35 protein-coding genes are annotated in these 44,383 nt (G+C 69.4%); 22 read left to right on the plus strand and 13 right to left on the minus strand.

Annotated features, from left to right (window positions below; genetic code table 11):
- Positions 1 to 156 precede the first annotated feature (156 nt).
- From paaX to ACE3N6_RS10700, 3 genes are all read right to left on the minus strand, one after another.
- Entirely contained in the window at positions 157 to 1,101 is a 945-nt protein-coding gene (gene paaX / locus ACE3N6_RS10690) for a phenylacetic acid degradation operon negative regulatory protein PaaX (protein WP_374245588.1), read from the minus strand.
- Between the two features lie 92 nt (positions 1,102 to 1,193).
- Entirely contained in the window at positions 1,194 to 2,243 is a 1,050-nt protein-coding gene (locus ACE3N6_RS10695; RefSeq protein ID WP_374245590.1) for a 2Fe-2S iron-sulfur cluster-binding protein, read from the minus strand.
- Between the two features lie 91 nt (positions 2,244 to 2,334).
- Positions 2,335 to 3,363 carry a hypothetical protein gene (locus ACE3N6_RS10700; RefSeq protein ID WP_374245592.1) on the minus strand — a complete coding sequence of 343 codons (1,029 nt, stop codon included), beginning with the start codon at positions 3,361 to 3,363 and terminating at the stop codon, positions 2,335 to 2,337.
- Positions 3,364 to 3,713: 350 nt separating this feature from the next.
- Between ACE3N6_RS10700 and paaN the strand changes: the two genes are divergently transcribed.
- From paaN to paaE, 13 genes are all read left to right on the plus strand, one after another.
- The gene (gene paaN, locus ACE3N6_RS10705; protein ID WP_374245594.1) at positions 3,714 to 5,381 is read left to right on the plus strand and encodes a phenylacetic acid degradation protein PaaN; all 1,668 of its coding nucleotides are present in this window, start codon (positions 3,714 to 3,716) and stop codon (positions 5,379 to 5,381) included.
- A gap of 130 nt (positions 5,382 to 5,511) precedes the next feature.
- Positions 5,512 to 6,306 (plus strand): 2-(1,2-epoxy-1,2-dihydrophenyl)acetyl-CoA isomerase PaaG, encoded by a 795-nt coding sequence (gene paaG / locus ACE3N6_RS10710; RefSeq protein ID WP_374245596.1) that lies wholly within the window; start codon positions 5,512 to 5,514, stop codon positions 6,304 to 6,306.
- A complete protein-coding gene (paaH, locus tag ACE3N6_RS10715) occupies positions 6,303 to 7,847 on the plus strand; it encodes a 3-hydroxyacyl-CoA dehydrogenase PaaH (protein ID WP_374245598.1) in 1,545 nt (514 codons plus the stop codon). Before paaG ends, paaH begins: the two co-directional genes overlap by 4 nt.
- Positions 7,840 to 8,310 carry a hydroxyphenylacetyl-CoA thioesterase PaaI gene (gene paaI, locus ACE3N6_RS10720; RefSeq protein ID WP_374245600.1) on the plus strand — a complete coding sequence of 157 codons (471 nt, stop codon included), beginning with the start codon at positions 7,840 to 7,842 and terminating at the stop codon, positions 8,308 to 8,310. The genes paaH and paaI overlap by 8 nt, the downstream gene beginning before the upstream one ends.
- A 44-nt stretch (positions 8,311 to 8,354) precedes the next feature.
- Positions 8,355 to 9,680 (plus strand): phenylacetate--CoA ligase PaaK, encoded by a 1,326-nt coding sequence (paaK, locus tag ACE3N6_RS10725; RefSeq protein WP_374245602.1) that lies wholly within the window; start codon positions 8,355 to 8,357, stop codon positions 9,678 to 9,680.
- Between the two features lie 13 nt (positions 9,681 to 9,693).
- On the plus strand, positions 9,694 to 10,899 hold the full coding sequence (gene pcaF / locus ACE3N6_RS10730) for a 3-oxoadipyl-CoA thiolase (protein WP_374245604.1): 1,206 nt from the start codon (positions 9,694 to 9,696) through the stop codon (positions 10,897 to 10,899).
- Between the two features lie 28 nt (positions 10,900 to 10,927).
- Entirely contained in the window at positions 10,928 to 12,079 is a 1,152-nt protein-coding gene (locus tag ACE3N6_RS10735; RefSeq protein WP_374245606.1) for an ABC transporter substrate-binding protein, read from the plus strand.
- 115 nt (positions 12,080 to 12,194) lie between these two features.
- A complete protein-coding gene (locus ACE3N6_RS10740) occupies positions 12,195 to 12,983 on the plus strand; it encodes an enoyl-CoA hydratase/isomerase family protein (protein ID WP_374245608.1) in 789 nt (262 codons plus the stop codon).
- A gap of 39 nt (positions 12,984 to 13,022) precedes the next feature.
- On the plus strand, positions 13,023 to 14,036 hold the full coding sequence (paaA, locus tag ACE3N6_RS10745; protein WP_374245610.1) for a 1,2-phenylacetyl-CoA epoxidase subunit PaaA: 1,014 nt from the start codon (positions 13,023 to 13,025) through the stop codon (positions 14,034 to 14,036).
- Positions 14,033 to 14,338: a 1,2-phenylacetyl-CoA epoxidase subunit PaaB gene (gene paaB / locus ACE3N6_RS10750; protein ID WP_374245612.1), complete on the plus strand. Its 306-nt coding sequence runs from the start codon at positions 14,033 to 14,035 to the stop codon at positions 14,336 to 14,338. Before paaA ends, paaB begins: the two co-directional genes overlap by 4 nt.
- Positions 14,338 to 15,120: a 1,2-phenylacetyl-CoA epoxidase subunit PaaC gene (gene paaC, locus ACE3N6_RS10755; protein ID WP_374245614.1), complete on the plus strand. Its 783-nt coding sequence runs from the start codon at positions 14,338 to 14,340 to the stop codon at positions 15,118 to 15,120. The genes paaB and paaC overlap by 1 nt, the downstream gene beginning before the upstream one ends.
- 19 nt (positions 15,121 to 15,139) lie before the next feature.
- Positions 15,140 to 15,655, plus strand: a complete 516-nt coding sequence (gene paaD, locus ACE3N6_RS10760; protein WP_374245652.1) for a 1,2-phenylacetyl-CoA epoxidase subunit PaaD — start codon at positions 15,140 to 15,142, stop codon at positions 15,653 to 15,655.
- A 140-nt stretch (positions 15,656 to 15,795) separates the two neighbouring features.
- Positions 15,796 to 16,890 (plus strand): 1,2-phenylacetyl-CoA epoxidase subunit PaaE, encoded by a 1,095-nt coding sequence (gene paaE, locus ACE3N6_RS10765; RefSeq protein ID WP_374245616.1) that lies wholly within the window; start codon positions 15,796 to 15,798, stop codon positions 16,888 to 16,890.
- 57 nt (positions 16,891 to 16,947) lie between these two features.
- Here the strand turns inward: paaE and ACE3N6_RS10770 are convergent, their stop codons facing one another.
- The 3 genes from ACE3N6_RS10770 to ACE3N6_RS10780 all read right to left on the minus strand — a co-directional run bounded on the left by ACE3N6_RS10770 (position 16,948) and on the right by ACE3N6_RS10780 (position 21,512).
- Positions 16,948 to 18,999, minus strand: a complete 2,052-nt coding sequence (locus tag ACE3N6_RS10770) for a methyl-accepting chemotaxis protein (RefSeq protein ID WP_374245618.1) — start codon at positions 18,997 to 18,999, stop codon at positions 16,948 to 16,950.
- A gap of 334 nt (positions 19,000 to 19,333) precedes the next feature.
- Positions 19,334 to 20,536 (minus strand): ammonium transporter, encoded by a 1,203-nt coding sequence (locus ACE3N6_RS10775; RefSeq protein ID WP_374245620.1) that lies wholly within the window; start codon positions 20,534 to 20,536, stop codon positions 19,334 to 19,336.
- A gap of 190 nt (positions 20,537 to 20,726) precedes the next feature.
- The gene (locus ACE3N6_RS10780) at positions 20,727 to 21,512 is read right to left on the minus strand and encodes a ferredoxin--NADP reductase (protein ID WP_374245622.1); all 786 of its coding nucleotides are present in this window, start codon (positions 21,510 to 21,512) and stop codon (positions 20,727 to 20,729) included.
- Between the two features lie 314 nt (positions 21,513 to 21,826).
- Between ACE3N6_RS10780 and ACE3N6_RS10785 the strand changes: the two genes are divergently transcribed.
- The 4 genes from ACE3N6_RS10785 (at position 21,827) to ACE3N6_RS10800 (ending at position 25,817) form a co-directional block, all read left to right on the plus strand.
- Complete coding sequence (locus tag ACE3N6_RS10785) at positions 21,827 to 22,267, plus strand: prepilin-type N-terminal cleavage/methylation domain-containing protein (protein WP_374245654.1); 441 nt, start codon at positions 21,827 to 21,829, stop codon at positions 22,265 to 22,267.
- A 117-nt stretch (positions 22,268 to 22,384) separates the two neighbouring features.
- Entirely contained in the window at positions 22,385 to 23,995 is a 1,611-nt protein-coding gene (locus ACE3N6_RS10790) for a phosphoethanolamine transferase (protein WP_374245624.1), read from the plus strand.
- Positions 23,992 to 24,609, plus strand: coding sequence for a 1,6-anhydro-N-acetylmuramyl-L-alanine amidase AmpD (ampD, locus tag ACE3N6_RS10795; protein WP_374245626.1), 618 nt, complete (start codon positions 23,992 to 23,994; stop codon positions 24,607 to 24,609). The genes ACE3N6_RS10790 and ampD overlap by 4 nt, the downstream gene beginning before the upstream one ends.
- 557 nt (positions 24,610 to 25,166) lie before the next feature.
- Positions 25,167 to 25,817 (plus strand): lytic transglycosylase domain-containing protein, encoded by a 651-nt coding sequence (locus tag ACE3N6_RS10800; protein ID WP_374245628.1) that lies wholly within the window; start codon positions 25,167 to 25,169, stop codon positions 25,815 to 25,817.
- Between the two features lie 109 nt (positions 25,818 to 25,926).
- On the opposite strand, the gene ACE3N6_RS10805 is transcribed toward ACE3N6_RS10800, so the two are convergent.
- The 3 genes from ACE3N6_RS10805 to ACE3N6_RS10815 form a co-directional block, all read right to left on the minus strand.
- Positions 25,927 to 27,081 (minus strand): pyridoxal phosphate-dependent aminotransferase, encoded by a 1,155-nt coding sequence (locus ACE3N6_RS10805; protein ID WP_374245630.1) that lies wholly within the window; start codon positions 27,079 to 27,081, stop codon positions 25,927 to 25,929.
- A gap of 91 nt (positions 27,082 to 27,172) precedes the next feature.
- Positions 27,173 to 27,871 carry a 2'-5' RNA ligase family protein gene (locus ACE3N6_RS10810; RefSeq protein WP_374245632.1) on the minus strand — a complete coding sequence of 233 codons (699 nt, stop codon included), beginning with the start codon at positions 27,869 to 27,871 and terminating at the stop codon, positions 27,173 to 27,175.
- Positions 27,872 to 27,885: 14 nt separating this feature from the next.
- Complete coding sequence (locus ACE3N6_RS10815) at positions 27,886 to 28,308, minus strand: hypothetical protein (protein ID WP_374245634.1); 423 nt, start codon at positions 28,306 to 28,308, stop codon at positions 27,886 to 27,888.
- A gap of 284 nt (positions 28,309 to 28,592) precedes the next feature.
- Between ACE3N6_RS10815 and ACE3N6_RS10820 the strand changes: the two genes are divergently transcribed.
- The 5 genes from ACE3N6_RS10820 (at position 28,593) to ACE3N6_RS10840 (ending at position 39,974) form a co-directional block, all read left to right on the plus strand.
- Complete coding sequence (locus ACE3N6_RS10820; protein WP_374245636.1) at positions 28,593 to 29,879, plus strand: MdtA/MuxA family multidrug efflux RND transporter periplasmic adaptor subunit; 1,287 nt, start codon at positions 28,593 to 28,595, stop codon at positions 29,877 to 29,879.
- Positions 29,880 to 29,894: 15 nt separating this feature from the next.
- Positions 29,895 to 33,026 carry an MdtB/MuxB family multidrug efflux RND transporter permease subunit gene (locus ACE3N6_RS10825; RefSeq protein ID WP_374245656.1) on the plus strand — a complete coding sequence of 1,044 codons (3,132 nt, stop codon included), beginning with the start codon at positions 29,895 to 29,897 and terminating at the stop codon, positions 33,024 to 33,026.
- Between the two features lie 1,252 nt (positions 33,027 to 34,278).
- A complete protein-coding gene (locus ACE3N6_RS10830; RefSeq protein WP_374245638.1) occupies positions 34,279 to 37,386 on the plus strand; it encodes a multidrug efflux RND transporter permease subunit in 3,108 nt (1,035 codons plus the stop codon).
- A 2-nt stretch (positions 37,387 to 37,388) separates the two neighbouring features.
- A complete protein-coding gene (locus tag ACE3N6_RS10835) occupies positions 37,389 to 38,810 on the plus strand; it encodes an efflux transporter outer membrane subunit (protein ID WP_374245640.1) in 1,422 nt (473 codons plus the stop codon).
- A gap of 114 nt (positions 38,811 to 38,924) precedes the next feature.
- Complete coding sequence (locus ACE3N6_RS10840; protein WP_374245642.1) at positions 38,925 to 39,974, plus strand: patatin-like phospholipase family protein; 1,050 nt, start codon at positions 38,925 to 38,927, stop codon at positions 39,972 to 39,974.
- A 114-nt stretch (positions 39,975 to 40,088) separates the two neighbouring features.
- On the opposite strand, the gene ACE3N6_RS10845 is transcribed toward ACE3N6_RS10840, so the two are convergent.
- The 4 genes from ACE3N6_RS10845 to ACE3N6_RS10860 form a co-directional block, all read right to left on the minus strand.
- The gene (locus ACE3N6_RS10845) at positions 40,089 to 40,499 is read right to left on the minus strand and encodes an energy transducer TonB (protein ID WP_374245644.1); all 411 of its coding nucleotides are present in this window, start codon (positions 40,497 to 40,499) and stop codon (positions 40,089 to 40,091) included.
- A gap of 13 nt (positions 40,500 to 40,512) precedes the next feature.
- Entirely contained in the window at positions 40,513 to 41,595 is a 1,083-nt protein-coding gene (locus tag ACE3N6_RS10850) for an alpha-hydroxy acid oxidase (RefSeq protein ID WP_374245646.1), read from the minus strand.
- A gap of 311 nt (positions 41,596 to 41,906) precedes the next feature.
- Positions 41,907 to 42,587 (minus strand): Fe2+-dependent dioxygenase, encoded by a 681-nt coding sequence (locus ACE3N6_RS10855; RefSeq protein WP_374245648.1) that lies wholly within the window; start codon positions 42,585 to 42,587, stop codon positions 41,907 to 41,909.
- Between the two features lie 62 nt (positions 42,588 to 42,649).
- Positions 42,650 to 44,383, minus strand: a 1,734-nt coding sequence (locus ACE3N6_RS10860; protein ID WP_374245650.1) for a TonB-dependent receptor, incomplete at its 5' end; no start/stop codon positions are given.

Consider the following 44,383-nt stretch of genomic DNA (forward strand, 5'->3'; position numbering starts at 1 on the left):
GACGGCACCCGCACCTATCAGGATCTGACCCGGCGCTGCCTGGCGACGATGGTGGAGACGGCCCCGCTCACCGAGCCGGAGCCCGGCCGCAAGCGCTTCGAGATGCCGGACGTGGTGCCGCTGGTGGCCCTGAAGAAAAAGGGCTGAGGCGGGGGCTCAGGCCAGCGGGTCGTCCTCGCGGAAGCGCTCGTAGATGAGCTGGGAGGCCGGCGGGGTCTGGCCGCTGGCGAGCTGGAAGTGGGCGTCCAGGTGGCGCTCGGAGGGCGACAGCAGGCGCCGGTAGAGTTCCTTGCACAGCAGGCGCGCCTTCTGGCCGGGCCAGTCGGCGGGCAGCAGCACGTCGGGGAGTTCCGGGTCGCGCAGCAGCAGGCGGCGGTAGTCGTGGATGAGCAGGGTGCGCAGGTGGAAGCAGGTCTTGTCGTCGATGTCGCCGGCGGCGTCGGCGCGCACTTCGTCCAGCACCGGCTGGTAGCGCTCGACGAAGTCGTCGTAGACGCCCGCCAGGCGCTCGAGATTCCAGGCGCCATTGACCATGTCCACGTCGTTGGCGGCGGTGCCGAACTGGGCGTCGGCGGCCAGCAGCGGCTTGAGCTTGCCGAGGATGCCCGACAGCCCTTCGGCGTGGAGGGCGTCGAAGGCGGTGGTGAGGTCGGCGCCGGGATGCACGAAGCAGTCGCCGCCGAGCACCCCGAAACCCTGCCAGAACAGCGCCCGGCGCAGGCCGTCGCGTTCCTTCGGGGAGAGTTCGCCGACGGTGACGATGAGCCGCCAGCGGCGATCCCACAGGGGGGCGCTGGAGGCGTAGATGTGGCGCGAGGCGTCCTCGAAGCGGCGCTGGCCCGACGGGGTGAGCATGTAGTCGGCGCGGCGGCCGGAGGGCTCGGTGCGCAGCCACTCCTCCTTCACCAGCCGGAACACCGCGGTGCGCACCAGGCGCTCGTTGAGCCCGAGGGGTTCGAGCAGTTCGATCAGGCTGCCCAGCCAGATGCGGCTGCCGCGCGGCAGCACGGCATCGCCGAAGATCGAGATGATGAGCGAGCCGGCCTGAACACGGTCTTGCTGGCGGAAGTCGTCGAGACGTTGCTGGGCTGGGGAGAGCACGATCGGGCCGTCGGTTGCCAAGTGGCAGGCATAAAGATTGCTATTTTAGCGGCTCCCCCCGGCGCTGAACAGGCGACTTGCTCACCCGCGGGCTACAGGTTGAGCAGGTGGGCCGCATCGGGGATCTCGGGCTGCTGCCGGGCGAAGAAGCCTTCGGTGTGGATGTGCCCGGGTTGTGCGCCGAGGGCCTTCGCCGCAGCCACGCAGCTGTCGACGAAACCCGGGCTGCCGGCGGCGAAGACGGTGTGCTTCGACAGGTCGGAGAACAGCCCCGGCAGCACCGCGTCGACCCGCCCGGTCAGATAGCCGTCGCGCGTCTCGCGGGTGAGGGCGATCTTGTAGTCGAAGGCCCGGTGCTTGGTGCGCCACCAGGCCAGCAGGCCCTGGCTGTACACGTCGGCCTCGCTGCGGGCCGAGAAGAGCAGGGTGACGGGCTTCCTGAAGCCGCGGCGCAGGGCCGCCTCGGTGAGGGCCAGGATGGGCGCGAGGCCGGTGCCGGCGGCCAGGCACAGCACCGGGGTATCGACGCCCGGGTCGCCGATGAAGGTGCCGTAGGCGCCGGAGAGCTTGACGCTCTCGCCGACGCGCAGCGCGTCGTGCACCCAGTTGCTGGTCACGCCGCCGTCGGCGCGGGCCACCTGCAGCACCAGCTCGCCGTCGGGGCGCGGGGCGTTGGAGATGGAGTAGGCGCGGGGCGGGATGTCGGCGCGGGGGTTGCCGAGGGTGACGTACTGGCCGGGCCAGTAGCGGATCGGCTGGCCCACCGGACGCAGGCGCAGCTCCACCACCCGGTCGGCCAGCGGGCGCTTGTCGGTGACCACGAAGAGGGCGTCCTCGCGGGGCGGGAAGAGCTTGGGTCTGGCGTCTTCGGTGCCCCATTCGATGGTCAGCTCGTCGGAGATCGGCTTGGCCATGCACATCAGGCCATAGCCCTGACGGCGCTCTTCCTGCGACAGCGCCATGTCGAGCACCATGCCCTGGTCGAACTGACCGGCGGTGACCTTCACCTTGCACTCGCCGCAGGCGCCGGCGCGACAGTTGTTGGGCAGCGCGTAGCCTGCCTTTTCGAGGGCCATCAGCACGGTGTCGCCATAGGCGCATTCCACCGACTTGCCCGAGGGTTGCATGACGATGCGGGACATGGTTTTTTCTCAGTGAGGGGTAAGGAGTGAGGAGCGAAGAGGGGCGGCGCTTTTTCTCCTCACGCCTTACTCCTCACTCCTCACGCTTCAATCAGAAGACGGGAATGATGTCTTCCATCTCGATGTCGCTGATCTCCTGGCCGGTGATGCCCACTTCGGGGATTGCCGGGAAGGGGATGTTGTAGCGGTCGAGCACGCCCTTCAGGTTGATCATCGCGTTCTTCCAGTTCTGCAGCTTCATCTCGTAGGTGGGGATGCCGAAGCCGGCGCCGCGGGCCACCTCTTCGGCCTCGCGCTGGTTGGCGATGAAGTCGGCGGGCAGATCCCAGAACTCCATCGGCGGCTCGAACAGCACGGCCGACAGGAACAGGTAGCCGGCGCGGATCTGCTTGGTGACGATGGACTTGGTCTCGTCCTTCAGGCCCGGGTAGTCGCGCTCCATCACCGCCATGCAGATGGCCATGTGGCGGCCTTCGTCACGGCCGATGTGCTTGAAGCCTTCCTTGAAGACCGGCTCGCGGGAGTTGTCGAACATCTGCTTGAAGATGGTGGCGGCGGCGATCTCGCCCATCAGGAAGGAGCTGAACAGCACCGCCAGGTCGTACTTGGGCACGGCCTGCTTGTAGCCGGTCCAGTAGCGCGAGCCATTGAAGTACAGCCACTGCACGTTCTTCTGCAGGCGACGGCCCAGCTCGGTCTTGGGCTGGTAGGTGATCGGGTCCGGGTGGCCGAGCAGCTTGGTGATGGCCAGGCCGCACATGATCTCGTGGTTCTGCTCGTCGCGGGTCACCGAGAAGAAGCACTTTCGCACCGGGTCTTCCTCGTGCACCTCGTAGGTCTTGATGAGCGCTTCGGCAAACACCGGGGGCGCCGAGGCGTCGAACACCGACAGCAGGCTCCACCAGTAGGCGATGGATTCGCGCTCCTCCCAGGTGTAGCTGTCCACGTCCAGGGTGTCCCAGGGCAGCTTCTCCGGGTCCCAGTTTTCGCGCAAGGCCGCCTGCCAGACTTCCTGCAGCTTCTTGGTCTTGCTGTTCCACGACAGGGGATAGACGTTGGGCTGCTGGATCTCCGGCGGGAATTCCATCTTGTCTGCAAAGCGTTCCTTGTTGCTGGCCATGGTGCCTCCTCGTAGGTGTGTGATGAACCGTTTTTCACCGCGCCCATGTCCCTTGGGCTGGTGGGGTTAATAATGATACAAAAACAAAATAAACGTCAACAAAATTGTATCAATAAGGGGCGGCGGTGAAATCCGGCCATGTTTCGAAAGCGGCGCAAAGGCGGCGTTTTTTGGCAGAAAATACAGCTTAAAGCACTGACGAAAAACAAATTTTTATTGGTAGAAGTGGTTTTGAACTCCGGAATCTCGTCTTTTGCTACCCCAAAAATACGATACGAAACATTGACATTCATCAGGCTGATTTGTACTGTTTGCTCAAGCACCCCAAAACCAAGACAGGAGACAGCCCCATGACTCACCCCCTCTTCGAAAAGCACCGGGCCACGCTGGAAGGCGCCGTTGCCGCCATCGCGTCCCGCGGCTACTGGTCGGCCTACCCCGAGATGCCGAGCCCCAAGGCCTACGGCGAGAACGCGGCGGAAGAGGGCAAGCGGGCCTTCGAGGCCCACCTGGGCAAGGCCTTCGAGCTGGGCCAGCCCGGTCAGGCCGGCTGGCTGGCGGGCGAAAAATCGCCCTACGGCGTCGCGCTGGATGTGCAATACCCGGTGTGCGACCCGGAGGCGCTGATCGCCGCCGGCCTCGCCGCCATGAAGGGCTGGCAGGCCCTGGGCGCCGACGGCCGCACCGGGCTGTGCCTGGAGATCCTCGACCGCCTCAACAAGCAGAGCTTCGAGCTTGCCCACGCGGTGATGATGACCACCGGCCAGGGCTGGATGATGGCCTTCCAGGCCGGCGCCCCCCACGCCCAGGACCGCGGCCTGGAGGCCGTGGCCTACGCCTGGCGCGAGCAGCGCTTCGTGCCCGCCGAGGCCGTGTGGGAGAAGCCCCAGGGCAAGAACCCGGCGCTGGTCATGAAGAAGCACTTCGAGGTGGTCGGCCGCGGCGTGGGGCTGGTGATCGGCTGCGGCACCTTCCCCACCTGGAACACCTATCCGGGCCTGTTCGCGGCGCTCGCCACCGGCAACCCGGTGATCGTCAAGCCTCACAGCAACGCCATCCTGCCGGCGGCGATCACCGTGCGCACCATCCGCGCCGTGCTGGCCGAAAACGGCATCGACCCCAATCTGGTGAGCCTGTGCGTCACCGACAAGCGCGCCACCACCAAGGGCCTGGCCACCCACCCGGCGGTCAAGTCCATCGACTTCACCGGCGGCAACGTGTTCGGCCAGTGGCTGATCGACAACTGCCGTCAGGCCCAGGTGTACGCCGAGCTGGCCGGCGTGAACAACATCGTCATCGACTCCACCGACGCCTACAAGGCGATGCTGGGCAACCTCGCCTTCACCCTGTCGCTGTACTCCGGCCAGATGTGCACCACCTCCCAGGCCCTCTTCGTGCCGGCCGCCGGCATCCAGACCGAAGACGGCCCCAAGACTTACGACGAGGTGTGCGCCGATCTGGCCAGAGCCGTCGAGCGTTTCCTTGGCAAGCCCGAAGTGGCCCACGCCGTGCTGGGCGCGATCCAGTCCGCCGACACCCTCGAGCGCATCAAGCTCGCCAGCAGCGGCGAGCTGGGCAAGGTGGTGCTGGCCTCCAGCAAGCTCGACAACCCGGATTTCCCCGGCGCCGAAGTGCGCACCCCGGTGCTCATCGCCTGCGACGCCGCCGACGAGCGGCTGTACATGGAAGAGCGCTTCGGCCCGATCGCCTTCATCGTCAAGGTGGCCGACACCGCCGCCGCCATCGCCCTCTCCGAGCGCGTGGTGAGCACCCACGGCGCCCTCACCGCCGGCATCTACTCCACCCGGCAGGACGTCATCGACGCGATGACCGAAGCCACCTGGCGCAGCAAGGTCGCCCTGTCGATCAACCTCACCGGCGGCGTGTTCGTCAATCAGTCGGCGGCGTACTCCGACTACCACGGCACCGGCGGCAACCCGGCGGCCAATGCGTCCTACGCGGATTCGGCCTTCGTCGCCAACCGGTTCAGGGTGGTCCAGCGCCGTTATCACGTTTGAACCCGCGCATAAATCTGCTGCGCCCGCCCATCCCGGCCCTGCGATGCTCGCCGTACCCCTGTACGGCTGCGCTTCTCGAACCGGCCTGAACGGGCTCGCTACGATTTCTGCACGAGTTCAGGAGACAGACATGGAATTCAACAACATCCGCTTCACGGTCGAGGCCGGCGTGGCGCGCCTCACCCTCAACCGCCCGGACAAGCTCAACAGCTTCACCGGCGAGATGCACGCCGAGCTGCGCGTGGCGCTCGACTCGATCCAGGCGGACAAATCCGTGCGCGTGCTGGTGCTCACCGGTGCCGGCCGGGCCTTTTGCGCCGGCCAGGATCTGGCCGACCCGGACATGCAGCAGGTGGACGGCCGGATGCCGGACATCGGCAACGTCGTCGAAGCCAACTACAAGCCGCTGGTGCTGCGTCTGCAGAACCTGCGCGTGCCCACCATCGCCGCGGTGAACGGCATTGCGGCCGGCGCCGGCGCCAGCGTGGCGCTGGCCTGCGATCTGGTGGTGGCCAGCAAGTCGGCGTCCTTCCTCCAGGCCTTCAGCAAGATCGGCCTGGTGCCGGATACCGGCGGCACCTGGTTACTGCCCCAGCGGGTGGGCATGGCGCGGGCGATGGGCCTCGCCCTGCTGGCCGACAAGCTGCCCGCCGAGAAGGCCGCCGAGTGGGGCCTGATCTGGGAAGCCGTGGCCGACGACGCCTTCGCCGCCCGCGTCGACGCGCTGGCCACCCAGCTGGCCGCCATGCCCACCAAGGCGCTGGTGCGCACCCGCCAGGCCATGCACGCCGCGCCGGGCCACACGCTGGAGCTGCAGCTCTCCTTTGAAGGCAGCTTCATGCGCGAGCTGGGCTGGAGCCCGGACTACGCCGAAGGCGTCGCCGCCTTCATGGAAAAGCGCGCGCCCAGGTTCACGGGGGAATGAGCGTGGCCGAACTTTCCAAGCACGCCCTCGACACCTCCGCCATCGTCGCGGTGGTGGGCACCGGCGCGATGGGCGCCGGCATCGCCCAGGTGGCGGCGGCGGCGGGCCACACGGTCAAGCTGCTCGACACCCGCCCCGAGGCCGCGGCCAAGGCGGCGGCCGGCATCCGCGCGCAGTTTGGCAAGCTGGTCGAGAAGGGCCGCATGGCCGCCGACGCCGCCGAGGCGGCCGGGGCGCGGCTGTGCCCGGTCGAGCGGCTGGCGGATCTGGCCGACGCCGCGCTGGTGGTGGAGGCCATCGTCGAGCGCCTCGACGCCAAGCAAACGCTCTACCGCGACCTCGAAGCCATCGTCGGCGCCGACTGCATCTTCGGCACCAACACCTCGTCGATCTCCGTCACCGCCATCGGCGCAGCCCTTGCCCGGCCCGAGCGGCTGGCCGGCCTGCACTTCTTCAACCCCGCGCCGCTGATGGCGCTGGTGGAGATCGTCTCCGGCCTCGCCACCCACAAGGCGGTGGCCGACACCCTGTTCGCCACCGCGGCGGCCTGGGGCAAAACGCCGGTGCACACCCGTTCGACCCCGGGTTTCATCGTCAACCGCGTGGCCCGGCCGTACTACGGCGAAGCCATGCGCATCGCCACCGAAGGCGGCGCCGACGTGGCCACCCTCGACGCGGTGATGCGCGAGGCCGGCGGCTTCAAGATGGGCCCCTTCGAGCTGACCGACATGATCGGCCACGACGTGAACTTCGCGGTGAGCTGCTCGGTGTGGAACGCCTATTACAACGACCCGCGCTTCCAGCCCTCGCTGATCCAGCAGGAACTGGTGGATGCCGGCTTCTTCGGCCGCAAGTCGGGCCGGGGCTTTTACGACTACCGGGAAGGCGCCGAGCGCCCCGCACCCAAGACCTGCGTCGCCCAGCCCGCGCCGGCCGGCATCGTGCTCCACGGCCGCTCCGCCGCCGCCGAGGCCATCGCCGATCGGCTCTACGAGCGGGGTGTGGCCTACACCTGGGGCGAGGCCGACGACGGCCGCATCGCCGAGGTGGGCGACGCGGTGCTCTTCGTCACCGACGGGCGCACCGCCACCCAGCGCGCGGCCGAGACCGGCATCGCCAACACGGTGCTCGTCGATCTGGCCCTGGACTACGCCAAGGCCACCCGGCTGGCGGTGAGCGTGGCCCACAGCTGCTGGGCGCCCGCTGCGGCCGCCGCCACCGGCCTGCTGCAGGCCGCCGGTTTTGCGGTGTCGCGCTTCGGCGACGTGCCGGGCCTGGCGGTGATGCGCACCGTGGCCATGCTCGCCAACGAGGCCGCCGACGCGGTGAACCAGGGCGTGTGCGACGCCAAGGGCGCCGATTCGGCCATGCGCCTGGGCGTCAATTACCCCAAGGGGCCGCTGGCCTGGGCCGACGCCGTGGGCCTCGCCACCATCTGCCAGGTGCTCCGCAACCTGGGCCAGTTTTACGGCGACCCGCGCTACCGCGTCTCGCCGCTCATCCAGCAGTCGGTCTTTGCCGGAAAGGGCATCCATGACTAAGCACACCACCCCCGCCGAAGCCCAGGCGCTGGCCGAAGCCGTCGCCGCGGCCATGTTCGCCCGCGACCGCGCCGCCAACGCGCTGGGGATCAAGATCGAGCGCGTCGGGCCCGGCGTGTCGCACCTGTCGATGCCGGTGCGCGGCGACATGGTCAATGGCCACCACATCTGCCACGGCGGGCTGATCTTCGCGCTGGCCGACACCGCCTTCGCCTACGCCTGCAACAGCGACAACCGCAACACCGTGGCGTCCGCCTGTCACATCGACTTTCTGGCGCCGGGCATGGAGAACGACACCCTCGACGCCGCGGCGGTCGAGCGCTCCCAGTCGGGCCGAACCGGGGTGTACGACGTGACCGTGACGAGCCGCCAGAGCGGCAAGACCGTCGCCCTGTTCCGGGGCAAGAGCTACCGGATCGCCGGCGAGGTGATCGCCGGGCTGGCGGGCGAGCCGGCGGCCTGAGCGCCGCGCCAACCCGTCAAAACATACAAAGAGAGGAGACAAGCATGCCCACCAAGCGCCCCCAGACCGCCGATCTGGACCCGATCGAGAAGGCCAGCCGCGACGAGATCTCGGCCCTGCAGCTCGAACGCCTCAAGTGGTCGGTCCGCCACTGCTACGACAACGTGACGCCCTACCGCAAGCGCTGCCAGGAGAGGGGCGTCCATCCGGACGACCTGAAGCAGCTGGCCGATCTGGCCAGGTTCCCGTTCATGACCAAGACCGATCTGCGCGACAACTACCCCTTCGGCCTCTTCGCCGTGCCGCGCAACAAGGTGGCCCGCCTGCACGCCTCCAGCGGCACCACCGGCAAGTCGGTGGTGGTGGGCTACACCAAAAACGACCTGGACAACTGGGCCAACGTGGTGGCGCGCTCCATCCGCGCCGCCGGCGGCCTGCCGGGCGACATGGTGCACGTGGCCTACGGCTACGGGATGTTCACCGGCGGCCTGGGCGCCCATGCCGGCGCCGAGCGCCTGGGCTGTACCGTGGTGCCCATGTCCGGCGGCCAGACCGAGAAGCAGGTCCAGCAGATCATGGACTTCCGGCCCGACGTCATCATGGTCACCCCGTCCTACTCGCTGGTGATCGCCGAAGAGTTCGAGCGCCTGGGCATCAAGCCCGACGAGATCTCGCTCAAGGTCGGCATCTTCGGCGCCGAGCCGTGGGGGCAGGGCATGCGCGCCGAGATCGAGCGCAAGCTGGGCATCGACGCCATCGACATCTACGGCCTGACCGAAGTGATGGGCCCGGGCGTGGCCTGCGAGTGCATCGAGAGCAAGGACGGCCCGGTGATCTGGGAGGACCACTTCTACCCCGAGATCATCAACCCCGACACCGGCGAAGTGGTGGCCGACGGCGAGGAGGGCGAGCTGGTGTTCACCTCCCTCACCAAGGAAGCCTTCCCGGTGATCCGCTACCGCACCCGCGACCTCACCCGCCTGCTGCCGCCCACCTCGCGCGCCTTCCGCCGGATGGACCGCATCACCGGCCGCTCCGACGACATGCTCATCATCCGCGGCGTGAATGTCTTCCCGACCCAGATCGAGGAGCAGATCCTGCGCGACCCGCGCCTGTCGGGCAACTACCAGATCGTGCTGACCCGCGAAGGCCACATGGACGACGTGGAGGTGCGCTGCGAAGTCCAGCGCGAGCTATCGGGCAAGCTCAGCCGCGCGGCGGTCGAGGAGATCAGCCGCGGCCTGCAGCACCACATCAAGACCATCATCGGCATCTCCACCAAGATCCGCGTGATGGACTTCGACTCCATCCCGCGCACCCAGACCGGCAAGGCCCGTCGCGTGATCGACGAACGCCCCAAACAACTGTAAGGAGAACCGGTCGATGAACAACGCTTTCATCTGCGACGCCATCCGCACGCCCATCGGGCGCTACGGCGGCACCCTCGCCAGCGTGCGCGCCGACGACCTGGGCGCCATCCCGCTCAAGGCCCTGATGGCCCGCAACCCTCAGGTGGACTGGGCGGCCGTCGAGGACATCATCTACGGCTGTGCCAACCAGGCCGGCGAGGACAACCGCAACGTCGCCCGCATGTCCGGCCTGCTGGCCGGGCTGCCGGTGGAGGTGCCGGGCACCACGGTCAACCGCCTGTGCGGCTCCGGCATGGACGCGGTGGGCATCGCCGCCCGGGCCATCAAGTCCGGCGAGACCGGGCTGATGATCGCCGGCGGCGTCGAGAGCATGTCCCGCGCGCCCTTCGTGATGGGCAAGGCGGAGTCGGCGTTCTCGCGTAACGCCGCGATTTTTGATACCACCATCGGCTGGCGCTTCATCAACCCGGCGATGAAGAAGCTCTACGAGACCCACTCGATGCCGCAGACCGCGGACAACGTGGCCGAAGCGTTCTCCATCAACCGCGCCGACCAGGACGCCTTCGCGCTGCGCTCCCAGCAACGCTGGGCCGCCGCCCACGCTGCCGGCCGCTTTGCCGACGAGCTGGTGCCGGTGGAGATCCCCCGCAAGAAGGGCGACCCGATCGTCTTCGACACCGACGAGCACCCGCGCCCCGAGACCACGCTGGAGATGCTCGCCAAGCTGAAGGGCGTCAATGGCCCGGACATGACGGTGACCGCCGGCAACGCCTCCGGCGTGAATGACGGCGCCTGCGCGCTGCTGCTCGCCTCCGAGGCGGCTGCCGGCAAGTACGGCCTCACCCCCAAAGCCCGCGTGGTGGGCATGGCCACCGCCGGCCTGCTGCCGCGGATCATGGGTTTCGGCCCGGCGCCGGCCGTACGCAAGGTGCTGGCCCAGACCGGCCTCACGCTCGACCAGATGGACGTGATCGAGCTGAACGAAGCCTTTGCCGCCCAAGCTTTGGCGGTGCTGCGCGACCTGGGCCTCGCCGACGACGAAGCGCGGGTCAATCCCAACGGCGGCGCCATCGCCATGGGCCACCCGCTGGGTGCCAGCGGCGCCCGGCTGGTCACCGCCGCCATGTACGAACTCCACCGCCGCGGCGGCCGCTACGCGCTGTGCACCATGTGCATCGGCGTGGGGCAGGGCATCGCCATGGTCATCGAACGCGTCTGAGCCGTAACACCAAAGAGGAGACAAAACCATGAATAAAAGAACCACCCTGAAGACCCTGTTCGTCGGCACCGTGCTTGCCCTGGGTAGCTTTGCCGCGGTCGCCAACGAGCCGATCAAGATCGGCTCGATCCTGTCCGTCACCGGCCCGGCCGCCTTCCTGGGCGACCCGGAGCTGAAGACCCTCCAGCTCTACGTGGAGGACATCAACAAGAAGGGCGGCGTGCTCGGCCGCCAGATCCAGCTGGTGCACTACGACGACGGCAGCGACGCCAACAAGGCCAACGGCTTTGCCAAGCGCCTGATCGACGACGACAAGGTGGACCTGATCGTGGGCGGCACCACCACCGGCTCCACCATGTCCAGCGTGCCGCTGGTCGAGCGGGCGGGCGTGCCCTTCATCTCCCTGGCAGGCGCCGTCGTCATCGTCGAGCCGGTGAAGAAGTGGGTCTTCAAGACGCCCCACACCGACCGCATGGCCGCCGAGAAGGTGTTCGAGGACATGAAGAAGCGCGGCATCAGCAAGGTGGCGCTGCTCTCCGAGACCAGCGGCTTCGGCCAGTCCGGCAAGAAGGAGACCGAGGCTGTTGCCGCCAAGTACGGCGTGACCCTGGTGGCCAACGAGACCTACGGGCCCAAGGATACCGACATGAGCCCGCAGCTCACCAAGATCAAGAACACCGCCGGCGTGCAGGCCGTGTTCGTGTTCGGCCTGGGCCAGGGCCCGGCCATCGTCACCAAGAATTACCGCCAGCTGGGCATCGCGCTGCCCCTGTACCAATCCCACGGCGTGGCGTCGGACGAGTTCCTGAAGCTCGCCGGCCCCGCCGCCGAAGGCGTGCGCCTGCCGTCCCCGGCCCAGCTGATCCCCGAGAAGCTGCCCGCGGGCGACCCCCAGAAGCCCGTCGTGACCGCCTACGACAAGGCCTACAAGGAGCGCTACAAGCAGGACGTGTCCACCTTCGGCGGCTACGCCTACGACGGCCTGATGATCGCCGTCGATGCCATCAAGCGCGCCGGCTCCACCGACAAGGCCAAGGTTCGCGACGCCATCGAAGCCACCAAGGGCTTCGTGGGCACCAGCGGCACCTTCAACATGTCGCCCACCGACCACATGGGCCTCGACCTGTCGGCCTTCCGCATGCTCGAAGTGAAGGGCGGCGACTGGACCATTTCCAAATAAGGTCAGGAGTGAGGAGTAAGGGGTGGGGAGTCAGGCGCCGGCATCGCCTTCTTCAAGCCGGATGCCGCTGGCGCCCTCATGCCTTCCTCCTGACTCATCACTCCTTTCGATGATCATGGCTACTTACCAAACCCTGGAAATCGAACGCGCCGGCCGCGTGGCGACGATCTGGATGAACCGTCCGGCGGTGTTCAACGCCTTCGACGAGGCGCTGATCGCCGACCTGCGCGAGGCCTGCCTCGAGCTGGACGCCGACGCCAGCGTGCGCGTGGTGGTGCTGGGCGGGCGCGGGCGGCATTTCTCCGCCGGGGCCGACCTCAACTGGATGCGCCGCGCCGCCGGCTACACCGAAGCCGAGAACCTCGACGACGCCCGCCGCTTCAGCGCCATGCTGCGCGGCCTGTCGGAGATGTCCAAGCCCACCGTGGCGCGGGTGCAGGGCGCGGCCCTGGGCGGCGGCACCGGCCTCGCGGCGGCCTGCGACATGGCGATTGCGGCGTCCGACGCCAGCTTCTCCACGTCGGAAGTGAAGTTCGGAATCATCCCCGCGGTCATCAGCCCCTACGTGCTGCGCGCGGTCGGGCCGCGCCACGCGCTGCGCCTGTTCCAGAGCGCCGAGAAGATCGACGCCCAGCGGGCGCTGGCCATCGGGCTGGTGGGCGAGGTGGTGGCGCCGGATGAACTCGACGCGGCAGTGGCGAAGCTGGCCGACACCCTGGTCGGTTGCGCCCCCCAGGCCCAGAAGGCCGCCAAGGACCTGATCGCCGCGATCAACGCCCGCCCCATCGACGACGCGGTGAGCGAGGAGACCGCCCAGCGCATCGCCCGCCGGCGCGCCACCGACGAGGCCCGGGACGGCATCGCCGCCTTCCTCGAGAAGCGCCCCCCGACCTGGCTGCGCTGAAACGCGCCAGCCCCCGAACAACCCAGCAGGAGAACACTCATGTACACCCAAAGCTTCAGCGTGCCGGACAACGCCGGCCAGAAGACGGCGGCCAGGACCCCGTCCACCGAAGACCCGGAACTGATGGCCCGCTTCGATGCCCGCATCGACGCCGACGGCCGCATCGAACCGCAAGACTGGATGCCCGAGGCCTACCGCCGCACCCTGGTCCGCCAGATCAGCCAGCACGCCCACAGCGAGATCGTCGGCATGCTGCCCGAAGGCAACTGGATCTCCCGCGCGCCCAGCCTCAAGCGCAAGGCCATCCTCATCGCCAAGGTGCAGGACGAGGGCGGCCACGGCCTCTACCTCTACTCCGCCGCCGAAACGCTGGGCACCAGCCGCGGCGAGATGCTCGACGCCCTGCACAGCGGCCGCGCCAAGTACAGCTCGATCTTCAACTACCCCACCCTCAACTGGGCCGACGTGGGCGTGATCGGCTGGCTGGTGGATGGCGCCGCGATCATGAACCAGATCCCCCTGTGCCGCTGCTCCTACGGCCCCTACGCCCGCGCCATGGTGCGCGTGTGCAAGGAGGAATCCTTCCACCAGCGCCAGGGCTACGAAGCCCTGCTGGTGATGATGAAGGGCACCGACGCGCAGAAGGCGATGGTGCAGGACGCGGTGAACCGCTGGTGGTGGAAGTGCCTCGCCATGTTCGGGCCGCCGGATGCCGACAGCCCCAACAGCGCCCAGGGCATGCGCTGGGGCATCAAGCGCATCAGCAACGACGATCTGCGCCAGAAGTTCATCGACGCCACGGTGCCCCAGGCCCAGGTGCTCGGTGTCACGCTGCCCGACCCCGACCTCAAGTGGAACGAGGAACGCCAGCACCACGACTACGGCCAGATCGACTGGCAGGAGTTCTGGGACACCGTCGAAGGCAACGGCCCCTGCAACAAGGAACGCCTGTCCACCCGGGTCAAGGCCCACAACGACGGCCAGTGGGTTCGCGACGCGGCCCTGGCCTACGCCCGCAAACAACAAGAACGCGCCAACAAGGAGGCAGCATGAGCACCCCCAACACCCCCGCACTCAAGGAATGGCCCCTCTGGGAAGTCTTCGTCCGCAGCAAGCAGGGCCTCGAGCACAAGCACTGCGGCAGCCTGCACGCCGCCGACGCGGCCCAGGCGTTGCACATGGCGCGCGATGTTTACACCCGCCGCCAGGAAGGCGTGAGCATCTGGGTGGTGCCGTCGTCCGCCATCACCGCCAGCAACCCCGACGACAAGGGCGAGCTGTTCGACCCGGCGGCCGACAAGATCTATCGCCACCCGACCTTCTACGAGATCCCGGAAGAAGTGGGGCACATGTGATGAGCACGATCGCCGACTACATTGTCCATCTGGCCGACAACGCCGTGGTGCTGGGCCAGCGCAACGCCGAATGGTGCGGCCATGGCCCGATCCTCGAGGAAGATCTGGCCCTCGCCAACGTCAGCCTCGACTTGATCGGCCAGGCCCGGCTGCTCTACCAGCGTGCTGCCGCGCTGATCGGGGGCGATGCCACCGAAGACAGCCTCGCCTACTTCCGCGACGCGGCCGAGTTCTGCAACTACACGCTGCTGGAGCTGCCGCACCACGGCCCGCTGGTGGGCTACGCGGCGTCCGACCGCGACTACGCCACCACCATCGTGCGCAATTTTCTGTACTCCGCGCTGATGGTCCAGCTGTGGGACGGGCTCACCCGGTCGTCCGACAGCGAGCTGGCCGCCATCGCCGCCAAGTCGCTGAAGGAAGCCAGCTACCACCTGCACCACGCCCGCGACTGGCTGGTGCGGCTGGGCGACGGCACCGACGAATCCCACGCCCGGGTGCAGGCCGCGGTCGATCACCTGATGCCCTATACCGAGGAGTTCTGGACGCCCAGCCCGGCCGAAAGCGCCGCGGTGGCGACCGGCGTGGGCGTGGACGTGCGCCTGCTTCGGGCCGGCTGGGACGCGCTGGTCAATGACGCCTTCGCCGAAGCCACGGTGACCCGCCCGGCCTTCCGCGGCTACATCACCGAAGGCAAGGTGGGCGTGCATTCCGAGCACCTGGGCTTCCTGCTCACCGAGATGCAGAGCCTCGCCCGGGCGCACCCCGGCGCCACGTGGTGACGTCATGAGTGCGACGCCGATGCCAGCGCCGGCCCCGGACGCGCTCCTCGACCGGGTGCTCACCGCCCTCGACGGCCTCACCGACCCGGAGATTCCGGTTGTCACCCTGCGCGAGCTGGGCATCCTGCGCGATGTGCGGATGACCGACGACGGGCTGGAGGTGGTCATCACGCCCACCTACAGCGGTTGCCCGGCGATGGGGCAGATCGAGGACGACGTGCGCGCCACCCTCGCCGGCATCGGCATCGCCGCGCGGGTGGTCACCCGCCTGTCGCCGGCCTGGACCACCGACTGGATGAGCGAGGCCGCCAAGGAAAAGCTGCGCGCCTATGGCATCGCGCCACCCCACCGCCTGCCGACGCCGGAGGTGGGGGTGGTGCGCTTCATGCGCAAGCCCGTGGCCGAAACCGTGGCCTGCCCCCAGTGCGGCTCCACCCACACCACGCTCACGTCCCAGTTTGGCTCCACCGCCTGCAAGGCGCTGTACCGCTGCCTCGACTGCCGCGAGCCGTTCGACTATTTCAAACCGTATTGATGAGGCAGGGAGGCGTGAGGAGGGAGGCGTGAGGAGACCGGGCTGAAACATCGTGCGCTGGCGATCGTCAGCGCAACAGGATCGGTCAAGGCCTCCTCACGCCTCACTCTCATCTCCTCCCCGCTCCGAAGGAGCCCCCCATGTCAGCCCCCCGTTTCCACGACCTCACCGTCAAGCGCGTCAGCCCCGAAGCGGCTGGTGCGGTGGCGATCACCTTTGCCATCCCCGACGACGCCCGCGAGCGTTTCGCCTTCGAGCCGGGCCAGTTCCTCACCCTGCGCGCCACCATCGACGGCCAGGACGTGCGGCGCAGCTACTCCATCAGCTGCCCGCGCAGCCGCCTCGCCAAGGCCGGCGAGCTGGAGGTGGGCATCCGCCCCGTCGATGGCGGTCTGTTCTCCAACTGGGCGGCCCAGTCGGTCAAGGCTGGCGACACCATCCAGGCGATGCCGCCAGACGGCCGCTTCACGGTGAAGAAGCAGCGCGCGATACATCGGGTCGGCTTTGCGGCCGGATCCGGTATCACGCCGATCCTGTCCATCGCCGCCACCACGCTGGAGGAGCAGCCCGGCTCCAAGTTCACCCTGGTGTACGGCAACCGTCGCATGTCGTCGGTGATGTTCAACGAGGCGCTGCAGGATCTGAAGGACCGCTACCGCGACCGCCTCACCCTGATCCACGTGCTGTCCCGCCAGGCGCAGGAGGTGGATCTGCTCCAGGGGCGCATCGACACCGACAAGGTCAAGGCCATCGTTTCGGCGCTGCTGCCGGCGGCGAGCATGGACGAAGTCTTCATCTGTGGCCCCGAGGCGATGATCGACGCCACCCAGCAGGCGCTGCTCGAAGTGGGCGTGCGGCCCGACCGCATCTACACCGAGCGCTTCACCGCCAACACCCCGCTGCCCGCCGGCAAGGTGCCCACCGGCCCGCGCGATGCAGCCGGCGAGGCGGCCCGGTCGGTGGCCCTCACCGTCATCCTCGACGGCAAGGAGCACGAGATGGCGATGGCGCCCCACGAGCACGTGCTCGACGTGGCCCTCAACGCCGGGCTCGATCTGCCCTTCTCGTGCAAGGCCGGGGTGTGCTGCACCTGCCGCGCCAAGGTGATCGAGGGCAGCGTGGAGATGGACAAGAACTTCACGCTGGAGGCGGCCGAGATGGCCCAGGGCTTCGTGCTCAGTTGTCAGGCCCGGCCCACCTGCCGGCGCCTGCTGGTGAGCTTCGACGAGCGCTGACGCCCGTCCCAATGAAAACGGCCCGGTTGAACCCGGGCCGTTTTTGTTTGTGCTGCCTCAGTGTTCGACCCGGAAGCGGTCCACCGCCTCCGACATGCGGCGGGACAGGCGGGCGAGGGTGCTCGCCGCCGCCAGCGCCTCCCGGGCGGAGGCGTCGTTCTGGCCCGAGATGTGGCTGATGCGCGCCACCTCGTCGCCGATACCGCTGCTGGCCGCGGCCTGCTGACGCAGGCTGGCCGACATCTCGGCGGCAATCGTCGCCACCTCTTCGGCCCCGGCCTCGATCTCGCTCATCGTGCGGCCGGAGGCTTCCACCTTCTCCACCCCTGTGGCCACCTGCTCCCGCGCCGAGGCCATGCCCTGGATCGCGTCGCGGGTGCCGGTCTGGATGGATTCGACGACTCGGGCGATCTCCTGGGTGGAGGCCGCGGTGCGTTCGGCCAGCTTGCGCACCTCGTCGGCCACCACCGCAAAGCCGCGGCCCTGCTCGCCGGCGCGGGCGGCCTCGATGGCGGCGTTGAGGGCCAGCAGGTTGGTCTGGTCGGCCACTTCGCGGATCACCGACACCACCGTCGAGATGTGCCCGGAGGCTTCGCCAAGCTGCTGGATGCGTGCGGCGGCGGCGGAGACGGCCTGCTCGATGCTGCCCATCTGGGCGATCACGTGGCGGGTGGCCTCCTGGCCGCGGGCCGCCTGCTGGCGGGTCTCCCGGGTGTGGGCGTCGGCGCTGCGGGCGTTGTCGCTCACCTGCTGGATGCTCGCCGCCATCTCGCCCACGCCGTTGGCCATGGCGTGGGAGGCGTCGTTCTGGGTTGCGGCGGCGCCGGCCAGGGCCTCGGAGGTGCGCGAGAGGGTGGCCGCGGTGTCCTCGATCTCGGTGGCCTGCTGGCGCAGCTCGGCGATCAGCGCGCCCACGTTGCGGGCGGTGGCGTCGATGTTGTTGGCGATGATGTGCAGCTCGTTGCGGGTGCCTTCCTCGTGGGGCTCGTGGCGGATGCGCGCCTGCAGATCGCCCGCGCCGATCCGCCCGAGCACCTCGACGATGGCCTTCACCGGCCGCATCTGGTGGGTGATGAAGGCGTAGAGCAGCAGCGACAGCACCAGTGCCGCCACCGACGCCGCCACCAGGATGATGTTGCGCAGGGCGATGCTCTCGGCGGTGAAATCCTTCATGTAGCCGCCGCCCGCCACCACCAGGCCACCCAGGCTGTCGGTCTGCTCGTAGTAGGCGATCTTGGTCTGGATGCTGCCGTCGGCCTCCCGCCACGGGTAGGTCACGCTGCCGGCGCTGCCGGCGAGCATCTTGTCCAGGGGCTGGCCGCCGTCCGCGTCGCGGATCTCGGCGGCGTTCTTGCCCGCCAGCACCGGGTGAAAGATCACCAGCCCCTTCTCGCTGCCCTTGGCGCGGACCATGAAGGCGTAGCCCGTGGTGCCGAACCGGATGCTCTCCAGGGCAGTCTTGAGGCTGCCGAAGGCGCCGGTGAGGTCGAAGCCCACGAACAGCGCGCCCACCACCTTCCCGTCCTTGTCCCGGGCGGGGGTGTACTTGGTCATGTACTGGCGGCCGAATAGTTTGGCCACGCCCAGGTAGGTCTCGCCGGCGATCAGCCGGGCCTTGGCGGGGTGGTCGGCGGCCAGCGCGGTGCCCACGGCCCGCTCGCCGGCCTCGGTCTTGAGGGAGGTACTCACCCGCACGAAGTCGTCGCCCTTGCGCACGAACACGGTGGCCACGCCGCCGGAGGTGCGGGCGAAGTCGTCCACGGTGGTGAAGTCGAGGTTGATCGGCCGGCCTTGGTAGTCGAGGGTGGGGGTGTCCGCCGTGCCGACCCGGATGGGGCGGTCGGGGTGGAGCACGAAGGGCTCGGGGAAGCGGGACAGGAAGATCGACGACACCTTGTCGGTGAGGCCCACGCTGATCTCGTGGGTGGTGTCCACCAGCTGGCGCAGGCCGTGGATGTGGCCTTTCACCTCCCGGTCGGCGTGCTCCAGCCCCAGCCGGTAGGTGTAGGACGACACGAACAAGGCCAGCCCGAGGATCACCATTCCCCCGAGCAGGATGGATGCGCCAACGAACTGGTGGCTGAGGGACATCCGGTTGATCGATTTCATCGCTTTCCCCCACGCCCTCGACGGGCGTCCTCGATTTATAACTAAAGTAATAGGCAATGCTGATACGGCAATCCGGCCGGAATCTTGAGCCAGCCTGGGTTCCGGATGCATCGGGGTGTGACGGATGACCGCCCTTTGGCGCCCTGCCAGGAATGCGTCTGAGGAGGATTCTCATACTCATTCTGCCTGGGCGCTGCGCCCATCCTGACGGCCGGGCATCCTCGGGCGCAGTGGCCTTTGCGTCGCCGTGAGCCGCGCCCGGAAGGCCGGCCCCGAAATGCACAAGGCCCGGTCGAAACCGGGCCTTGCGGGGGGTGGAGCTTGCGGAGCGGGCTTACCAGTGGGTCTCCCGGTCCGGCGTGGCGGTGATCTTGTGGATCGTCAGGTCGGCGCCCTCGAATTCCTCTTCAGGGTCGAGGCGGATGCCGACGAGCTGCTTGAGCGTGCCATACACGATGGCGCCGCCCGCCAGTGCGATCGCGATGCCGGCCAAGGTGCCAGCCAGCTGGGCCACCAGGCTCACCCCGCCGATGCCGCCCAGCGCGGTGGTGCCGAAGATGCCCGCGGCGATGCCGCCCCAGGCGCCGCACAGGCCGTGCAGCGGCCACACGCCGAGCACGTCGTCGATCTTCCAGCGGTTCTGGGTGACGGTGAAGAGCTGCACGAAGAGCACGCCGGCGACGGTGCCGGTGGCCAGCGCGCCGATCGGGTGCATCAGGTCGGAGCCGGCACACACGGCCACCAGCCCGGCCAGGGGGCCGTTGTGGATGAAGCCCGGGTCGTTCTTGCCCAGCACCATCGCCGCCAGGGTGCCGCCGACCATCGCCATCAGCGAGTTGAGGGCCACCAGGCCGCTCACCTTGTCGAGGGTCTGGGCCGACATCACGTTGAAGCCGAACCAGCCTACGGTGAGGATCCACGCGCCCAGGGCCAGGAAGGGAATGTTGGATGGCGGGTGGGCGGCCACGTTGCCGTCCTTGGTGTAGCGGCCGCGGCGGGCGCCCAGCAGGAGCACGGCGGGTAGGGCGATCCAGCCACCCACGGCGTGCACCACCACCGAGCCGGCGAAGTCGTGGAACTTGGCGCCGGTGACGGCCTCCAGCCACGGCTGGATGCCGAAGTTGTCGTTCCAGGCGATGCCCTCGAAGAAGGGATACACGAAGCCGACCAGCAGGAAGGTGGCGATGCTCTGGGGGTGGAACTTGGCCCGCTCGGCGATGCCGCCGGAGATGATCGCCGGGATGGCCGCCGCGAAGGTGAGCAGGAAGAAGAACTTCACCATCTCGTAGCCGCTCTTCTGGGCCAGCACGTCGGCACCGGAGAAGAAGTTGACCCCGTAGGCCACGGTGTAGCCGATGAAGAAGTAGGCGATGGCCGACACGCAGAAGTCGGTCAGGATCTTGACCAGCGCGTTGACCTGGTTCTTCTTGCGGACGGTGCCGACCTCTAGGAAGGCGAAGCCTGCGTGCATCGCCAGCACCATGATGGCGCCGAGCAGCACGAAGAGGACGTTACTGGCGTTGCTTGATTGCTCCATTTTGGGCTCCAAAATCGAAGCGAAGCACCAAGCAGGTGCCGTGCCAGTTTAGCTTTTCGGGAAAGTCTAATTAATTCATCAACTTGATGCCAAGCTTGCATCGATTTGTCGCACTTTATTCGTGCATCGCCATTTTGACTGCACCAAAAACAGGCGCAGTTGCGGTGCGCGGCTCCCCGAGATGGGGCGCTTACCAGGCGTTCTCGACCGCGATGTGGCCCGGCGCCGCCAGTCGGCTCAGGCGGAAACCCCGTTCCATCAGCGCCTTGTGGGTGTCGCGCACCATGTCGGGGCTGCCGCAGATCATGAAACGGGAGTCGGCATCGGAAAAGGGCAGCCCGACGGCGGTTTCGAGCCCACCCTGGCGGATCAGCTCGGGGATGTGGGCGTGGAGCGCGCCGGGGGCGGTCTCGCGGGTGACCACCGGCTGGTAGATCAGCTTGTGGCCCTGGGCCGCCCACAACGGGTGCTGCCGCAGCGCGGCGATCTCGTCCCGATACGCCAGGTCTTCGGCGAGGCGGGCGCAGTGGACTAGGATCAGCCGGTCGAAGCGCTGCCAGGTGGATTCGTCCTGGAGGATGGACAGGTAGGGGGCGAGGCCGGTGCCGGTGCCGAGCATCCACAGGTCGCGGCCATCGGCGAAGCGGTCGGTGGTGAAGAAGCCGTTCGCGCTGCGCTCGATCATCACCTCGTCACCCACCGCCAACTGGGCGAGGCGCGAGGTGAAGGCACCGTCGGGCACCACGATGGAGTAGAACTCCAGGTGCTCGTCCCAGGTGGCCGAGGTCATCGAGTAGGCCCGCCACACCGGCGCCCCGTTCTCTTTCAGCAGCCCCAGCCGCGCAAACTGCCCGGGCACGAAGCGGAAGCCCGGCTCGCGGCTCAGGCGGAAGGACAGCAGACGCGGGCTCCAACGGTGCATCCAGAGAATGCGGGCCACGGTGCTGCGGGTGTTGACGTTGACGGCGGTGTCCATGCGGTGTGCTCTCGACGATATCGGCGGGCTGCCCGAAGGGACAGACCGCATCCCGCGTCGCTTCGTTCCGGCAGCGGCGGCGCGAATGACTGACGCATTTCGGCAAGGGGGTGACGAAAATCGTCACCTGAAGCCCGCTGCTGCGCTTGCCGCGGCGCTGGCGTGGGGGCGTCGCTTTGTTGAAAGTGTCTGATTCATAGACGTTTCGACCCGTCGGTCGGATTCTGGCACGGCGGTTGCATTAGCGTTGTCAGCCGGGTCTCGAGCCCGTTCTGGAATACCCATAATCTCTTGGAGATACGCACATGAAAGACATGAAGAAGCAAGGCGGTTTCACCCTGATCGAACTGATGATCGTCGTGGCCATCATCGGTATCCTGGCCGCCATCGCCGTTCCCCAGTACCAGCAGTTCCAGCGCAAGGCCAAGTTCTCCGACGTCGTGTCCCAGACCGCCGCCTACAAGTCCGCCGTTGAGCTGTGCATCCAGAACAACAACGGCAAGCTTACCGGTTGTGATACTGGTGCTAAGGATAATGATGGCGGCACGTGGTCGATCCCCGATGCAATCGCTGCTGGTGCAGGCAAGGGCAACCTCGACTCCCTGTCCGCCAAGGACGGTGTGATTACCGCAGCTGCCAAGAAGACTGGTGGTTTGGACGGCGAAACCTACGTGCTCACTCCGGTTCCGGGCACCGCCTCCATCACGTGGGCCACCAGCGGCACCTGCCGTACCGCTTCGCCCCCGATCTGCTGATTGTCGCAGGGCCTCCAGGCCACCCCGGCGGTGGCCTGACGCAACAAGCCCGGAATGGCGCAAGCCTTCCGGGCTTTGTTTTTGCAAGCTGAACCTCCCCACCCTGGAGCGCCTCCCGTGACCGGGCACTCGCAACCCTCCGATCCGCACCGCTTTAGCCGCTGGCCCGACAGCCTGCTGCTGGCCGTGCTGCTGCTGCCGGTACTGGCCTTGCCCCAGCGCTGGGGCGACCGGGCGGCCGGCGTGGGGGCGGTGCTGGCGCTGGTGCTGGTTGCGGCCAGCCTGCCGTGGCCGCGGCCGGTGCGTCTGCTGGCGCTGCCCTGCCTGCTGCTGGCGCCACCGGTGGCGTGGTACGCGTGGCGCTTCGGGGTGATGCCCGGCGACGAGCTGATGCTCGCCCTGCGCATGAGCGACGGTCGCAGCGCCGTCGAATTTCTCGCCGATGCAGCGCGGCAGTGGTCCACCTGGGCGGTGTTGATCCTCGAGGTGCTGGTGGCCCTGGCGCTGAAGCTTCGTCGCCCCTGGCCGGCGGCGTCGCGGTGGCGGCAGGTCGGGCTGCTCTGCGGGCTGGCCTATCTGGCCACGGGTTTCCTCCACGACAGCTTTCTGCGCACGCGGCTGCCGCTGCATCCGTGGGCCAGCCCCGAGCTGGTGCTGCGCACCTATCCGGTTTCCCTGGTCCAGCCGCTGGTGCTGCTGGCCACGCCGCGACCGGTGGTGGCGGCGATTGCGCCGGTGCGGGTGAAGGTGGACCCAGCGGCCCGCCATCGGCCCCAGACCTACGTGCTGGTGATCGGCGAATCGGCCCGCGCCGACCGGCTCGGCCTCAACGGCTACGGCCGGGATACGACGCCCATTCTGGGTGCCCTGCCCGGCGTGGTGAGCTTTCCCGATGTGCGCTCGGTGTCCGACTGCACCCACACCGCCGTCCCGGCCATGCTCACCATGAGCGACGCCGCCGGCATCGCCCGCCGCCCGCCGGACGAAGGGGCGCCCACCCTGTTCGACTATTTCGCCGCGGCCGGCTTCTTCACCGCCTTCGTGTCGATGCACGAGCCGGCGCTCGCCGAGGCCATCGGCATCCGCGCCGACCACGCCCGCAACCTGCGCTACCTCAACCCGGGCTCGCCGGTGCGGGACGACGCCCTGCTGCCCGAGCTGCGCCGCCTGCTGCTGGTGCCGCAGCCCCGCAAGTTCATCGTGCTGCAGCTCATCGGCAGCCACTTCGAGTACGAGCAGCGCTACCCGGCCGACTTCGACGTCTTCCACGGCGACGGCACGCCGGAGCGCGACCGTTCGGCCCGCTACGACAACAGCCTGCGCTATACCGACTGGATCCTCTCCCGCGTCATCGAGGCCCTGCACGGCGCCGAGGGCGAGGTGGTGCTGGCCTACGCCTCCGATCACGGCGAGAACCTCTACGACGACGCGCGGCAGCGCTACCAGCACTGCGGCAGCGTCACCCACTTCGACACCCGGCCGGCCACCCTCTTCTGGGCCGAGCGCCTTTACCGGCCGCAGTCGTGGCAGACGCTCGCCGCCAACCGGGGGCGTTACATCGGCCAGGAGATGGTGGGCGCCACGCTGCTCGATCTGGCCGGGGTGAGGGTGCCCGGCGTCGTGCTGCCCGACTCCCTCGCCGCTCCGCTCGTCGAGCGGGAGGTGCGCTACGTGCTGGACGGTGGCAAGCTCACCGGCTTTGCCCGGGACGGGAGCCTTGCCCCATGAATCCACGCAGGATCGTATCCCCCAACTGCGACGACCGCGCCCCCGGCGAGGCCGTCTCGCTCATCGTCATCCACGCCATCAGCCTGCCGCCCGACCGCTTCGGCGGCGAGGGGGTGGCGCAGTTGTTCACCAACTGCCTCGATCCGGCGGCCCATCCCTATTACGCAACGATCCATCACCTGCGGGTGTCGGCCCACTACTTCATTCGCCGCACCGGCGAGCCGATCGAGTTCGTGCCCCCCGAGCGGCGCGCCTGGCACGCCGGCGTCTCCAGCTGGCGGGGGCGCGAGCGCTGCAACGACTTCTCGGTGGGCATCGAGCTGGAAGGCTGCGACACGCTGCCCTTCGAGCCGGCCCAGTATGAGGCGCTGGCCCGCCTGCTGGCCGATCTCTGCGCGCGTTTCCCGGTGGAGGGGGTGACCGGCCACGCCGACGTCGCACCGGGCCGCAAGACCGACCCCGGGCCGTACTTCTCGTGGGGGCGCCTGCGCCGCGAACTGGCGCGCATCGGGCAGGGCGAACTCGCCGCGCGCATCGAGCCCGAAGGTGCCGTCGATGGCGACGACGGGGATCGGATGCGCTGGCCTTTTCCAGTCGCGGCGCGCCCTGGCTGAACGCTGCCGGGGGGCGGGCGAAAGCCGCTCCGGGGCTGGTTTTGCCCCGGTCGCCGGGCCCGGAGGCGCGCCAGCGCTGCCGCCCCGACAATGCTGCGGGCATCGCCCGGCAGCCGCCGGAGCGCCCCCGGGATTGACAAAATCCAGTCGAATCAATACAATGCGCTCTGTGTGCAATGCAGCACACATTTTTTTGGATCGTTTCTTGTTAAACGCCGGCGCAGAAACCGCCGCATGACCGGGCATCCCAAGCCGGTCACTGGCCAGAACCCTGGTCTGGTTTCCGCGTCATTTTTTGCACGCTGCCTGGTTGCACCAGCGTGTTTGGATCAACCCCTGGCGACCTAGTCTTTCGAGTGCCGTCGGCCGGTTTTTGTGGCTGACGAGTTGAACCCGGCCCTGCTTTTCGAGGGCTGTCGGGCGATACAAGCGGAACGCCTGCTCCCGGTTTTCATCGGGGCGGCACTTCGTGCGCGCTTGCTGGGCTGTGGCCACAGAAAGGAGAGCCCATGTTCGCAACTCGTATCACGAAGTACGCACGTCACGCGGCTTCATTCATGCTTCACTTCGCCCACGGCGGTCTGCTCGTCGCTGGCCTTATCGTTACTCTTTTTGTCGCTTCGCGGATCGCCAATCATGGCGTTCAGGGTCTCTCCCTCGGCAGTCTCACCGGTGCATCTGCCACCGTGGCCGCCGTCGAGGAGATCGAGCCGGAAGTCGTGGAAGTCGCCGACACCCCGTCCTCCAAGCTCAGTCCCGACCTGCAGCGCGTCAAGGCGTATATCGCCAAGCGCTACCAGGTGTCCGCGGTTGCCGTCGAACCGCTGCTGGCTTCGGCCCAGCAGACCGGCCGCAGCGTCGGTGTCGACCCGCTGCTGCTGGTGGCGGTGATGGCCATCGAGTCGCGCTTCAACCCCTTTGCCGAGAGCCCGATGGGCGCCCAGGGCCTGATGCAGGTCATCCCCAAGTGGCATCCGGACAAGGTGGACGTGAAGACCGACAAGGGCGCGATGTTCGACCCGGACACCAACATCCGTGTCGGCGCCCTGGTGCTCAAGGAGTACATCCAGAGCACCGGCTCGGTCGAGCGTGCCCTTCAGCAGTACAACGGTTCCAGCGACCCCACCGCGCCCTACGCCAACAAGGTGATGGCGGTGAAGGCCCAGCTGAGCCAGGCCGCCCGCGGCGGCAAGTACTTCGGGGCCTGATCGGGCGCTCCGCGTGCCTGCCGGCTGGCAGGCGCGTGCTTTCCTTCTTCTGCCGAACCCCTCCGCGCCCCCGCAACAGGCGTCGGAGGGCGATGCGCGCCGCCGCTGCCTACAGCACGCGGCGGATGCGTTCGGCGGCTTCTACCAGCCGGGCTTCGTCGGTGGTGTAGGCAATGCGCAGGTGACGCTCTGGCGCGTTGTCCCCGAAGTCGATGCCCGGGGTGGTGGCCACGCCGGCTTCCTCGATCAGCCGCTGGGCGAGTTCCTCGCTGCTGGCGGCGATGTCGGAGATGTCGGCGTAGAGATAGAAGGCCCCCTGGGGCTCCGTGGCAAAGCGGAAGCCGATGTCGCGCAGCGCAGGCAACAGCGCATTGCGACGGTCGGCGAAGGCGTGGCGACGGGCCTCCAGGATCTCCAGCGTGCCCGGCTCGAAGGCCGCCAGCGCAGCGTGCTGGGCCGGGGTCGACGGCGAGATGAAGAAGTGCTGGGCGAGTTTCTCGATCTCCCGCACGTAGCCTTCGGGCACCACCATCCAGCCCAGCCGCCAGCCGGTCATCCCGAAATACTTCGAAAAGCTGTTTACCACGAACACGTCATCGGCCCGGCCGAGGGCGGTGCTCGCCTCGACGCCGTAGTTCAGGCCCTGATAGATCTCGTCCACGATCAGCACGCCACCCCGCGCGGCCACCGTGTCGCGCAGGGCGACGATCTCGTCCAGATCCAGCAGGGTGCCGGTGGGGTTGGCCGGGGACGCGACCATCAGCCCGCGGGTGCTGGGCGTCCAGGCGGCGGCGACATGATCCGGCGTGGGCTGGAAGCGGGTGGTGGCATCCACCGGCAGGGCCACCGGCTTGCCCTCGAAGCTGCGCACCAGATGGCGGTTGGAGGGGTAGCCCGGATCGGGCAGCAGCCATTCGTCGCCCGGATCGGTGAGCACGCCCAGGGCCAGCATCAGCGCGCCGGACGCGCCGGGGGTGACGACGATGCGCTCGGGCGCCACGTCGGCCCCGAAGCGGTCGCGGTAGAAGCGGGCGATGGCCTCGCGGAGCGCGGTGAGGCCCAGGGCCGGCGTGTAGTGCACATGGCCGCTGGTGAGGAAGCGGCGGCCGGCCTCGACGATGGGGGCGGGGCTGGGGAAATCCGGCTCGCCCACCTCCAGGTGGATGATGTCGCGGCCTTCGGCGGCCAGGGCGTGGGCGCGCTTGAGGATCTCCATCACGTGGAAGGGCTGGATGTCGGCCATGCGGCGGGCGATTCGGGTCATCGCGAAGTCCTGCTGAAACGGGTGGGGAATCGGCCATTGTAGGCCAGCCCCGGCGCTGGGCGCGACCCGGCCGGCCGGAAAGGGCGGGGTTTCAGCCGGCGTCTGGCCAGCCGGCAGGGCGCCGCAGCCAGTCGAGCCGGCGGTGGGCGAGGTCGAAGTGGGCCAGGGTGGTGAGCGCGCCGCCGATCTCGGGCGCGGCGTAGTGCATCAGGCTGATGCGCGCGACGTGGCAGGGCTGGGGGGGGGTGGGGAAGCGGTCGAGCCGCGGCTGGATGTGGGCGGTGGGCCACACGCCGGCGTACAGGCCCACCGTGACGTGGGGCGTGTACGGGCCGCCGGGTTCGTCTTGCGTTCCGGCGAGCGCCTGGCGCAGACGGTGAATGCCGCCAGCCGGATCGGTGACGGCAAGGTAGGGCGCCGAGCTGAAGCTGGCCAGCGCCCCGACGTTGAGCGGGAAGGGCGCGGGGGCGTGCGCGGCCAGGGCCGCCACCTGGGCCGCGAAGCGATCCGGGCCGTAGTCGTCGGGGTGCTGCGGGGTGGCGGTGGGAAAGCCGCCCAAAGCCAGGGTGATGTGCGGCTGGCGGCGGTAGCCGTCGAGGAGCAGCCCGGCCAGATGGGCGTCGGCGCCCGCCACGGCGAGGCGCACCTCCGGCAGGTCCACGTCCACCGCCCACAGGGCGTAGTGGGGGCGGCCCAGGTGCCATTCGGGAAAATCCCGGCGTTCGTTGCGCAGGGTGTGCCCGGCGGCCAGGAAGGCCGCCCGGGCGAGGTCGAGGGGGTGATCGCTCAAGGGCGCAGGCTGCGTCAGCGGGGCTGGGTGGCCGAGGGCAGGCGCTCGCACATCCGGGCGCGCGGCTCGGGCAGGGTCTGGCCCTTGGCCTTGGCGCGTTCGGCCATCTGGGCGTGGTGCTCGGTGAGGTAGGCCAGGCACTCCTCGCGGGATTGCATGCCGCGCATCCGGTCCCGGTGGGCGCTGCGTTCCTCCGGCGTCATCAGCGCCAGCCCCGGCGTGTTGCGGCGGTTGGCCCGCCAGTTGCACTGGGGCATGGGTTGGGGCGTGGGCCGGGCCTGCCCCGCGGCCATGCAGGGGCGATTGGCCGGACCGGCGCCCGGCCCCATCCCGCTGCCCATCCCGCCGCCCATCCCGGGCCCGGGCTGGGCCCAGGCGAGGCTGCCGGTCAACAGGCTGGCGGCCGCCAGCAGGAGGCTGTGCTTGAGGGTGTTCATGGTGGTCTCCCGATCGAGGGCCCGCCGGGCAAGACGATGCGCCGGCACGGGCCATCCAGCCCAATGGTAGCGCGCCGGCGCCAGCTTTCAAGCGCCGCCCCGGAACCCCACCCCTCCAGGACGGTCTCCCACTACCCCAGCCTTCCCGATGCGCAGCCGTTCGCCGACCGCCCTTGACGTTGCTTAACGGTCGCTTCGTGTAGCATTGGCTGCTACCCGTATCCGGCCCCGTGCCGGCTTGCCGCCCGGCTGTGCCATGCCTGGGCGTGTTCCGGAAAAGCCCCATGTCCAGTCCTGCCAGCGCTTCGTCCCTGCCCGCCTCGCCTTCCGCCGATTCCGCCCGCCGCAAACGCCGTCGCGTGTGGCCCTACCTCGTGGGGCTGGCGGTGCTGGGGGCGGGCGGGTGGTACGCCACCCACCGACCGGCGCCGGAGGGCGAGGGCGGTGCCCGACCCGCCGAGTCGCGCCGCGGTGGCCCCGGCGGCCCGCGCGGCGACCGGCCGATCCCGGTGACGCTGGAGGCCGTCGCCACCCGCGACGTGCGCGTGGTGGTGCCGGCCCTGGGCAGCGTGGTGCCGCGCAACCAGGCGGTGGTGCGCACCCGGGTGGATGGCCCGCTGCTGGCGGTGAGATTTACCGAAGGCCAGCCGGTGAAGGCCGGCGAGGTGCTCGCCCTGATCGACCCGGAGCCCTTCAAGGCGGCGCTGGAGCAGGCCCGCGGCACCCTCGCCCGGGACACCGCGCTGCTGAAGAACGCGAAGCTCGACCTCGAGCGCTACCGCGGCCTGCTGGCCCAGGATTCCATCGCCAGGCAGCAGGTGGATACCCAGGAGGCGCTGGTGCGCCAGTACCAGGGCACGGTGCAGGCCGACGAGGCGGCGGTGAAGAGCGCCGAGCTGCAGCTCTCCTACACCACCGTCAAGGCGCCGATTGCCGGCCGCGCCGGCCTGCGCAGCGTCGACCCGGGCAACATCGTCAAGGCGTCCGACACCGCCGGCCTCGTCACCATCGCCCAGGTCACGCCGATCACCGCCGTCTTCGCGGTGCCGGAGGATCGCCTGCCGGCCATCATGGCGCGGGTGAAATCCGGTGCCGGGCTGGCGGTGGAGGCCTGGGACCGGGACATGAAGACGCGCCTCGCCGAAGGCCGGCTGCTGGCGGTGGATAGCCTCATCGACACCGCCACCGGCACCGTCAGGCTGAAGGCCGAGTTCGCCAACAAGGACGGCAGCCTGTTCCCCAACCAGTTCGTCAATGTGCGCCTGCTGCTCGACACCCTGAAGGGCGTGGTGGCGGTGCCGACGGCCGCGGTCCAGCAGGGCGCCAAGGGGCGCTTCGTGTATCGCCTGGGCGAAGGCGGCAAGGTGGCCGCGGTGCCGGTGAAGCTGGGTGCCACCGATGCCGGCGTGGCGGTGGTCGAGGAGGGCCTCGCCGCCGGCGACAAGGTGGTGGTGGATGGCCTCGACAAGCTGAAGGACGGCGCGATGGTGGAAGCCATCGACCCGAAGGCGGCCGATGCGCCGGGCCGCGACAAGAAGCGCGGCAATGGCGGCGGCCGGCCGGGGCACTGAGCGGATGCGCGGCCGATCTGCCGGCGCGGGCCCGTCTGCCCGCCGCACCGCCCGGAGGCGCGGGCGATGAACCCCTCCCGTCTCTTCATCCTGCGCCCGGTGGCCACGTCGCTGCTGATGGTGGCGATCCTGCTGGCGGGCCTGGTGGCCTACCGGCTGCTGCCGATCTCGGCGCTGCCGGAGGTGGATTACCCCACCATCCAGGTCAAGACGCTCTACCCCGGCGCCAGCCCCGATGTGATGACCTCCGCCATCACCGCGCCGCTGGAGCGCCAGTTCGGCCAGATGCCGGGGCTGGACGAGATGTCGTCCACCAGCTCGGGTGGGGCCTCGGTCATCACCCTGCGCTTCACCCTGTCGATGGGGCTGGACGTGGCCGAGCAGCAGGTGCAGGCGGCCATCAACGCCGCGTCCAACCTGCTGCCCACCGACCTGCCGGCGCCGCCCACCTACAGCAAGGTGAACCCGGCCGACGCGCCCATCCTCACCCTGGCGGTGAGTTCGCCCAGCCTGCCGATCACCCGCATCCACGATCTGGTGGAGAGCCGCCTCGCCCAGAAGATCGCCCAGGTGCCCGGCGTGGGGCTGGTGAGCATCGCCGGCGGGCGTCGCCCGGCGGTGCGGGTGCAGGTCAACCCCACCGCTGCCGCGGCCTACGGGCTGGGGCTGGAGGACCTCCGCACGGCCATCGCCAACGCCAACGTCACCCAGGCCAAGGGCAGCTTCGACGGCCCCCAGCGCGCCTCGACCATCGACGCCAACGACCAGCTGCGTTCGGCGGACGAATACGCCCGGCTCATCGTCGCCTACAAAAACGGCAACCCGATCCGCCTCGCCGACGTGGCCTCGCTCGTCGATGGCGCCGAGAACCTGCGCCTCGCCGCCTGGGCCGACCGCCAGGACGCGGTGATCGTCAACGTGCAGCGCCAGCCCGGCGCCAACGTGATCGAGGTGGCCGACAAGGTGACGGCGCTGCTCCCGCAGATGACCGCCAGCCTGCCCGCGTCGCTGGACGTGCGGGTCATCAACGACCGCACCACCACCATCCGCGCCTCGGTGCGCGACGTGCAGATCGAGCTGGTGCTGGCGGTGGCGCTGGTGGTGATGGTGATCTTCCTGTTCCTGCGCAGCGTGCCGGCCACCGTCATCCCCAGCGTGGCGGTGCCCCTGTCCATCGTCGGCACCTTCGGGGTGATGTACCTCGCCGGCTTCAGCCTCAACAACCTCACCCTGATGGCGCTCACCATCTCCACCGGCTTCGTGGTGGACGACGCCATCGTGATGATCGAGAACATCGCCCGCTACGTGGAGGAGGGCGAATCGCCGATGGAGGCGGCCCTCAAGGGCGCCCGCCAGATCGGCTTCACGATCATCTCCCTCACCTTCTCGCTGATCGCGGTGCTCATCCCGCTGCTCTTCATGGCCGATGTGGTGGGGCGGCTGTTCCGGGAGTTCGCCATCACCATGGCCATCGCCATCCTCATCTCGGCGGTGGTGTCCCTCACCCTCACGCCGATGATGTGCGCGCGGCTCCTCAAGCACGTGCCCGAGGGCCAGCAGGGCGGGTTCTACAAAACGATGGGCCGCTTCTTCGACCGGGTGATCGCCCGCTACGGGGCGATGCTCGAATGGGTGCTGGCGCGGCAGGGCCTCACCCTGCTGGTGGCGGTGGGCACCCTGGCGCTCACCGTGCTGCTCTACGTGGCGGTGCCCAAGGGCTTCTTCCCGGTGCAGGACACCGGAGCGATCCAGGGCATCACCGAGGCCGACCAGTCGATCTCCTTCGCCGCCATGGCCGAGCGCCAGCAGGCGGTGGCCGAGGTGGTGCTGAACGACCCGGCGGTGGCCGGCCTGTCGTCCTTCATCGGCGTGGATGGCACCAACGCCACGCTCAACAGCGGGCGCCTGCTCATCAGCCTCAAGCCCCGGGCCGAGCGCGACGCCAGCGCCACCGAGGTCATCCGCCGCCTGCAGCCCGCGCTGCAGCAGGTGGCCGGCATCACCCTCTACATGCAGCCGGTGCAGGATCTTTCGATTGAGGACCGGGTGAGCCGCACCCAGTACCAGTTCTCGCTGATGGCGCCCGACGCCGCGCTGCTCTCCGACTGGGTGCCGCGCCTGCTGGAGCGGATGCGCAGCCTGCCCCAGCTGGCCGACGTGGCTTCCGATCTGCAAGACCGGGGCCTCCAGGCGTGGATCGAGATCGACCGGGCCAGCGCCGCCCGGCTGGGGGTGAGCACCGCCGCCATCGACGCCGCCCTCTACAACGCCTACGGCCAGCGGCTGGTGTCCACCATCTTCACCCAGACCACCCAGTACCGGGTGGTGCTGGAGGTGCAGCCCGCGTTCCGCGCCACGCCCGACGCCATCGCCAAGCTCTACGTGGCCGGCACCGGCGGCGTGCAGGTGCCCCTGTCGTCGGTGGTCAAGGTGACGGAGCGCCCGGCCACCCTGGCGGTGAATCACCTGGGGCAGTTCCCGGCGGCCACCCTGTCCTTCAACCTCGCCCCCGGCGCCGCGCTGGGCGACGCGGTGGACGCGATCCGCGCCGCCGAGGCCGAGCTGGGCATGCCGGCGAGCATCGAGACCCGCTTCCTGGGCGCTGCGCTGGCCTTCCAGTCGTCCCTCACCAGCACCCTGCTGCTGATCCTCGCCGCGGTGGTCACCATGTACATCGTGCTGGGCGTGCTCTACGAGAGCTACATCCACCCGGTGACCATCCTCTCCACGCTGCCCTCCGCCGGCGTGGGCGCCTTGCTGGCCCTGCTGGTGGCCCGCACCGAGCTGGGCATCGTGGGCATCATCGGCATCGTGCTGCTGATCGGCATCGTCAAGAAGAACGCCATCATGATGATCGACTTCGCCCTGGACGCGCAGCGCAGCACCGGCCTGGGCCCCCGCGAGGCGATCTTCCAGGCCTGCCTGCTGCGCTTCCGCCCGATCCTGATGACCACCCTCGCGGCGCTCCTGGGCGCGCTGCCGCTGATGCTGGGCAGTGGCGTCGGCTCCGAACTGCGCCAGCCCCTGGGCATCACCCTGGTGGGCGGGCTGCTGGTGAGTCAGGTGCTCACCCTGTTCACCACGCCGGTGATCTACCTGGCCTTCGACCGCCTCGCGCGGCGGGTGAAGGGGGAGGGCGCAGCGTGAGCGGGGCGCCGGGCCTCGCCCGCAACCCATCGGCCCGCGCCCGCAGGGCCGGGAGCCGTGGCCGCAAGGCCGAAGGCGCCGCCCGCAAGGCTTTTTGCCTTGCAGCCAGGGCTCTCCGCCTTGTGCGCAAGGCAAAAAGCCTTGCCCCGCCGGCCCAAAGCCTTGTGCCCAAGGCCGCCTGCCTCGCCCCCCGCTCGCAAAGCCTTGCGGGCAACGCCCAAAGCCTTGCCGGCAAGGCAAAAAGCCTTGGATGCCCAGGCGCCGAGCCTTGCCCGCAAGGCTTTTTGCCTTGCGCACAAGGCGAAAAGCCGCGGGATGCTTGCTGGGTTCTGTGGCGACGCAAAGCGGTGAGTCGCCCGCCGGGGGCGGCGGCGCAGGCGGGGCTTCGGGGAGCATCGCCCCGCGCCGCCGGAGCCGGCCGGGTGTGCCAACCCGGCCGTGGCGCGAACTCCCCGGCCAATCCCTGCCCAAAAAATCACCGCAGCCATCGCCAGCCGCGAGCGGTCAAGGGGTGGGCGAGGGCGAACACCTTCGCCCCTGCATGTCCTCCCCGCTCCACCACGGCATCTCGTCGGGTTACGCCCTGCGGGCTAACCCGACCTACGGCGACTCGTCGGGTTACGCCCTGTGGGCTAACCCGACCTACGGCGACTTCTCCGCAGCTCGGCGGCTCAGACGGGCTTTCCGGAATCACCGAGCCTCGGCTGGGGGTGTCGTCGGGATTGAACGGGCGGAGAAAAGCACATCTTCCCAGCGCGTTCGACCGCAATAGTCGCCTCCGTAAAGGCACGGTGCCCGGCAAAAGCCCGTCTGAACCGCCGAGCAGCGCAGCAACGGGCGGGGCCTTCCGGCGCAGCTGTTTGAGCCCGCAGGGCGAGTTCTGCGCCGGCCGCCCGGTGCGAGCAGCGCAGGGGAGTCGTCCGCAACGCGGACGACCGGTGAAGCCGGGTCGCCTTTCTTGCTTACTTCTTTGGCGAAGCAAAAAAGTAAGTCGCCTGCCGGGGGCGGAGGCGGGGTTTCGCGGAGCATCGCTCCGCGCCGCCGGAGCCGGCCGGGTGTGCAAACCCGACCGTGGAACGAATTCCCCGGCCAATCCCTGCTCATCGAACGCACGAAACGAATTTAGCCGAGTCACCCGTCGAGCCCACGTTGGGCGACTGAAGTCGCCCCGAAAGGGGCGGCCGATGCGTGAGTCGGTCAGCGGAGGGCGCAGTCCATTCCTCACCTGGGGGAAAAGAGGGGGCGCAACCCCATGAACCTCTCCCGCCTCTTCATCTTCCGCCCCGTCGCCACCACGCTGCTCACCCTGGCCATCGCCCTGGCGGGGGCGATTGCCTTCCGGCTGCTGCCGGTGGCGCCGCTGCCCCAGGTGGAATACCCCACCATCTCGGTCTCCGCCAGCCTGCCCGGGGCCAGCCCGGAGGTGATGGCGGCCACCGTGGCCGGGCCGCTGGAGCGCATTCTCGGGCAGATCGCCGGGGTCACCGAGATGACCTCCACCAGCACCCTCGGCGCCACCCGGGTGACGCTGCAGTTCGACCTCTCCCGCAGCATCGACGGCGCCGCCCGCGAGGTGCAGGCCGCCATCAACGCGGCGCGCAGCCAGCTGCCCACCAGCCTGCCCAGCAACCCCACCTATCGCAAGGTGAACCCGGCCGATACGCCGATCGTCATCCTGGCGCTCACCTCGGCCACCCTGTCGCAAGGCCAGCTCTACGACGCGGCGTCCACCGTGCTCGCCCAGCGCCTGGCGCAGGTGGACGGGGTGGGGCAGGTGAGCATCGGCGGCAGCTCGCTGCCCGCGGTGCGCGTCGAGCTGGACCCGGACCGCCTCGCCGCCAACGGCCTCAACCTGGACGACGTGCGCACCGCCATCGTCGGCGCCAACGCCAACCGGCCCAAGGGCGTGCTGGAGGACGAAGCCCGCGCCTGGCAGGTGGGCGCCAACGATCAGGCCCGCAGCGCCGACGACTATCGCCCCCTCATCGTGTCGTGGAAGAACGGCGCCGCGGTGCGCCTCGGCGACGTGGCGCGGGTGCGCGACGGGGTCGAGAACGACCGCAACTACGGCTACGCCAACGGCCGCCCGGCGGTGCTGCTGATGATTAACCGCCAGCCCGGCGCCAACATCATCGAGACGGTGGATCGGGTCACCGCGCTGCTGCCGCGCCTGTCGGCCAGCATCTCCCCGGCCATCGACCTGACCGTGGTGATGGACCGCACGCCCACCATCCGCGGCGCGCTGAAGGAGGTCGAGCGCACCCTGACGATCTCGGTGGCGCTGGTGGTGATGGTGGTCTTCCTGTTCCTGAGGAGCGCCCGCGCCACCGCCATCCCCAGCGTGGTGGTGCCGGTGTCGCTGGTGGGCACCTTCGCGGTGATGTACCTGGCCGGCTACAGCCTCGACAACCTGTCGCTGATGGCCCTCACCATCGCCACCGGCTTCGTGGTGGACGACGCCATCGTGGTGCTGGAGAACATCGCCCGCCACGTGGACGAGGGCCTGTCGCCGCTGCGGGCGGCGCTCAAGGGTGCGCGGGAGATCGGCTTCACGGTGGTGTCCATGAGCCTGTCGCTGATCGCCGCCTTCATCCCCATCCTTGCCATGGGCGGGCTGGTGGGGCGGCTGTTCCGGGAGTTCGCGGTCACGCTGTCGGCGGCGATCCTGGTGTCGATGGTGGTATCGCTCACCGCCACGCCGATGATGTGCGCCCGGCTGCTGCGCCCGCGCCCGGCCGACGACGCGCCGCGCAGCCGCTTTGACCGCGTGGTCGGCGGCGTGCTCGACTCGCTGGTGGCGGGCTACCGGCGCAGCCTGGGCTGGGCGCTGGATCACCGCTGGCTGGTGCTGCTGGTGCTGGCGGCCACCGTCGGCTTCAACGTGCATCTGTACAACACGATTCCCAAGGGCTTCTTTCCCCAGCAGGACACCGGCCGCCTGCGGGGCTTCGTCGAGGCCGATCAGGCCATCTCCTTCCAGGCCATGAAGGCCAAGATGGACAGCTTCCTCGCCATCGTCGGCGCCGACCCGGCGGTGGACACCGTCACCGGCTTCACCGGCGGCAGCCAGCGCAACTACGGCTCGATGTTCATCACCCTCAAGCCCATCGGCGAGCGCAAGGAGTCGGCCGACGCGGTGGTGGGCCGGCTGCGCAAGAAGCTCGCCAAGGTGCCCGGCGCCAATCTGTACCTCAGCCCGGTGCAGGACATCCGGATCGGCGGGCGCTCCGGCAACGCGGCCTACCAATTCACCCTGCAGTCCGACAGCCTGGACGAGCTGCGCCTGTGGGCGCCGCGCATCCGCAACGCCATGAGCCGGCTCGACGAGATCGTGGATGTGTCCTCCGACCAGCAGGACGCCGGCCCCCAGACCACCGTGACCATCGACCGGGACGCCGTCGCCCGCCACGGGCTGACCATGCGGGCCGTCACCACCGCGCTCAACGACGCCTACGGCCAGCGTCAGGTGTCCACCATCTACAACCCCCTCAACCAGTACCGGGTGGTGATGGAGGCCATGCCCAGCTACCTGCAGGGGCCGGATTCCCTCGCCCAGCTCACGCTCGTCACGCCCACCGGCGGGCTGGTGCCCCTGTCGGCCATCGCCCGCTTCGAGACCACCCTGGCGCCGCTTTCCGTCAACCACCAGGGCGGCTCGGCGGCCTCGACGATCAGCTTCTCGCTGCCCGAGGGCGGCGCCATCGGCACCGCCACCGTGGCGATCCACGACGCGCTGGCCAGGATCGGCGTGCCGGTGGGCATCCGCACCAGCTTCGAGGGCTCGGCCGGCGCCTTCCAGAAATCCATGAGCACCCAGCCGCTGCTGATCCTCGCCGCGCTCGTCACCATCTACATCGTGCTGGGCATCCTGTACGAGAGCCTGATCCATCCCATCACCATCCTGTCCACCCTGCCCTCGGCCGGCGTGGGGGCGCTCCTGGCGCTGATGGCGGTGGACATGGAGTTCAGCCTCATCGCCATGATCGGGGTGATCCTGCTCATCGGCATCGTCAAGAAGAACGCCATCATGATGATCGACGTGGCCATCGAGCTGATGCGCCGCGAAGGCGCCAGCGCCCGCGACGCCATCCACCGGGCCTGCGTGCTGCGCTTCCGGCCGATCCTGATGACCACCCTGGCCGCGCTGTTCGGGGCGATCCCGCTGGCCATCGGCGCGGGCGACGGCGCCGAGCTGCGCCAGCCCCTGGGCATCGCCATCGTCGGCGGGCTCATCCTCAGCCAGATCCTCACCCTCTACACCACCCCGGTGGTGTTCGTGGCGCTGGCCCGGTTTGCCCGGGGAACAAGAAAATACGAAACCGGCGCCGTGGCACAGCCCGCGCTGGATGGAGCACGCTGAACATGAAACGCAGGATTCTCCGGGCCACGGCCAGCGCCTCCACCGTGGCCGTGCTGCTCACCGGCTGTAGCGTCGGCCCCGCCTACGTCCGCCCCGCCGTCGACACCCCCGCCGTGTTCAAGGAAGCCGGCGACTGGAAGCCCGCCGCGCCCCAGAGCCCGGCCGCCGGCGACACCTGGTGGACCGCCTTCGGCGACCCGGTGCTCGACGCGCTGCAGGCCCAGGTGGACATCTCCAACCACAACCTGCGCGCCGCAGAAGCCCAGTTCCGCCAGGCTCAGGCCCTGGCCGATTCGGCCCGGGCGAGCGGCTTCCCGACCCTCAACGCCACCGCCGGCGCCACCCGCTCGGCCACCTCCGCGGCCACCGACGCCGCCGGCAGCGCGCCGCCCCGCAACAGCTTCAACCTGGGCGCTACCGCCAGCTGGGAGGCCGACGTGTGGGGCCGCATCGCCCGCAACGTGGAGGCCGCCGACCTGCGCGCCAGCGCCAGCGACGCCGACCTCGCCGCCGCGCGCCTGTCGGCCCACGCCAGCCTCGCCCAGAGCTACTTCCAGCTGCGCGCGGCGGATCGCCAGAAGCAGCTCCTCGACGCCGCGGCGGCCGCCTACGAGCGCGCCCTCCAGCTCACCCGCAACCGCTACGCCGCCGGCGTGGCGGGCAAGGCCGACGTGGCCCAGGCCGAAAGCCAGCTCCGCAGCACCCGCGCGTCGGTGCTGGACGCGGCGCTCTCGCGCAGCCAGTTCGAGCACGCCATCGCGGTGCTGGTGGGCAAGGCCCCGGCAGCGTTCGCCATCGCGCCGGTGGAGGGCCCGCTGCCCACGGCCAGCGTGCCGGTCACGCTGCCCTCCACGCTGCTGGAGCGCCGCCCCGACATCGCCGCCGCCGAACGCCGGGTGGCAGCCGCCAACGCCGCCATCGGCGCCGCCCAGGCCGCGCGCTTTCCCGTGCTGGGGCTCACCGCGTCGGCGGGCTTCCGCCGCTCCGACATCGCCGACCTCATCACCGCCCCCAGCCGCTACTGGTCCCTCGGCCCCACGCTGGCGGCGACGATCTTCGACGCCGGCGCCAAGAAGGCCGCCGTCGGCCAGGCCCAGGCCAGCTGGGAGCAGGCCGTCGCCACCTACCGCCAGACGGTGCTGGTCGCCTTCCAGGAAGTGGAGGACAACCTCGCCGCCGCCCGCTATCTGGAGGCCGCTGCCGCCGAGCAGGCCGCCGCCGTCGCCGCCGCCGCCGAAGCCGAGACCATCGCCGAAAACCAGTACCGCGCCGGCACGGTGAGCTACCTCAACGTGGTCACCGCCCAGGCCACCCACCTCGCCGCCCGCCGCACCGCCAACGACCTCGCCGCCCGCCGCCTGGTGGCCGCGGTGCAGCTGGCGAAGAACGCGGGGGGCGGAGTGCGCCCGGCGGGGCCACCGTGACATTTGTCGCCGCCACCGGCGCGGCTTGAACTTCCGCAATCTTTCCCCCTCCATACTGTAGATATTGTGCGGTGCACAATCCGATGTGCCCGCCGCCGACGGAGGAGTGGAACGATGGCGCGCAAGCGATGGTGGCAACGCAGTACGCCGGACGACCCGGCGCTGAGTCTGGCCCTGCAGGGTGGCGGGGCCCATGGGGCTTACACCTGGGGCGTGCTCGACCGCCTGCTGGAGGACGGCTGGCAGCTCGACGGGATCAGCGGCACCAGCGCCGGGGCGATGAACGCGGTGGCGCTGGCTCAGGGCTGGACCACCGGCGGCGCCGACGGCGCGCGGGAGAGCCTGTCCGGCTTCTGGGAGGCGGTGGCCGACAGCGCGCCGCTGGAGCTTGACCTGCTCCACAGCCTCAACCCGGGCGGCAAGGGCGCGCTGCCGGGGCCGATGAGCGCGATGCTGGGCTTCACCCGCTACTTCTCGCCCTACGACTTCAACCCGCTGGAGCTCAACCCCCTGCGCGACGTGGTGCGCGCCCGCTTCGACTTCGAGCGCATCCGGCGGGATTGCCGGCTCAAGCTGTTCATCGCGGCCACGCGGGTGCGCAGCGGCAAGGTGCGCCTGTTCCGCACCGCCGAACTCACCGAGGACGCGCTGCTCGCCTCGGCCTGCCTGCCCACCCTCCACCACGCCGTGGAGATCGACGGCGAGGCTTACTGGGACGGCGGCTTCACCGCCAACCCGGCGATCTACCCGCTGATCTACGAATGCACCACGCCGGACATTCTGCTGGTGATCCTCAACCCCCTCGAACGGCCGGAGCCGCCGCGCACGGTGGACGACATCTCGGCCCGCACCATGGAGCTGGGTTTCTCCACCACCTTCCTGCGCGAGATGCGGATGATCGCCTACGCCCGCGGCTACGTGGACGAGGGGCGCAGCTGGATGCCGCTGGGGCGCTTCGAGCGCCGGCTGATGAACCTGCGCTTCCACCTCATCGAGGCCAAGGAGCTGCTGGAGGCCGGCCGGGGCAGCAAGCTCAACGCCGCCCGGGCCTTTCTGCACGAGCTGCGCGACCTGGGCCGCGCCCGCGCCGCCGAGTGGGTGCGCACCCGGCGCGGCGACGTGGGCCGGCGGGGCACGGTGGATCTGGCGGCGGTGTTCACCTGACCGGCGCGCCCGCGGCGGCCGGCACCCGGGGGCGCGCCCCGAGCCCCGGGGCGGTGAGCCCCGGCATCGCCGCGCAGGCGGGGCGCATCCTCGCGCAGCCGGCCGGTGGCGGCCTCAGAGGGGGGCGCCGAAGCCGCGTTTGCGCTGGCTGATGGGCAGGTGTAGCGGCAGGACGAGGGTCACGTCGCGGGCCTCGCTGCCCGGTGCGGGCAGGAAGCGGGCGTCGCGGACGGCGTGCAGGGCGGCTTCGTCGTGGGCCGGGCTGCCGCAGCTTTCGAGCAGCGCGCTGTGGCGGACCTGGCCGTCGGCGCCCACGTGCAGGCGCAGGATGGCGGCCCGGCGCACGTCGCCCCGCGGGCGCAGGTGGCGCACCTGGATCACCAGCGGGGTGTGTACAGGCAGGGCTTCGATGCCCACCACGGTCTCGGGCCAGGGGTAGCCGGCGCTTTCGGCGGGTGGGGCGACGGGCTGGGCGGCGGCGATCGGCAGCGCAGCCCAGAGCAGCAGGGCGAGGCGTTTCGGCATGGGGGCGCGAGGGTCAGATCAACAGGTCGTCCGGCAGGTCGGTGAGCGTGGCGACGCCGCACAGGGCCATGGCGATCTCCAGCTCGTCCCGCAGCAGGCGGATCACGTGGGCGACGCCCTGGGCGCCGGCGTTGGCAAGGCCAAAGATGTAGGGGCGGCCCACCAGCACCGCGCTGGCGCCCAGGGCCAGTGCCTTGAGCACGTCGGTGCCCCGGCGGATGCCGCCATCCACCAGTAGCGGCAGGCTGCCCTGGAGGGTGTCGGCGATGCGGGGCAGGCAGTCGGCGGTGGGCGGGGCGGCGTCGAGGGTGCGCCCGCCGTGGTTGGAGACGATGAGGCCGCCCACCTGCAGGCGCGCGGCCTGACGGGCGTCGTCCGGGTGGAGGATGCCCTTCAGGATCAGGGGCAGGCGGGTGTCGGCCTGCAGCCGGGCGATGTCGTCCCAGGTGGGGGTGGCGGCGAGCAGGTCGTCGAAGAGGGCGCTCTGGCCGGGCCGCAGGGCGCGCTCCGGGCGCGGGGGCAGGCTGGCCAGGTTGACCGCCGAGATGCCCGGCGGCAGGCGGAAGCCGGCGCGGCGTTCGCGGTCGCGGGCGCCGTGGCAGGGGGCGTCGACGGTGAGGACGAGGGCTTCGTAGCCGGCGGCTTCGGCGCGCTGGACAAGCTCGCGGTTGAAGCCGGCGTCGTGCTGCAGGTAGAGCTGCATCCACAGGGGGCCGCGGCCGGCGTCGTGGCGCACGGCCTGGGCGACGGTTTCGAGGGGCAGGCTGGCCTGGGTGCTGAGGACGAAGCCGGCCTCCTGGGCCGAGGCGGCGATGGCGCTGGCCAGCTCGCCGTCGGGGTGGGCCATGCGCTGGTAGGCCACCGGGGCGAGGAGGATGGGGTGGGCGAGGGTGCGCCCCAGCAGCTCGACCCGGGTGTGGCCGCCGGCCAGCGGGCGCAGCACCCGCGGCTGCAGGTGCGGGGCGTTCCAGGCGTGGCGGTTGGCGGCGAGGCAGCGCTCGTCGGCGGCGCCGCCGGCGAAGTAGGCCCAGGCCTTGTCGTCCAGCACGTTGCGGGCGTGGGCTTCGTGGTCGTCGAGGGAGATCGGGGCGGGCATGGGGGGGCTCTTTGGGGTGTCGCGGTTATTTTTAATCCGACGGAGGAATCGATAATTGCCGGTTCGGGAATATGAGATTGCGGTGCGCGCTTTTTTTAATCGAGGCGCGGTTTTTTTTAATGGCCACCCCGGTTTTTCTTTTAGCGAAAAAGCGATTTCTTTATGGCTTTTCGGCATTTCTTAAATGCCCTTCGCCGATTAAATGATCCGATCTTCGGATTTTTTAAATCGACGGCAGCTTTTTTTTAAAGCCTTGGCAGGATTAAAAAATACCCTTCGGGCAATTAAACCGAGGTGCGGGGCCGCCTGCGTCAGGTGTCGGCCCACATGCGCAGGAGGTTGTGATAGGTGCCGGTGAGGCTGACCGCTTCGTCGGTTTCGCCATGGCGGTCGCGCAGGCGCATCAGGCTCATGTCGAGGTCGAACAGCAGGCGGCGTTGCTCGTCGCTGCGCACCATGCTCTCGATCCAGAAGAAGCAGGCCAGCCGCCAGCCGCGGGTGACCGGGGTGACCTGGTGGATGCTGGTGCCGGGGTAGAGCACGGCGTGGCCGGCGGGGAGCTTGACGCCACGGTTGCCGTAGGTGTCCTGCACCGTCAGCTCGCCGCCGTCGTATTCGTCGGGGTCGGCCAGGAAGACGGTGCACGAGACGTCGGTGCGCACCCGCGTGCCGTCGGCGGTGAAGCGGATGGCGTTATCCACGTGCTCGCCGTAGAAGGGGGTGTCGCCGCCGTAGCGGTTGACCCGCGGGGTGAAGATCTTCTTGGGCAGGGCGGCGCTGAGGATGAGCGGGTGCCGCTCGACGCCGGCCAGCACCATGCTGCGGATCGCCCGGGCGGCGTCGCAGTCGTGGGGGAGCTGCTGGTTGAGCTTGACCGTGCGGGCCTGGGGGCCGGCGCTGTCGCGGCCGTCGGCCCACGGGGCGTCGGCGAGCAGGCGGCGGGCTTCGCGGACCTGGTCGGGGGTGAGGAGGTCGGGGATCTGGAGCAGCATCGGCGGTGGGAGGGGGGAGTGGGGAGTGTGGGGGCAGGGGCCTGCGGCCCCTGCCGGCGCCGTCAGAACTTGAGGGTGGCGGTGAGGTAGAGCGTGCGCCCGAAGCCGGGCACGTAGTGGCCGGTGTAGAAGGCGTCGGCGTACAGCTTGTTGGTGATGTTGTTGAGGTTGGCCTTGAGCATCAGCTTGTCGGCGATGGCCTCGTATTCGGCCATGGCGTCGTAGGTGACGTAGCCCTCGGAGTAGAAGCCGGGGTTGCGGTTGGGGGTGAGCTTGGTGCGGGCGTTGATGCCCAGGCCGGCGCGCAGCTTCTCGGTGAACTGGTAGCTGTTCCACAGGGTGCCCTGGTGCTTGGGGATCAGGGCGGGGCGCTGGCCTTGCTGCTCGTCGTTGTTGGTGGGGCTCTTGACGTCGATCTCGGCGTCCCAGATCCAGGTGTAGGAGCCGAAGATCTCCCAGCGCGGGGTGATCTTGCCGGCCACGTCCATGTCGAAGCCGGTGGCGTGGCGCTTGCCCGACAGGGTGACGATGCTGGGCACCAGGGGGTCGGTGTTGCGCTCGTTGAGCTTGACGCCGCGGAACAGGGCCATGCGGGTGCTCATGCTGCGGCTGGCGTTCTCGATGCGGCCGCCCAGTTCGACGTTGATGGCCTTCTCGGGCGGCACGTCCACCGTGGCGGCGCTGTACGAATAGGTGTCGCCCGAGGTGTTGAAGGAGGTGGCGTAGGAGAGGTGGTAAGACTCGCGCTCGCTCGGCTGGTAGAGCAGGCCCAGGCGCTGGCTGGGCTTGTAGATGGCCTGCTGGTAGTGGGTGACGGCGCCGGTGGTGAGGTTGAACTGGTCGAACTGGCCCGACATGGCGTCGTAGCGCAGGCCGGCGAGGAACTTCCAGTGGGGGATGAATTCGATCAGATCCTGGGCGTAGATGCCGCCGGCGAAGCTCTCGAACTCGGAGGTCTTGCCCGGCACGCGCAGGCTCTCGGGCACGCCCACGCCGTCGTCCGGGGTGCCGACCGTGGTGGTGGGCTTGGTGAGGTTGATGCCGCCCTGGGCCGCGGTGCGGGCGCCATAGACGCGCTTCTTCTCCCAGGCGAAGTCGACGCCGGTCTGCAGGTTGTGCTGCATGCCCCAGGCTTCGAACTTGCTGGATAGATCGCTCTGGGCCAGCAGGTTTTCGTAGCTCTGCATCTTGGGCTGGAAGCCGCGGGTGAGCACGGTGGCGTCGCTGAAGCTGTCGAGCGTGGCCGCCACGCCGCCCGGCTGCAGGCTGGCGGCGCCCAGGCGCACGGTGCTGGCGCGCTGGTCGCGGGTGAAGTCGCCCTTGCGCACCTTGGTGACCAGCTCGGTGTCCTGGGAGAAGCGGTGGGTGTGCATCAGCGTGCCGTAGGTGGCGGTGCCGTAGTTGCGGTCGCTGGCCATGCCGTAGTAGTTCTTCGGGTCCACCGGCAGCATGGTGGTCTCGGACACCGGGGCGCCGGCGTACTTGCGAATCCACGGCAGGCCGTAGTTGATCCCGTTGTTGTTCTCGAGGCGGAAGAAGCCCACCTCGAACTCGTCGCGCCCGCCGATGCCCCAGCGGTAGTCGGCAGCCACGCCCTGCTTGTCGAGGCTGGTGCCGGCGCCGTTGTTGTCGGCCTTGGTGCGCATGGCGTTGATGCGCAGGGCGGCGTCGTCGCCGGTCTTGACGTTGATGTCGGCCACCGCGCGGTGGTAGTTGTGGCTGCCCACGGTCAGGTCGATCTGGTTCTCGTCGATCAGCTTGGCCTGCTTGTTGACCTGGTTGACCGCGCCGCCAGT

Origin of the sequence: Zoogloea sp. (genome assembly GCF_041904905.1) — a bacterium.
Lineage (GTDB): Bacteria > Pseudomonadota > Gammaproteobacteria > Burkholderiales > Rhodocyclaceae > Zoogloea.

Bases quoted from the DNA above. Each gene is read 5' to 3' on its own strand.
- ACE3N6_RS10695 (WP_374245590.1), bottom strand. From the start codon at position 2,243: ATGTCCCGCATCGTCATGCAACCCTCGGGCAAGTCGGTGGAATGCGCC.
- ACE3N6_RS10700 (WP_374245592.1), bottom strand. From the start codon at position 3,363: ATGGCCAGCAACAAGGAACGCTTTGCAGACAAGATGGAATTCCCGCCG.
- paaN (WP_374245594.1), top strand. From the start codon at position 3,714: ATGACTCACCCCCTCTTCGAAAAGCACCGGGCCACGCTGGAAGGCGCC.
- paaG (WP_374245596.1), top strand. From the start codon at position 5,512: ATGGAATTCAACAACATCCGCTTCACGGTCGAGGCCGGCGTGGCGCGC.
- paaH (WP_374245598.1), top strand. From the start codon at position 6,303: ATGAGCGTGGCCGAACTTTCCAAGCACGCCCTCGACACCTCCGCCATC.
- paaI (WP_374245600.1), top strand. From the start codon at position 7,840: ATGACTAAGCACACCACCCCCGCCGAAGCCCAGGCGCTGGCCGAAGCC.
- paaK (WP_374245602.1), top strand. From the start codon at position 8,355: ATGCCCACCAAGCGCCCCCAGACCGCCGATCTGGACCCGATCGAGAAG.
- pcaF (WP_374245604.1), top strand. From the start codon at position 9,694: ATGAACAACGCTTTCATCTGCGACGCCATCCGCACGCCCATCGGGCGC.
- ACE3N6_RS10735 (WP_374245606.1), top strand. From the start codon at position 10,928: ATGAATAAAAGAACCACCCTGAAGACCCTGTTCGTCGGCACCGTGCTT.
- ACE3N6_RS10740 (WP_374245608.1), top strand. From the start codon at position 12,195: ATGGCTACTTACCAAACCCTGGAAATCGAACGCGCCGGCCGCGTGGCG.
- paaA (WP_374245610.1), top strand. From the start codon at position 13,023: ATGTACACCCAAAGCTTCAGCGTGCCGGACAACGCCGGCCAGAAGACG.
- paaB (WP_374245612.1), top strand. From the start codon at position 14,033: ATGAGCACCCCCAACACCCCCGCACTCAAGGAATGGCCCCTCTGGGAA.
- paaC (WP_374245614.1), top strand. From the start codon at position 14,338: ATGAGCACGATCGCCGACTACATTGTCCATCTGGCCGACAACGCCGTG.
- paaD (WP_374245652.1), top strand. From the start codon at position 15,140: ATGCCAGCGCCGGCCCCGGACGCGCTCCTCGACCGGGTGCTCACCGCC.
- paaE (WP_374245616.1), top strand. From the start codon at position 15,796: ATGTCAGCCCCCCGTTTCCACGACCTCACCGTCAAGCGCGTCAGCCCC.
- ACE3N6_RS10770 (WP_374245618.1), bottom strand. From the start codon at position 18,999: ATGAAATCGATCAACCGGATGTCCCTCAGCCACCAGTTCGTTGGCGCA.
- ACE3N6_RS10775 (WP_374245620.1), bottom strand. From the start codon at position 20,536: ATGGAGCAATCAAGCAACGCCAGTAACGTCCTCTTCGTGCTGCTCGGC.
- ACE3N6_RS10780 (WP_374245622.1), bottom strand. From the start codon at position 21,512: ATGGACACCGCCGTCAACGTCAACACCCGCAGCACCGTGGCCCGCATT.
- ACE3N6_RS10785 (WP_374245654.1), top strand. From the start codon at position 21,827: ATGAAGAAGCAAGGCGGTTTCACCCTGATCGAACTGATGATCGTCGTG.
- ampD (WP_374245626.1), top strand. From the start codon at position 23,992: ATGAATCCACGCAGGATCGTATCCCCCAACTGCGACGACCGCGCCCCC.
- ACE3N6_RS10800 (WP_374245628.1), top strand. From the start codon at position 25,167: ATGCTTCACTTCGCCCACGGCGGTCTGCTCGTCGCTGGCCTTATCGTT.
- ACE3N6_RS10805 (WP_374245630.1), bottom strand. From the start codon at position 27,081: ATGACCCGAATCGCCCGCCGCATGGCCGACATCCAGCCCTTCCACGTG.
- ACE3N6_RS10815 (WP_374245634.1), bottom strand. From the start codon at position 28,308: ATGAACACCCTCAAGCACAGCCTCCTGCTGGCGGCCGCCAGCCTGTTG.
- ACE3N6_RS10820 (WP_374245636.1), top strand. From the start codon at position 28,593: ATGTCCAGTCCTGCCAGCGCTTCGTCCCTGCCCGCCTCGCCTTCCGCC.
- ACE3N6_RS10830 (WP_374245638.1), top strand. From the start codon at position 34,279: ATGAACCTCTCCCGCCTCTTCATCTTCCGCCCCGTCGCCACCACGCTG.
- ACE3N6_RS10835 (WP_374245640.1), top strand. From the start codon at position 37,389: ATGAAACGCAGGATTCTCCGGGCCACGGCCAGCGCCTCCACCGTGGCC.
- ACE3N6_RS10840 (WP_374245642.1), top strand. From the start codon at position 38,925: ATGGCGCGCAAGCGATGGTGGCAACGCAGTACGCCGGACGACCCGGCG.
- ACE3N6_RS10845 (WP_374245644.1), bottom strand. From the start codon at position 40,499: ATGCCGAAACGCCTCGCCCTGCTGCTCTGGGCTGCGCTGCCGATCGCC.
- ACE3N6_RS10850 (WP_374245646.1), bottom strand. From the start codon at position 41,595: ATGCCCGCCCCGATCTCCCTCGACGACCACGAAGCCCACGCCCGCAAC.
- ACE3N6_RS10855 (WP_374245648.1), bottom strand. From the start codon at position 42,587: ATGCTGCTCCAGATCCCCGACCTCCTCACCCCCGACCAGGTCCGCGAA.